50 protein-coding genes and 1 pseudogene are annotated in these 57,671 nt (G+C 42.4%); 25 read left to right on the top strand and 26 right to left on the bottom strand.

Annotated elements, in window-relative coordinates; translation table 11 throughout:
* Positions 1 to 224: 224 nt before the first annotated feature.
* From cobQ to HWQ43_RS30755, 3 genes are all read left to right on the top strand, one after another.
* Positions 225 to 1,709 carry a cobyric acid synthase CobQ gene (cobQ, locus tag HWQ43_RS30765; RefSeq protein WP_292740695.1) on the top strand — a complete coding sequence of 495 codons (1,485 nt, stop codon included), beginning with the start codon at positions 225 to 227 and terminating at the stop codon, positions 1,707 to 1,709.
* 100 nt (positions 1,710 to 1,809) lie between these two features.
* Positions 1,810 to 2,046 (top strand): 2Fe-2S iron-sulfur cluster-binding protein, encoded by a 237-nt coding sequence (locus HWQ43_RS30760; RefSeq protein WP_099101972.1) that lies wholly within the window; start codon positions 1,810 to 1,812, stop codon positions 2,044 to 2,046.
* A 125-nt stretch (positions 2,047 to 2,171) separates the two neighbouring features.
* Positions 2,172 to 2,564, top strand: a complete 393-nt coding sequence (locus HWQ43_RS30755; RefSeq protein ID WP_292740693.1) for a hypothetical protein — start codon at positions 2,172 to 2,174, stop codon at positions 2,562 to 2,564.
* 106 nt (positions 2,565 to 2,670) lie between these two features.
* On the opposite strand, the gene HWQ43_RS30750 is transcribed toward HWQ43_RS30755, so the two are convergent.
* From HWQ43_RS30750 to HWQ43_RS30735, 4 genes are all read right to left on the bottom strand, one after another.
* Entirely contained in the window at positions 2,671 to 3,114 is a 444-nt protein-coding gene (locus HWQ43_RS30750) for an SRPBCC family protein (protein ID WP_292740691.1), read from the bottom strand.
* A gap of 62 nt (positions 3,115 to 3,176) precedes the next feature.
* On the bottom strand, positions 3,177 to 4,616 hold the full coding sequence (gene zds, locus HWQ43_RS30745) for a 9,9'-di-cis-zeta-carotene desaturase (protein ID WP_292740689.1): 1,440 nt from the start codon (positions 4,614 to 4,616) through the stop codon (positions 3,177 to 3,179).
* A 277-nt stretch (positions 4,617 to 4,893) separates the two neighbouring features.
* Positions 4,894 to 5,070, bottom strand: a complete 177-nt coding sequence (locus tag HWQ43_RS30740) for a CopG family transcriptional regulator (protein WP_292740687.1) — start codon at positions 5,068 to 5,070, stop codon at positions 4,894 to 4,896.
* Between the two features lie 2,343 nt (positions 5,071 to 7,413).
* Complete coding sequence (locus HWQ43_RS30735) at positions 7,414 to 9,045, bottom strand: hypothetical protein (protein WP_292740685.1); 1,632 nt, start codon at positions 9,043 to 9,045, stop codon at positions 7,414 to 7,416.
* A gap of 326 nt (positions 9,046 to 9,371) precedes the next feature.
* Here HWQ43_RS30735 and HWQ43_RS30730 point away from each other — a divergent pair, with 326 nt between their 5' ends.
* From HWQ43_RS30730 to HWQ43_RS30720, 3 genes are all read left to right on the top strand, one after another.
* Entirely contained in the window at positions 9,372 to 9,728 is a 357-nt protein-coding gene (locus HWQ43_RS30730) for an iron-sulfur cluster assembly accessory protein (protein ID WP_094352468.1), read from the top strand.
* A gap of 86 nt (positions 9,729 to 9,814) precedes the next feature.
* Positions 9,815 to 10,237, top strand: coding sequence for a hypothetical protein (locus tag HWQ43_RS30725; protein WP_292740683.1), 423 nt, complete (start codon positions 9,815 to 9,817; stop codon positions 10,235 to 10,237).
* 194 nt (positions 10,238 to 10,431) lie between these two features.
* On the top strand, positions 10,432 to 10,677 hold the full coding sequence (locus tag HWQ43_RS30720) for a hypothetical protein (RefSeq protein WP_094352470.1): 246 nt from the start codon (positions 10,432 to 10,434) through the stop codon (positions 10,675 to 10,677).
* Between the two features lie 102 nt (positions 10,678 to 10,779).
* Here HWQ43_RS30720 and HWQ43_RS30715 read toward each other — a convergent pair whose 3' ends face one another.
* Positions 10,780 to 11,700: a TIGR01777 family oxidoreductase gene (locus HWQ43_RS30715; RefSeq protein WP_292740681.1), complete on the bottom strand. Its 921-nt coding sequence runs from the start codon at positions 11,698 to 11,700 to the stop codon at positions 10,780 to 10,782.
* A 197-nt stretch (positions 11,701 to 11,897) separates the two neighbouring features.
* Here HWQ43_RS30715 and HWQ43_RS30710 point away from each other — a divergent pair, with 197 nt between their 5' ends.
* Positions 11,898 to 12,245, top strand: coding sequence for a hypothetical protein (locus HWQ43_RS30710; RefSeq protein WP_292740914.1), 348 nt, complete (start codon positions 11,898 to 11,900; stop codon positions 12,243 to 12,245).
* Positions 12,246 to 12,325: 80 nt separating this feature from the next.
* On the opposite strand, the gene HWQ43_RS30705 is transcribed toward HWQ43_RS30710, so the two are convergent.
* From HWQ43_RS30705 to HWQ43_RS30670, 8 genes and pseudogenes are all read right to left on the bottom strand, one after another.
* Positions 12,326 to 12,814: an FHA domain-containing protein gene (locus HWQ43_RS30705; RefSeq protein ID WP_094352473.1), complete on the bottom strand. Its 489-nt coding sequence runs from the start codon at positions 12,812 to 12,814 to the stop codon at positions 12,326 to 12,328.
* A gap of 197 nt (positions 12,815 to 13,011) precedes the next feature.
* Positions 13,012 to 15,543: a cation-translocating P-type ATPase gene (locus tag HWQ43_RS30700; RefSeq protein WP_292740678.1), complete on the bottom strand. Its 2,532-nt coding sequence runs from the start codon at positions 15,541 to 15,543 to the stop codon at positions 13,012 to 13,014.
* A gap of 204 nt (positions 15,544 to 15,747) precedes the next feature.
* Entirely contained in the window at positions 15,748 to 15,957 is a 210-nt protein-coding gene (locus HWQ43_RS30695) for a hypothetical protein (protein WP_292740676.1), read from the bottom strand.
* Positions 15,958 to 16,139: 182 nt separating this feature from the next.
* Positions 16,140 to 16,415 (bottom strand): NINE protein, encoded by a 276-nt coding sequence (locus tag HWQ43_RS30690; protein ID WP_292740674.1) that lies wholly within the window; start codon positions 16,413 to 16,415, stop codon positions 16,140 to 16,142.
* 802 nt (positions 16,416 to 17,217) lie between these two features.
* Positions 17,218 to 18,792 (bottom strand): type II CAAX endopeptidase family protein, encoded by a 1,575-nt coding sequence (locus HWQ43_RS30685; RefSeq protein ID WP_292740672.1) that lies wholly within the window; start codon positions 18,790 to 18,792, stop codon positions 17,218 to 17,220.
* 643 nt (positions 18,793 to 19,435) lie between these two features.
* Positions 19,436 to 19,872 (bottom strand): annotated as a pseudogene (locus tag HWQ43_RS30680) (DUF29 domain-containing protein).
* Positions 19,873 to 19,953: 81 nt separating this feature from the next.
* Positions 19,954 to 20,628, bottom strand: a complete 675-nt coding sequence (locus tag HWQ43_RS30675; protein ID WP_292740670.1) for a hypothetical protein — start codon at positions 20,626 to 20,628, stop codon at positions 19,954 to 19,956.
* Positions 20,629 to 20,782: 154 nt separating this feature from the next.
* A complete protein-coding gene (locus HWQ43_RS30670) occupies positions 20,783 to 22,711 on the bottom strand; it encodes an alpha-amylase family glycosyl hydrolase (RefSeq protein WP_292740668.1) in 1,929 nt (642 codons plus the stop codon).
* A 479-nt stretch (positions 22,712 to 23,190) separates the two neighbouring features.
* Between HWQ43_RS30670 and HWQ43_RS30665 the strand changes: the two genes are divergently transcribed.
* The 3 genes from HWQ43_RS30665 to HWQ43_RS30655 all read left to right on the top strand — a co-directional run bounded on the left by HWQ43_RS30665 (position 23,191) and on the right by HWQ43_RS30655 (position 26,922).
* Positions 23,191 to 24,240 carry a hypothetical protein gene (locus HWQ43_RS30665; RefSeq protein WP_292740666.1) on the top strand — a complete coding sequence of 350 codons (1,050 nt, stop codon included), beginning with the start codon at positions 23,191 to 23,193 and terminating at the stop codon, positions 24,238 to 24,240.
* A gap of 280 nt (positions 24,241 to 24,520) precedes the next feature.
* Positions 24,521 to 26,335, top strand: a complete 1,815-nt coding sequence (locus HWQ43_RS30660) for a serine/threonine protein kinase (protein ID WP_292740665.1) — start codon at positions 24,521 to 24,523, stop codon at positions 26,333 to 26,335.
* A gap of 368 nt (positions 26,336 to 26,703) precedes the next feature.
* The gene (locus HWQ43_RS30655) at positions 26,704 to 26,922 is read left to right on the top strand and encodes a hypothetical protein (protein WP_292740664.1); all 219 of its coding nucleotides are present in this window, start codon (positions 26,704 to 26,706) and stop codon (positions 26,920 to 26,922) included.
* A gap of 39 nt (positions 26,923 to 26,961) precedes the next feature.
* Here the strand turns inward: HWQ43_RS30655 and ribD are convergent, their stop codons facing one another.
* The 4 genes from ribD to HWQ43_RS30635 form a co-directional block, all read right to left on the bottom strand.
* On the bottom strand, positions 26,962 to 28,179 hold the full coding sequence (ribD, locus tag HWQ43_RS30650) for a bifunctional diaminohydroxyphosphoribosylaminopyrimidine deaminase/5-amino-6-(5-phosphoribosylamino)uracil reductase RibD (protein WP_292740663.1): 1,218 nt from the start codon (positions 28,177 to 28,179) through the stop codon (positions 26,962 to 26,964).
* 306 nt (positions 28,180 to 28,485) lie between these two features.
* Positions 28,486 to 29,103 carry a rod shape-determining protein MreD gene (gene mreD, locus HWQ43_RS30645; RefSeq protein WP_292740661.1) on the bottom strand — a complete coding sequence of 206 codons (618 nt, stop codon included), beginning with the start codon at positions 29,101 to 29,103 and terminating at the stop codon, positions 28,486 to 28,488.
* Positions 29,104 to 29,128: 25 nt separating this feature from the next.
* Entirely contained in the window at positions 29,129 to 29,923 is a 795-nt protein-coding gene (gene mreC / locus HWQ43_RS30640; protein WP_292740660.1) for a rod shape-determining protein MreC, read from the bottom strand.
* 101 nt (positions 29,924 to 30,024) lie between these two features.
* Complete coding sequence (locus tag HWQ43_RS30635) at positions 30,025 to 31,032, bottom strand: rod shape-determining protein (RefSeq protein WP_292740912.1); 1,008 nt, start codon at positions 31,030 to 31,032, stop codon at positions 30,025 to 30,027.
* A 373-nt stretch (positions 31,033 to 31,405) separates the two neighbouring features.
* Here HWQ43_RS30635 and HWQ43_RS30630 point away from each other — a divergent pair, with 373 nt between their 5' ends.
* Complete coding sequence (locus tag HWQ43_RS30630; RefSeq protein WP_292740658.1) at positions 31,406 to 31,768, top strand: single-stranded DNA-binding protein; 363 nt, start codon at positions 31,406 to 31,408, stop codon at positions 31,766 to 31,768.
* Between the two features lie 73 nt (positions 31,769 to 31,841).
* Here HWQ43_RS30630 and HWQ43_RS30625 read toward each other — a convergent pair whose 3' ends face one another.
* On the bottom strand, positions 31,842 to 32,585 hold the full coding sequence (locus HWQ43_RS30625) for an SIMPL domain-containing protein (protein ID WP_292740910.1): 744 nt from the start codon (positions 32,583 to 32,585) through the stop codon (positions 31,842 to 31,844).
* Positions 32,586 to 32,647: 62 nt separating this feature from the next.
* On the opposite strand from HWQ43_RS30625, the gene HWQ43_RS30620 reads away from it, so the two are divergent.
* From HWQ43_RS30620 to murI, 5 genes are all read left to right on the top strand, one after another.
* Complete coding sequence (locus HWQ43_RS30620; RefSeq protein ID WP_292740656.1) at positions 32,648 to 32,824, top strand: hypothetical protein; 177 nt, start codon at positions 32,648 to 32,650, stop codon at positions 32,822 to 32,824.
* 147 nt (positions 32,825 to 32,971) lie between these two features.
* Positions 32,972 to 34,450, top strand: coding sequence for a cation:proton antiporter (locus tag HWQ43_RS30615; RefSeq protein ID WP_292740654.1), 1,479 nt, complete (start codon positions 32,972 to 32,974; stop codon positions 34,448 to 34,450).
* A 653-nt stretch (positions 34,451 to 35,103) separates the two neighbouring features.
* A complete protein-coding gene (locus HWQ43_RS30610; RefSeq protein WP_292740652.1) occupies positions 35,104 to 36,987 on the top strand; it encodes an N-acetylmuramoyl-L-alanine amidase in 1,884 nt (627 codons plus the stop codon).
* A gap of 436 nt (positions 36,988 to 37,423) precedes the next feature.
* Entirely contained in the window at positions 37,424 to 39,340 is a 1,917-nt protein-coding gene (locus HWQ43_RS30605; RefSeq protein WP_292740650.1) for an N-acetylmuramoyl-L-alanine amidase, read from the top strand.
* Between the two features lie 129 nt (positions 39,341 to 39,469).
* Positions 39,470 to 40,336: a glutamate racemase gene (murI, locus tag HWQ43_RS30600; RefSeq protein ID WP_292740648.1), complete on the top strand. Its 867-nt coding sequence runs from the start codon at positions 39,470 to 39,472 to the stop codon at positions 40,334 to 40,336.
* Positions 40,337 to 40,409: 73 nt separating this feature from the next.
* Here murI and HWQ43_RS30595 read toward each other — a convergent pair whose 3' ends face one another.
* Positions 40,410 to 40,562 carry a hypothetical protein gene (locus HWQ43_RS30595; protein ID WP_257236030.1) on the bottom strand — a complete coding sequence of 51 codons (153 nt, stop codon included), beginning with the start codon at positions 40,560 to 40,562 and terminating at the stop codon, positions 40,410 to 40,412.
* Positions 40,563 to 41,531: 969 nt separating this feature from the next.
* Here HWQ43_RS30595 and sds point away from each other — a divergent pair.
* The gene (gene sds, locus HWQ43_RS30590) at positions 41,532 to 42,503 is read left to right on the top strand and encodes a solanesyl diphosphate synthase (protein WP_292740644.1); all 972 of its coding nucleotides are present in this window, start codon (positions 41,532 to 41,534) and stop codon (positions 42,501 to 42,503) included.
* 554 nt (positions 42,504 to 43,057) lie between these two features.
* Here sds and HWQ43_RS30585 read toward each other — a convergent pair.
* Complete coding sequence (locus tag HWQ43_RS30585) at positions 43,058 to 43,531, bottom strand: hypothetical protein (protein ID WP_292740642.1); 474 nt, start codon at positions 43,529 to 43,531, stop codon at positions 43,058 to 43,060.
* Between the two features lie 204 nt (positions 43,532 to 43,735).
* Here HWQ43_RS30585 and hetZ point away from each other — a divergent pair, with 204 nt between their 5' ends.
* From hetZ to HWQ43_RS30570, 3 genes are all read left to right on the top strand, one after another.
* Complete coding sequence (gene hetZ, locus HWQ43_RS30580) at positions 43,736 to 44,941, top strand: heterocyst differentiation protein HetZ (RefSeq protein WP_292740640.1); 1,206 nt, start codon at positions 43,736 to 43,738, stop codon at positions 44,939 to 44,941.
* Positions 44,934 to 45,911: a PatU gene (locus HWQ43_RS30575; RefSeq protein ID WP_292740638.1), complete on the top strand. Its 978-nt coding sequence runs from the start codon at positions 44,934 to 44,936 to the stop codon at positions 45,909 to 45,911. Before hetZ ends, HWQ43_RS30575 begins: the two co-directional genes overlap by 8 nt.
* A gap of 352 nt (positions 45,912 to 46,263) precedes the next feature.
* Positions 46,264 to 48,567, top strand: a complete 2,304-nt coding sequence (locus HWQ43_RS30570; RefSeq protein ID WP_292740636.1) for a DUF3488 and DUF4129 domain-containing transglutaminase family protein — start codon at positions 46,264 to 46,266, stop codon at positions 48,565 to 48,567.
* Between the two features lie 63 nt (positions 48,568 to 48,630).
* Here HWQ43_RS30570 and HWQ43_RS30565 read toward each other — a convergent pair whose 3' ends face one another.
* Positions 48,631 to 49,335, bottom strand: coding sequence for a hypothetical protein (locus HWQ43_RS30565; RefSeq protein ID WP_292740634.1), 705 nt, complete (start codon positions 49,333 to 49,335; stop codon positions 48,631 to 48,633).
* A 52-nt stretch (positions 49,336 to 49,387) separates the two neighbouring features.
* Positions 49,388 to 49,585: a hypothetical protein gene (locus tag HWQ43_RS30560; protein WP_292740632.1), complete on the bottom strand. Its 198-nt coding sequence runs from the start codon at positions 49,583 to 49,585 to the stop codon at positions 49,388 to 49,390.
* Positions 49,586 to 49,880: 295 nt separating this feature from the next.
* Between HWQ43_RS30560 and HWQ43_RS30555 the strand changes: the two genes are divergently transcribed.
* The gene (locus HWQ43_RS30555) at positions 49,881 to 51,215 is read left to right on the top strand and encodes a hypothetical protein (protein WP_292740630.1); all 1,335 of its coding nucleotides are present in this window, start codon (positions 49,881 to 49,883) and stop codon (positions 51,213 to 51,215) included.
* A 151-nt stretch (positions 51,216 to 51,366) separates the two neighbouring features.
* On the opposite strand, the gene HWQ43_RS30550 is transcribed toward HWQ43_RS30555, so the two are convergent.
* The 3 genes from HWQ43_RS30550 to HWQ43_RS30540 all read right to left on the bottom strand — a co-directional run bounded on the left by HWQ43_RS30550 (position 51,367) and on the right by HWQ43_RS30540 (position 53,896).
* Positions 51,367 to 51,804, bottom strand: coding sequence for a response regulator (locus HWQ43_RS30550; protein ID WP_292740628.1), 438 nt, complete (start codon positions 51,802 to 51,804; stop codon positions 51,367 to 51,369).
* A 171-nt stretch (positions 51,805 to 51,975) separates the two neighbouring features.
* Positions 51,976 to 53,343: a DUF3370 domain-containing protein gene (locus HWQ43_RS30545; RefSeq protein ID WP_292740909.1), complete on the bottom strand. Its 1,368-nt coding sequence runs from the start codon at positions 53,341 to 53,343 to the stop codon at positions 51,976 to 51,978.
* A 31-nt stretch (positions 53,344 to 53,374) separates the two neighbouring features.
* Positions 53,375 to 53,896, bottom strand: a complete 522-nt coding sequence (locus HWQ43_RS30540; protein WP_292740626.1) for a peptidase C15 — start codon at positions 53,894 to 53,896, stop codon at positions 53,375 to 53,377.
* 58 nt (positions 53,897 to 53,954) lie between these two features.
* Here HWQ43_RS30540 and hisH point away from each other — a divergent pair, with 58 nt between their 5' ends.
* Together hisH and rsmD are read left to right on the top strand one after the other, a co-directional pair.
* Positions 53,955 to 54,590 (top strand): imidazole glycerol phosphate synthase subunit HisH, encoded by a 636-nt coding sequence (gene hisH / locus HWQ43_RS30535; RefSeq protein WP_094352505.1) that lies wholly within the window; start codon positions 53,955 to 53,957, stop codon positions 54,588 to 54,590.
* A gap of 84 nt (positions 54,591 to 54,674) precedes the next feature.
* Positions 54,675 to 55,220, top strand: coding sequence for a 16S rRNA (guanine(966)-N(2))-methyltransferase RsmD (rsmD, locus tag HWQ43_RS30530; RefSeq protein WP_292740624.1), 546 nt, complete (start codon positions 54,675 to 54,677; stop codon positions 55,218 to 55,220).
* 211 nt (positions 55,221 to 55,431) lie between these two features.
* Here rsmD and petG read toward each other — a convergent pair whose 3' ends face one another.
* The gene (petG, locus tag HWQ43_RS30525) at positions 55,432 to 55,545 is read right to left on the bottom strand and encodes a cytochrome b6-f complex subunit V (RefSeq protein ID WP_063721252.1); all 114 of its coding nucleotides are present in this window, start codon (positions 55,543 to 55,545) and stop codon (positions 55,432 to 55,434) included.
* A 209-nt stretch (positions 55,546 to 55,754) separates the two neighbouring features.
* On the opposite strand from petG, the gene HWQ43_RS30520 reads away from it, so the two are divergent.
* Together HWQ43_RS30520 and HWQ43_RS30515 are read left to right on the top strand one after the other, a co-directional pair.
* Positions 55,755 to 56,129, top strand: a complete 375-nt coding sequence (locus HWQ43_RS30520) for a cytochrome c (RefSeq protein WP_099100046.1) — start codon at positions 55,755 to 55,757, stop codon at positions 56,127 to 56,129.
* Positions 56,130 to 56,776: 647 nt separating this feature from the next.
* Positions 56,777 to 57,541 (top strand): peptidylprolyl isomerase, encoded by a 765-nt coding sequence (locus HWQ43_RS30515; protein ID WP_292740621.1) that lies wholly within the window; start codon positions 56,777 to 56,779, stop codon positions 57,539 to 57,541.
* Positions 57,542 to 57,671: the final 130 nt, after the last annotated feature.

Below are 57,671 nucleotides of genomic sequence, written 5' to 3'. Positions count from 1 at the left end.
CATCACATCTATTCATGAAGTCTTTACCATAACCATCCAACTATAATTTGTGATGGTTATAGTAGGCATTGGGTATAGGGCGTTGGGCATTGGGCACAAAAGCCAGAGGTGCAAAGGGGCAGAGAGGCAGAGGGGAAAAACTTACTGCAACTTTCTCCCCTGCTCTCCTGTTGTTCATTCCTAAAAATTAACCTGTATTTTGAAAAACTAAGTGATAAGCAACTATGAAATCAATTATGGTAGTGGGGACAACATCCCATGCAGGGAAATCACTTTTAACTACAGCTATTTGTCGCATTCTGTCGCGGCGTGGTTGGCGAGTGGCTCCCTTTAAAGGTCAAAATATGGCTTTAAATGCTTATGTCACTGCCAGTGGTGGAGAAATTGGCTATGCCCAAGCAGTGCAAGCTTGGGCTGCGGGAGTCGTGCCTTGGGTAGAAATGAACCCAATTTTACTCAAACCCCAAGGAGATATGACTTCCCAAGTAATTATTAAAGGTAGGTCTGTTGGTAAAGTGAGTGCCTCAGATTACTACGAGCAATATTTTGAATTGGGGTGGCGGACAATTGAAGAATCGCTACAGCATTTAGGAACAGAATTTGACATGGTGGTTTGTGAAGGTGCCGGTAGTCCAGCAGAAATTAATCTCAAACACCGCGACTTAACTAATATGCGGGTGGCAAAATATTTAAATGCGCCAACGATGTTAGTAGTTGACATTGATCGAGGTGGTGCTTTTGCTCATGTTGTTGGAACCTTAGAGTTATTGGAACCAGATGAACGCGCCTTAATTAAAGGTATAGTAATTAATAAGTTTCGAGGGCAGCGATCGCTGTTAGATCCGGGGATAAAATGGTTAGAAGAACGCACAGGTATCCCCGTTATCGGTGTTATACCCTACTTGCAAGAAATGTTTCCAGCAGAGGATTCTCTTGACCTGCTAGAACGTCAATCGTCCACGAATAAAGCCCAAACTGACCTCACCATTGCCGTCATCCGCTTACCAAGAATTGCCAATTTCACCGACTTTGACCCACTGGAATCAGAAAGTACAGTTTCAATCAAGTACTTAAGCCCTAAGCAAGATTTGGGACATCCTGATGCCGTGATTATCCCAGGTACAAAAACCACAATTGCTGACTTGCTACTGCTGCAAAAAAGCGGTATGGCAGAAGCGATCCAAAACTACGCTGCTTCTGGGGGAACGGTTTTAGGTATCTGCGGTGGCTATCAAATGCTCGGTCAAATCATCGCCGACCCAGAAGGGATAGAGGGGCAAGCTGGCAGATTTCAAGGGTTAAATCTTTTACCAATCAGAACTGTGATTACAGGGCAAAAAATCGCCCGCCAGCGCCAAGTTAGCTCAAATTATCCCCAACAGGGCTTGCCAGTCAATGGCTTTGAAATCCACCAAGGGCGATCGCGCATCGAACAGCAAGGCATAGATCCTCAATCCTACCATGCCCTATTTGACGATATTAATTTAGGGTTAGTAGATAGTTGTCAATCAGTTTGGGGTAGTTACCTCCACGGGCTTTTTGACAATGGGCCTTGGCGACGCGCTTGGTTAAATCGCCTCCGTCAACAGCGGGGTTTAAAATCTTTGCCTACCGGTGTTGCTAATTATCGAGAACAGCGAGAGCAGATTTTAGACTCTCTAGCCATTGAAGTTGAAAGCCATTTAGACTTAAGTCTGTTTTTGTCTTAAGCTAAAATGCGTTGAAATGTCATTAGTCATTGGTCATTGGTCATTTGCAAAGGACAAAGGACAACTGACAAATGACAACTCTCTTAAATGCGTACCATTGATGATTGTTCGTGTCCGCTTTTTACCAGATGATGTCACAGTAGATGCCGAAGTGGGAGAAGCCCTCTTAGATGTAGCAGACCGGGCTGGGGTATTTATTCCCACCGGTTGTCTCATGGGATCTTGTCACGCTTGCACCGTCGAATTAGAGGATGGAGAGATTATCCGCGCTTGTATCACCGGAGTACCGCCACGCGAGGAATTGACGATTAATTTATTTAGCGATCCAACTTGGTAGTTTTTTAACCCTCTAAGTTCAAAATATCAGATGAGGAAGTAGAGGCTATGAAGATATTAAGATAGAACAATTAGAAGGTTATATCGGTTTTGAAAAAGTAACCGATTAAGTAAGTAATAATATGTATGGAGTTTTTAGAGAGTGTTATGTTTATTTGTCTAATTGAGGTGACTTCACTGCTTACTGTCAATCAAGAGCCTATATTTTGGACTATGGCAACATATAACTTTAACCCTGGACTAGAAAAAGACGAATTCTTTTGGCTTAATTGGAATATAAATAATAAAAAAAGAAAGTTACGTATAAAAGTCCTGGAGATAGAAAAGAATGTTTTCCCAAAAGGAAGCTGTCCTTCTGATGTTTTCCCAACAGGAATTTATCCACCAGATTATAAAAATGAAGCTGTTTTTTTGTTAAGGATTTTTGGAGAAGCAGAAGACAGAGATGAATTCGTTGAAGTTGTAGATTTCATAAAAAAGATGAATCCAGGAAAATTCGATCCTGCTTCTAGTAATTGAAAAAAATCAATTTTTAAGCTTTAACAAACAAAAAATCCATATTTTACCATCAGGCAGTAAGAAACTTTTACAGTTTGTTTCCTACTGCCTATCTTCGCTATCTATATCAATTAGCTTTAACATTCAGCGCGTATTCTTTAAACCTTTCCAAATCAGCTTGAATCGTTGATTCAACTATCCGTCCCAAAAATAAGTTATCCATAATTTTGCCAAGAATGCCGGGGATAGCATAGGAAATGGTCATTTTGACAATGCTACTATCGTGGCGATCGTAAAAGCGAATCGCTCCCTGATTCGGCAAACCATCAACCGATTCCCATTGGATAATTTGGTTAGGAATAACTTTGAGAATTCGGGATTGCCAATTAAATTCTAGACTGCCCGTTTTTAATTTCCAAAGAGATATATCTGGATTATCTGGCGGAATTTTCACTGAATCAATCCACTTCATCCACCGGGGCATTTGCTCTAAATCAGACCAGAGGCTCCATACTAAATCTATGGGAGCCTCTACTTCTACCTGCACAGTATGCTCTAACCAGTCTGGCATTTCTCTTCTTCCTTCTCTACGAGATGCTTTGCGATCGCGTTCTTTGCACTCTTTGGAGTTTGTTATTTCTTTAAACTCTCCAAAATCACTTTTGCCGCACGTCGTCCAGAAATAGTAGCACCTTCCATGCTGTCGATGTAGTCTTGCTGAGTATAACTGCCGGCAAGGAAGAAATTATCTACTGGTGTTTTTTGGTTGGGACGGTACGCATCCATCCCTGGCGCTTCTCGGTAGAGAGACTGAGCAAGCTTTACAACACTGTACCAAGTCATATTTAGCTCCCGCGACGAGGGAAAAAGTTCATGGACTTGCTTGAGAACATGCTGTGCGATCGCTTCATTACTTTGGGCAATAAACGGATCTCCCGGTGTCAGCACTAGCTGTAACAAAGACCCTTGTCCTGGGCGATAATAATCAGCAGGGCTAGTCAACGCTAAATCGGCAAAACAAGAAAAGTCAGCATCGGCTGTGTAAAGTAAATTATCGATTCCAGCCGCATGATTTAGCTGTTTACGTTGCTCTCCATCGTTCAGTTCTGTTACCCAACCATCAAAGCGTAACTGCACTGTAGCCACTGGCACTGCATCCAGTTTGTAAATATTGTCAAATTCTGACCACTTACGCCACTCCTGGGGTAGGATACGTTGAATTCCTGGAACATCACAGGCAAAAACGTAAGCATCAGCAGCGATCGTTTCTACTGCATCACCTTGGGCAACTACTATACCAGTAACACGGGTTTGTTCAGCTGACTCAGCAAACTGAATTTCCCGAACTTGTCGGCGCGTGTAAATTTTGGTGCCTCTAGCTTCCAGATATTCCAGAATGGGCTTGTGTAAATATTCAGATGGAGAACCTTCCAGCATTCGCAAAACTGAAGCCTCAGTTCTAACTGCAAATAGCTGAAATATGGTTAACATACAACGGGCAGACATATTTTCGCAATCAATAAATCCCAATGCGTAAGCAATGGGGTTCCACATTCGCTTGATGCTGCCATTACTCCCACCATGACTGCGGAACCAATCGGCAAAGCTAACTTTATCTAAATTGCGGATAGTTTTCATCGCCCCATTAAAGTCTACCAACCCGCGAACTATCGGACTAGTACCCAAAGCGATCGCATTTTGCAATTTATCCTGCAACGATAGTTGAGAAGTAGTGAAAAATGCCTTTAACCCATTGAAAGGCGCACCTGTAATAAAACGAAAATCTAAAGCACCAGTGCGCCCACCTTTATTAATAAAAGTGTGGGTATGTTCCTTGAGGCGTAAGTTTTCTAACACCCCCACTTTTTTCATTAAGTCAAATAGTTGGTAGTAGCACCCGAAAAATACATGCAACCCCATTTCTAGATGGTTGCCATCTCCATCAACCCAACTGCCAACTTTACCGCCGACAAACGGACGAGATTCAAAAATCTCTATTTCACAACCAGCATCAGCTAGATCTACTGCGGTTGCTAGCCCAGCCAGTCCCGCACCTACGATTGCAACACGCATTCCGTCGTTCCTTTTCAGTTTCTTTACAGATTGTAACTGTGTTGGTGTCGGAATTTGCTACTTAATATCAACTCCAGCAGCATATTAAGGCTTGCCAATATCGATACTAAAACTTCTTTGATTACTTTTTTTAGTCCCGGTAAATGACCAGACGCGATAAAAACGCGTCTGTATCATCTAGACAAACTTTTGTCCATAGTGACGGACTCTCAAAAGTATCAGAGATATTTTTTTAGTGGCAAAGCAGTTTTCTGGATAATGTTGTGAAAGTAACTTTTTAGTTGTTTGTATCTTTGCTGTCGTCAGAGACAGGCAAACTTCTAATCAGTTCACGAATCACATCAGTTGCAGGTCTACCTGTTTGTTGGCAATATTTTTCTAGTTTTTCCGCTTCCTGCGTTGCGAGATTAACTGTTATGCGTTTAACTGCCCATTTTTTATTTGTCATTATCATGCTATCTGCTGTATATTTAGCTGGTCGAAAGAGTCTAAATTAAAGAGGGAACCGATAAGGTTATCAGAGTTTGTCTCAGGAAACAAGTAATACCATTAATATTAAAAATGTTTGTTTGGTCAAAGGATTGATCATTTTCTAAAAAAATCAAAATACTACACTTTATTTGTTACTATTGTGACAGCATAAATAGCACATAGTTGCTTTTGAAGATAATAACCCTACTAACAGCATGAGTAAAGCCTGACCATGAAATTTTATAAAGGAATTCGAGACACCTAATGTTGACTCAATGAAGATTTCCAAAGTTATTCTCCATTGAAAGCATTTGACCTTCTCTCTTAACTAAGTTCGCCAAACTCACTTGGAGAGAATATCCGCTAGAACACCAAAAAATAAAGCTTCAGAATCATTATCATACCGAAATGCTGGTTTACAGGCGGGTTATAGTGGTGTGTATAGAGCCTGAATAGTGACTTAGAAAGTAGGCAAATAAGCGATCGCTTTAAAACAAACACCCATCTGTAACCAAGAACTTAAGAGCTGCTTGAACTGTTAGGAATTTTGGCTTACCTTGATCAAGCTGATTGCTTTTCACTGCCAATATAGTAGCCAGAAAAAAAAGGTGTAAAACTCAGTCTACTGAGTGTAAATTGCCAAGAATGTTGGTAAATTTTGACAGAAACATCTGTAATTTCACACAGATGGATTTATCCAGAATATATGTGATGCTACTAGACTGTTGCAGATAATAATATTTTAGTTTTGTTTCATACTTTTACAATAAATTATCGTCAGAATGCAATGAAGTATTGCATATTTTTTATCTTCTTTCTAGCGATATAGCTTGCTTTAAAATCAGCTATTTTTTACGATTTTTCATCTTCACCGATCTGGAGGTTATATAAATCGTTTTTAGCCAATTAGGGCGTTAGAAATTTGACATAAATTTCTTTCCTCATATTTAAACCAAGATATAAATTACTACCAATAAAATTTTGATCGCAACTATTTTTATCTGGTAAGTATACCCATAAAAAGAGTAGTATATTTTTATTTTTTCGGTAGTGTGTTTATTATAGCTATTATTTACGCACTTTAAATAATCTTCATTTAGACATTAACAAAGCTATTTTTTATCCTTTATCAAAAAATTACAAAGAAAAACATATGTATCTGAACTTTTGCTTAATCATATTGATTGATATATAACAGGATGCTAAACTCAAAAACATGTTAAAAATAGGATTTCAATATTTAAGTGCATCAGTTAGGTTTGATTCAAGCAATCTTTATAGAGCGCTTTTTAAGTGGTCGTAGTTATTTATACTGAAAGAACTTACATAAAATAACTAGAAAACTATAAAAATACAGGTACTTCATGAAATTTAAGTAAAGTTAGCTTCTCAAGATTGGTCGTATATTAGTATTGACATATACATGAATATTCATTACAAAGTGCTGCGTCCTGATAGGTACACGATGATGAAGACTGAGTGGAACTGGAACGCTCTGCCTCTACTTAAAAGAGTGCCTAACGCTCTTCCATCACTCTTAGAGTAAGCAATCGCTGCAAGGCATACGAGACTTCATTTTCCAGATTTTGGCTACATTTTTGAATTTATATTAGAAAATAAAGCCTCAAACCTTGATTTAGTCATAGTTTCAGTTTTGCTTCGATTATTCTTTTCTGAGAGTGATGGAAGAGCGCTAAGTTAAGTCGGCACAATAAAACCAAACTATATAAAGAAAAGTAAACAAGGCTCAAACCCTTTTTCCCCCTGCCCCCTGCCTTCTGCCTTATCCCAACGATAATAATTTACGCCGACCTACTTACAAGGGATGGGGTATATACCAATACGGTTTAGTTAAGGGTTATTGGTGTAGATAAATGATCTTTCAAGACGCGATAAATTGCGTCTCTACATCTGGTTTTTGTTGCTCATTCTGAACTGTATTAGGGTATATACAAAAGTGAAAATCCTGAGTACTTTTTACTTCCCTGAAACAGTTACTCCTTAATTCAGAATTCTGAATTAAGGAGTAAAACACGCTTGATGTCTGGGTAAAAGACTTAGCTTGTGTAACTCACCAACTTGAAATCTGCTGTAAATGATGCACTCTTACTTCAATCTCCACGTTTTGCTATGGGGCAAGACAGTACTCAGCACTGGTAAATCAACACTCCGTGGGTAAAAAGAAGAAGGATGAACGTTAAAAGGCAAAGCCCTGCCCTTTTCCCGTCTTAAATGCAAATTTAAGTCAATATGCCAATCAAATACACATCAACTTAATTTCTCATACCGATAATTTGAGATTTAGAATTGCGGCAATTCAATGCAATTACTCAAATTTAAGTTGAGGCATAAGTTGGAGAGTGCCAATACCTAAATTTTGTGGTGAAAGCGATCGCCCTTCAAACAAAGCCATCATATCTCGTAACTGAGGATTGCCACGGGAGGCTCCCGTTAGTCCTTTGGCAATGATTAAGCCACAGTAGCCCTGAGTATTTTTACACCGCTGATTCCATTTTTTTCGGGCTTCGACATGAATCGGATCTTCATCTAAAAATTCACCGAATAAGAACAATTCGCCATTTTGAGTTTGCAATAAACCCAGGTCGTAGCGATCGCCATCAAAGGGATCGGCACCTGGATTAAAGCAAATTGCTCTCAGTCCGCCTGCTGCTTCAATTCTTTCAATTACAGTCTTTGCCTTGGGCCGAGAGGTTTGAATTAGAATCACAGGCAAACCGTCACCCACTTGTTTGATTTCACTAGCCTGGTGGTAGCTGACCCCCTTTCGCAGAGAATCCAACATTTCCCAAGACACTACACCTAAGCTGAGGAAGGAATCTTCTGGTATCAAGTCATCTCGCAATGATTGAAAATCAAGGTTGTCAATCTCCTCACCATCAATATCAAAGCCTGCCATTTCCTCTAATTCTGTTGCTAACTGCGGCATGGTAGAGACTGTTACAGGCACTGATTTAGTTGATTCTTCCGACTGCGGTAGAGAAATGCGATAGCGACGGCCCAGAGTAGGGAAGATATCCTCATGAAGTTGGCGACGGTGATCGCGAATAAAGCGGCTGAGGCTTTCTATAGCAACCAAGATTACCAATGCTTCTTCGTCATACAAAACAGACCGTAGTCCTTCTAAAGGATGGATATTACCAAAAGTAGGGTCAATTTCTGATAATGGCAGATCTGCCAAATCATCTTCTTCATCCTCATCTTCATCGGTTTCGTCAACGCTCTCAAAAGTGAGAAATAAGCAATCTTGCTTGAGGAACGCTTCTTCTAGATGCTCTGTTGATTCTTCATCCGTTAAAACTGCGGCGCGAAACTGTTTTAAAGACTCTTCTGAGCGATAAAACAAAATCCCATACTCCATTCCCAGCATTCCCATAACAGAGGCGTAGAGTGTGCCAACATCCCACTTATTAATCTCGATTGACAAAATTTGCTGTTCTTCCAAAAATTCCCAAGGTGCTGCTTGCCAAATTGCAAATGCTTTCTCTCGCAAGATTTGTGCATACTGTGGAGGTAAGTCGGGGGTTTGACTATCGAGGATGTCGGCGAATCCACGAAATAGTTCGTCAATTAAAGGCAGTTCTGGTGCGTAATCAATGGCGATATCCAAATCTTGCAGCACTCCCCGCAGGTAAAATTGGATCTCGCGGTCTTTGACTACAATTCTTTGAGGTCTAGCAGGTCTTGCCGGACTTTGAGGATGCTCCATTGCTTGCATTAAGGTGCGAACTATTGCTTCTGGGCCAATATCTGAAGCTACCACGTCCATTCCTCGGACAACACCTTGGGAGAAATCTACCCAAAGAATGCATTCTCCCTTTGCCTCTGAGTCTGAGTGCTGGTTTGGTGATGACAACGGACGGCGATCGCCCTCCCATACAGAAGGAATTTGAGTTAATTTCTTCAACCGACGACTGGTAGAGCGATTAAAACTTGTCATAGAGATCAAAAGAAGCAATTTGGAAGTAAACTTTGGGGGCTAGGGCTAGCTAGCCTCGGATTAATTTTTATGGCTGCACCTGAAGGGTGGTTGCTTCTGTTGCTGCCGTAGGGCTTGAATTTTAAGAATACCGAATGTATAAACACATTAAGTCTCTCAATTCTAGAATAAAAATCTTTGGCTACTTTTGACCGAGTGTTTACAATTTGGCATCTAGCAACATCTAAGCCGCTAGAATGAATACAAAAACACTTAACGAGCAACCCAGAAGCATTAACAAGCCGATATAGGGTAACGCTTATACTAATTAAGGAGTTGAAAAGCAGATGACACAAGCAATTCAGGCTCAACAACGCGGAATTCTGTTGAGCGAAGCCGCATTGCACCAGGTAAAATCCCTCCGGGACAAGCAAGGCACAGACTTTTGCTTACGGGTAGGAGTACGTCAGGGTGGCTGTTCTGGGATGTCTTACATGATGGATTTTGAAGATACCAGCAAGATTACCCCTGATGATGAAGTTTTTGACTATGATGGCTTCAAAATTGTCAGCGATCGCAAGAGTCTCTTATATCTCTACGGTTTGATGCTCGATTACAGCGATGCCATGATTGGCGGTGGTTTCCAGTTTACTAACCCCAATGCTAATCAAACTTGTGGTTGCGGCAAGTCATTTGGGGTGTAATATTGTCAGTTGTCATTTGTCCCTGGTTATTGGACGAAAGACAAATGACAAATGACCAATGACTTATGACTCATGATTAATTTACTATGACTCAAACAGTTGAATCCCTGTTTGATACAGGCTTAGAACGCTATAAAGCAGGAGAATCAGTAGAATCTTTAATCCCTGTGTTTAAAGAAGTGTGCGATCGCGCTCCTAAAACTAGTGCAGCTTGGGTTTGTTTAGCGTGGTTGTATCTACTCGATAACAAACCCAATTTGGCTTACAAAGCTGGACAGAAAGCAGTCAAGTTAAATCCACAAGATCCCCAGGCTAGAATCAATCTCGCCTTAGCAATGCTGGAAACAAAGCAAAAAGGTTTGCGCGAACATATTGACATAGCACAGCAGTTAATTTTTGTCAATGAAGAATGGAGTGATGAAATAAAAAATAGTATTGAAGACGGTTTAAGTAGAAAACCAGATTGGCAGAGTTTGACAAAAGTCAAAAATTGGCTGTTTGAAAAGTAAAAAATGGGGAGTGGGGAGAAATCAATTAAAAATTAAAAATTAAAAATTGAAGAACTCCTCCTTCCTGTTTCCCAATGGCCAATACAACTCTTGGAGAGGCTGCGCCAACTACTCCTTTCGACTTAGCTCAAGGCAAGTCGCTCAGTACAAGTGCCCAATGCCCAATGTCCAATGCTCCATTTCCCACTCCAATCATGAAAGATAAATTGTTAAATTGGCTAAACATGGTTTTAGTCGCTGATGTTTTTTTGGTTTTGTTTGGCTTTGGCTGGTTAGCGATCGCTGCGATCGGTGATGCCGCCGGAGTAAACCTGGGTTTGGATTTGTGGCATCAACTGTGGCAACCCTTGTTTAACCCAGCAATTGGCATTCTCATGGGCGGTGCCATTCTCAGCGGTATTATCAGTTGGGTTTCCAAAAAATTTCTTTCTAGTCAATAGTCAAAGAATAAGGCATATTTTGGATTTGAGATTTTGGATTAAATTTCAATCTAAAATCCAAAATCTCAAATCTAAAATTCTTACTACCCACTCCCTTTGAATCTATGTAAGAATTTGTGTTAATGCCGATTGCAAATTAGGATATTTGTACTCAAAACCTGTTTGCACAGTGCGTTTTGGGATAACTTGCTGACCTTCTAAAACTACTATCGCCCCGTCTCCTAAAAGAGCTTCGATCGCAAAAGCAGGAACAGGCAACCAAGAAGGGCGATTCATCACTTGTCCCATAGTTTGGCTTAAATCTGCCATTCGGACTGGGTTAGGGGCAGTGGCATTATATACACCTTCTATTTCCGGTTTAGTTAAAGCTTGCAGAATCAGGTTAACTAAATCGTCTACGTGAATCCATGAGAACCACTGCCGACCACTGCCAATAGGCCCACCAGCGAAGAGTTTGAAAGGTGGAATCATTTTACCTAAAGCGCCACCATTGCCCAGGACAATCCCAAAACGCAAAATTACTAGTCGCACACCAGCATCTTTTACTTTTCTCGCTTCAGCTTCCCACGCTTGGCAGACTTGGGCAAGAAAATCGTTACCAGATAGACTGGTTTCATCAAAGGTAGCCGTTTCACTGGTGCCGTAGTAGCCAATAGCTGAAGCGTTAATTAACACAGATGGTTTAGGATTAGCGTTGGCTATTGCTTCAACTATTTTTTGTGTACCTAACTTTCGGCTATTGAGGATTTCTTGTTTCCGTTCTGGTGTCCAGCGCCCTTCACCAATAGGTTCTCCTGCCAAATTAACTACGCCATCACAACTAGCGATGACACTTTGCCAAGAACCAGATGCATTTGGTGTATAGGCAACAATTTCTACACTAGGGAAAGCCTCAGAGGGAAAAACCTTTTGAGCAAAGGTTGTGTTCCGAGTTAATACAACTATTGTATGACCTTCCCCCTGTAATCGTTGTACCAAACGACTACCGACAAATCCTGTTGCCCCAGTAATTGCGACTTTCATTTTCTACCTCAGCCAAACCTTTATTGTAAAGTTTTTGATCAAACTTTCAGCTTACGGCAATTTCCTTGTTGATAGAAGAGGTTTGACTGTATATCTGGTAATACCTGCTCTCAAAAACTTTGATTTTTTAATGACTTTATATTTTAGATACTTCGGTATTATAGGATGGACGGAGTGTTGCAATGCTTGGGGCTATTATGGCTCGCTATACCTGTTCATTTATTGTTTCTGTTCCTAGTGACCATCTGTTGCCGTTACTTGTAGAACTTCTACAGGACTGTCAGTTGGATATTCAATATCACACAGCCGAATATATTATTGGTCGTGAGGTTCCTGGAAATGTTCCTTTTCCTAAATTAATAACAGTAGAAGTACTGATTGACAAATCAAAATCTACTGAAACAGAAACCCGGATGAGTATTGTGATTAAAAATGAAGAACTACCACTTTACCTAGATAATTACTGTCGACAAATGTTTGAGTTAATCAAGCAATCTATTGAGAGTAGCCGCCATTGGCATTTGATTGAAAGTATTGCAGGATAGCTTTGGCGATTGAATTCATACTCCCACGGCTTAAAGCCGTGGAAGTGTCAGACTGTGATTGGTAGTTATAATTCAATATCCTACTCCTCTAAATCCTCGGCCATACCGGGGTTTATTAGTGTAATGTCGTACTCACTTGAATCCGTTTGTCCTAAACGCTGAGTATTTCTTAAAAGGTAATAAATGGCACGTACTTGAGGCCCAAAAACGATCTCGTCTTCATTTCTGAGATCGTGGGCTGGTATCTTGCGTCCATTAATCATCAAACCGTTGGAACTAGGCTTACCTTTGGCATCGCCATCTACAATCCGGTAATAGTAGCTATGACTATTATGCTCTCGTGGCAATCTCACTAATGTGGCATGGCGGCGGGAGACAAACTGCGACATTAAACGGATATTACATTCGCGGTCTCTACCAATAGAGTAGACGGGGTGCTCCAGAGAAAATTCTTTGCGACCTTGATCGTCTTCAATAATCAGTAGATGGTTTTCATTGGTTTCTGCTGCCATTGACAAATCGGTGGAACTGTAATTGATTAAGATTTGTTTAGTATCGTATCTTGCCATTTTCGCGCACCATAAGTCTGTGGTGCTAATCTAAATAAGCTTTAAAATTGCATAATACCTTGAAAGAGTAGAACATGGCCGTTCTACTCCAGTAGCTATGATAGCTTTGGTAAGTGTCTTAATTTGACGACTGACTCCTGAATTCTGTTTTGATAACCAAGATTTGTGGTGGCAAATTAGACATGTAAAGGAGTATTCTAGGGGCGATGAGCGAATCGCCGCAATAATATTGAGTTGGTGACAACACTAACAGAGCTAAAAGCCATTAATGCAGCAGCACCAGATGGGTTAAGCACAAAACCCAGACTAGGGAATAAAACACCTGCTGCTAAAGGAATGCCAAGTGTATTATATGCAAAAGCCCAGAATAAATTTTGGCGGATTTTGTTGAAGGTGGCGCGACTAAGCTGAATAGATTCGACGACATCGTTTAAGCGATCGCGCATTAAGATAATTTCAGCAGTTTCCATCGCCACATCTGTCCCGGAGTGTAAAGCAATTCCTACATCAGCTTGGGATAAAGCTGGAGCATCGTTGATTCCATCTCCTACCATTGCGACTACCGAGTGCTGAGTTAGTAGTGAGGAGTTAGGAGTTAAGACTGAGAAGTTAGGAGTTTTCTTTGCCCCCTTGTCTCCTTGTCCCCCTTGTCCCCTTGTCCCTTCTAACTGGAGAGACTGTATTGCCGCCGCTTTTTTAGCTGGGGGAACACCTGCTATTACATCAGCGCTATCTAATCCTAATTGTTTAGCTATGGCGCTAGCTGCTTCTTTGCGATCGCCACTGAGCAACATTACCCGTAAGCCCATCTGACGTAACTTGTCTACAGTGGATCGAGCATCCGATCTAAGGGTATCAGAAACACCAATTAGTCCGGCTAAAGTTCCGCCAATTGCTACATAAACGACTGTTTTACCATCTGTTGCCAAATCCTGTGCTACCTGTTGTGCGGTTTCGTTAATGGCAATGCCGTGCCAACTCAACCATTCCCAGTTACCCAACAATACAACTGTGCCTTCTACCACAGCAGATACCCCTAGTCCTGGTTCCGTGTGAAAGTCTACAGCCTCTGGAATCGATAACTCTTGCCGCTGTGCTTCTTGCTGAATCGCTTTTGCTAGGGGATGGTGAGTACCGCTTTCTACGGCTGCTGCTAGTTGAATGAGGGATTGGGCATTGTTATTCTTCTCCTGCTCCTCTGCCTCTTCCTCAGTCCCCAATTCCTCAATTAACAGACAATCTGTGACGATGGGATTACCTGTAGTTAGAGTCCCAGTTTTATCAAATACTACGGTGTTTAACTGGTGTACTCTTTCTAAAACATCGCCACCTTTGATTAACAGACCTCTTTCTGCGCCCATAGCAGTTCCAACCAGAATGGCTGTTGGTGTGGCAAGTCCCAAAGCACAGGGACAGGCAACTACCATAACTGCGATCGCGAGTTTTAAACTAATTAATAAAGGGGAATGGGGAGTCGGGAGTGGGGAGTGATGGGCTTCATGTGTAGCGTGACTCATCATTTCTATACCACCAGACATGGTGATATCAGTCCAAATATGAGTGCCGAAAAAGTACCAAAATCCAAATGTTAAGACAGATGCTGTCAGCACTCCGTAGGTAAAGTAACCAGCTACTGTATCTGCTAATTTCTGTACTGGGGCTTTCCGAGTTTGGGCGGCTTCTACTAGGGCGACAATTTGAGCTAGAGTTGTATCACTTCCAATCCGGGTTGCTTGAATAGCGATCGCTCCTGACTGGTTTAGTGTCCCCCCTGTCACTATATCTCCTGGTTTCTTGATTACTGGAACTGCTTCCCCGGTTAGCATGGATTCATCAACCGTTGTTTGACCAACTACCACTTCACCATCAACGGGGATTTTATCGCCTGGCAGCACTTGTAAGCATTCACCAACACGCACCTGTTCAGCAGGAATCTCAACACTAGAAGAACCCATTCCGGCTTTCTCTGGGTTGGCAATTAATCGCGCTAAGAGTGGCTGGAGTGCTAGCAATTTCCTAAATGCCGCCGCCGCGCGACCTCTAGCTTGTTGCTCTAATGTCCTTCCTAAGAGAATAAAGCCCAGCATCATTACTGGCTCGTCAAAAAAGCACTCCCAACCCAATTGGGGAAAAAGCAGCGCTACTAAACTAGCAATGTAGGCTGTCAGCGTTCCCAACCCCACCAGGGTGTTCATGTTAGGCGCATTTCGCCGCCAGCCCAGCCAGCCATCTACTAAAATCGGGCGACCGGGAATTAACAGCGCTACTGTCGCCAGTCCACAGTGAAACCAGATGTTATTTAGGACTGGCAGCACTGAGCTACCAAGATTACCAAAATGTCCACTTCCCGACAATATCAGCAACACCGCTGCGATCGCCAACTGCCATAGAGAAGAACGCATTTCTCGGCGTTGTCGTTCTGCTGGATCTGGTAAGGTCGATATTTCGCCTCCTACTGTGCCATTAGCTTTTCGGGGTTGAGTCGGGAATCCAACGGCTGTTAATCGCTGTGCCAGTTCATCTGCATCTATTGCACCAACTTCTGACTCTACAACTGCTACCTCTGTGGCCAGGTTCACACAGGCACTCTTGACTCCTGGATGTTGGGTCAGCTGTCGCTCTACTGCGTTCACACACCCAGCACACTTCATACCCCCTACATCTAGAATAATCTTCTCTAGGATTGGGTCAGGTTCTAGGGCTGGCTTAGTTTTCGGGACAAGTTGCATGGCTTGTGTTTAGATTCGCTACAGAAATTCAACGCCTGACTAAAAGCGTCTCTAATTCGAGCGTAGGCTAAATATGGAACTATGACTCAATGTCAAACCATATTAAAATTATTAATTTATCGTACTTTGTTGAGCATGAACGACTATCGCTGTACTTAATTCAAGGTTCCAAGTTCCCAAATTTATCTGTAGAGTTTTTAATTTTTAATTTTTAATTTTTAATTCCCCTACAGGGGGTTGACATTTCCAACGTCGATAAGTGACATAAATAATAGCTGCCACCTGTATTGGCGCGATCGCAATCAGGTTTTTTAAGAAATAGTTGATTTCTAAATGAGATATAACACTGAAATATCCTAAGCCTAAGAAAAAGAACATTGCCCAGTTAAGCTGTTTAGGTTTGAAAATGAGCATATCAATAAAAATAAATATAGAAGGAAGAAGTGCTGTATAACTTCTGCTAAAGGTAAAGGGTGAAGCGGAAGGGAAAAAGGATGTTTCTTTGGTTGCTGCCCTTTATCCCTGAGCTTTTGCTGCAATTCTAAGCTTGGCAGCGGGTATCATTCTCTGCTTCCAGTAAGAAAGTTATTCTTGCACTAGAACCAGCCTTGCTTATTCACAAAATAGGTATTTACAAATCCTTCAGGGGATTTATTTAAGTAGATCATGCCTTCAATTAGACCTACGAGTTGCATAACTAACAAAGCAACGCCGTAGGTAAAAGAACCCCCAATTACAGAAATCACTAACATGATAAAGCCTTCCGAAGCGTATCCTAGAATAAACTTATGAACCCCAAACGCTCCCAAGATAATGCCACAGTAACCAGCTAGAAGTTGTTTGGTAGGGTGACTGGGGTTGAGATTTGCCATATAAGTGCTGCTCCTTGATAAGTTGAGTATAAAAATAAAATCTTTATTGTAATGGAAGCAAATACATTTACTTACTTAATAAATAGATTTTTAATTTTTCAGTATGAGTAAGTCCCAAGATGAATAATTAAAATCAGTGTGCTTCTATTCCAGAGGAGACGCCAAGATGTCTTGCAGTATAGGCCGATCTGGCGGTCTTTGATGACTTTTGGTGGATTTGACGATCGCAAACCCTGGTGCAGCAGTTTTGCAGATTTTTAGCTCAGGCGTTTATCTTGAGCAGAATAAATCTTAAATAATCAGCAAAAGCTGCTACATACACCACTTTTTACAAGCCCATCAGTATTATTTCCGGATGTTTTTGCGTAGGCGTAGCCCATTATAGACATCGGTTTCAGCAGACGTGAAACGCCATCGCACCAATGGCAACACAACTGCGTGGCTAGTGGGAATCTAGAAGCGCAAAAGGCATCTTCCATATCTTTCTAACCACTTTTTAGTTACCGATCCCTACTTCCATGAGCGCAAACCGGAATTGCATTCCAATTCATGACAGCTAAAAATGGTTCAAGAAGACAATTAACATCTCGAAAATGGCTAAAATCTACCCGAATGAGAATAAATGCTTAACTAGATAGTTTGCTGTCTATGTTAATAGCATTCTTTAATTTGCTTTTGCCATTATCTTAATTGGGTTTTCAGCTAGTATTTATGCTTATAACCAATTATCACTAGTAAATTGTCTCTACCTATGGAGATAGAATCAGATATTTTGGTTTTTGGCAACAGTAATATAATTGTATCAATTGCTACCTAATACGAACAAGCTTAACAGTGTACCACTATTCCAAAGGCTGTGGAGAAGCATAGGAGCGAGGAGATTGCGCGATCGCGTGTAGACTACTCCCAACACAATGCCCAATGCGGTCAGGGGGAGAATTTCCGATAAGCTGAGGTGAGCGATCGCAAACAACAAACTACTGATCAGAATCGATCCCCACACGGGTAAGTAACGAGTTAGAGAGGGTAACAAAAAACCGCGAAATAGGATTTCTTCAAAAAATGGAGCTGCGATCGCCGCTGTGGAGAAAAATATACCAAGTGCTACACCGTCTTGGCTTTCTAGGGCTAGTTGTAACAGAGGATTACTCCCACCCTGTCCTTGCCATAGCTGTTGATTAATCAAAGATACCACCACAACTACGGGTAAAGCCGTGCAATAGCCTCCCAGTCCCCACAAAAACCAGTTATCTTGAAAACGGAAGCGAAACCAGAATTCTGGTAGTGGAAAAAAGCGCTTGAGAGAGAAATACAGCACTAACAGCGCACCTAATGCTACCAAGAAGTAACTAACCAACACAGAAAATGCCTGAAGTCGCACATCCACAATAGGACGCGGGATGGGTAGCAGTGATATCACCAAAGGTACAAAAATTTGCCCCATGAAGAAAAAGCCGATGATAAAAACCTGCAAAACCGTTTCACCACCCCAAGGTGTTGACCAAGGGATATCAGCATTTTGAGCTAATAACGAGGCTTTTCCTTTCAACAAGCGTTGAGCAAATAATAAAATCAGCAGTATTAAACCAATTAAAGCTGCCAAAGTGGGAATAGTGCCAATAACTGCCAATTTCACTACTGCTTGGGTAGAAGATTCTTGTTGTGCAGCTTTTACTGCTGATAACGCGTCTTGTCGTTGCTGGAGTTGGTATAACTTAACCAAAGCTGTAGAGCGAAACCAACCTTCTAAATTCTTTTGAATTGGTTCTTGAGCATTTGGGAGGATACGGGGAGGATTGCTCCACAGTCCTGTCAATACAGCAGCGGTTTCCCCAAACCCTGGATTAATATCTGAACGTTGTTGTAATTCGCTCCAAGTCTTGAAGGCTGTATCAGTTTGTCCTTGCTGTGCTTGTAAGATTCCCAAGCGCAGGTCTAATTCAGCCAGTAATTTTTGTAATTGCTTAAAAGACTGCTGTAACTGTTGCTGTCCCTGTTTAGAGGTTTTAATAGTGGGAGGAGCATCCGGTAGAGGTTTCGGAGGTGTGGGAGTTATTTCAGCCTGAGAGCGTAATTGTGCAAGTTTACTATTAACTTTGTCTAAATTAGCTTGAACTGATTGACGCGCCTCCTGATACTGCTTTGTAGCGCTTTCTAGGGGTTGCTCACCAAGTATTGCTTCCCGAATCGCCTGGAGTTTGTCATCACCACTATCTTCTGATTGCCAAGCTTGAGCTTGTAAAGCAATATTTGTTTGGTATAGTTCCAAACGACTTTGAAATTGAGGTTCTTGCCAACTGCCGAATAAAGCCGAAACTGCTAACAGAACTGCTATCGGCGTCATCACAAAAAATAAAACCAACCGCTTGAGTGTCATCTATCCCCCTTTGACTGACCAGTGGAGAGCGCGTCTCCCTTGGGAATTATCGCAATAAAAAGTCAGAGGTGGATAGATATCATCAATATTATAAGTTTGCGATGCCTGTGGTTTTTGCTAGGCTATGCACGCACGATGTTAAATTACAGTAGTGTTCCCCCACCTTGAAGAAGCCGCTCATCTTTGTTTTGAGCGATAAATCATATCATGTCCGCTTGATTGCTTATTAAACCCGAAGAACCCCACCCCGCCAAAGCTACGCTTTGTCTCCCCTCCTCGCTTGCGGGGAGGGGTGTAATGACTGTGGTTAGCATAACTAATTATGCGGACATGATATCACTCACTACAAACTAGGATTTTATATTCAATTATGCCTACTATTCCTAGTTACTGAGTCTCACCAGTTTAACTTAATACAGCATTTCATTAATTTGTAGCGAATTAAATTTGACAATACCTTGCAATGCCAATGCATCCCGATACAATGTTAATGCGTGCCTCTGCAATGCCATTGCATCCCGATACAATGTTAATGCGTGCCCTTACAATGTCATTGCATCTTGATACAATGTTAATGCGTGCCCCTACAATGCCATTGCATCCCCCTGCATTAAAACCGCTACGCTTTTACGCAAAATTGTACTTAGATAAATTCAGGATCGAGAAGTTGTTCTATAGTGAAAGGACACTCAAAGGGAAAAGTTTCTCTTGGCTTTTGAGTCTCATTTGCGGCATCTCGACAAGCGCGGCGATAATATTTCTGTATCCACTCCCAGTCTTCTAGAAGGTGCTGCAAACTGGGGGTATCTTCTAAGCAATCTTGAATTTGGTTTCGGCAGTTTGAGATTGTGTTAACCCAACTTTTAGTCTTTCGCTCTGGTCGATATTGGCATTTGAGTAAGTGCATTAAAAGCAGCTGTAAATAACTTCTAAGTTCCCTTTGTTCACTCCGACCCAAAGCCGCTAGTTCCTCTACCAAATGTTCAACATCAACTCAGCCCAGCGTCCTTTCTTCAGGCACTCAGCTTGTTGCTGCGTCCACAGAAGAAAGTCCTGATTGTAGAGTGTCGTTTTACTCATCAACAGTTACCCCTTTGTTTTCAGCAACATTTTGCCTATTTTTGCTCAATGTTGACCCACGAATAATCTCACAAAAGTAATCTAGCAATTACTTCTCTCATCAGCATCGTCATCTTGCAGGTTGCGTTGGGCACAGCAACCGCTGATATCTGGGTTGCAGATAAATTCCTTTTTGAGTTGAGGTTCACCATGTACTTGATTAGGCGTGTACTCTAAATTATCGATCCAAGTTACAAATGGTTTTACGTATGGCTGATTTGCTGTCGATTTGTGTCCTTGGTTTTTATGAACAATTGGAGTGAGCCAAGCAGGTAAATGAACAGCCTTGTCACCGAAGTAGTAGAAGTGCCGTGACATCAAAACATTTATACCGCCTAAATCTGTTTCTTGATTACCGATGTCATGAACACTTGGCCGCAATACTGGTTGTTCTCCTTGGCTGCAATCGTAGATGCAATCGCCAACACGATACTCAAATATTTCGCTGTCCCACTTTGGAATTTTGTGAGGACTATGAACTCGGCAAAACTCGTCGTATTTTCGCAATGTCATTTTGTCCGTTACCTGCATTGCATATACAATGCAATCGGTAATATTCCCAATTGGTGACTGTGTAGAACCAAGTCCTACAACCCAATCCCCAATGTTTGCAGCTCGTCGGATAACAGGCTTGCAAATTGCGAGAGTACAAAGTTCCCAGAATGGATTAGGAGCCGCGCCATCATCATAACGTAGGCAGTAAGAGAAGAGTCTCATCAGTACAAAATTACTAAAGCATCTAACTACTACACTATGGCGCACACTGCGGTTCGATACGCTTATTTATGTATTTTTTGTTACTGAAAATTTATAAATAATGAAGAGTGAAGAATCAAAATTTGAATCCTTCACTCTACGTTATTCTATATTTCTAAGATTCTCTTCCAGATGCCCAGGTATCACGCCATTTGACAGTACCTTCTTTCGCAATCACCCAGCGGCGATTTACAAGATTTTCGCGTAGAGGCGATCGCCCTTCCCGCCACATGGCATATTTATAAGCAATCAGCTTACCAGCACTTTCATCAAAGGGAATCTCCGCAGACCAGGTATTCGAGTTAATGTACTCTAAAGGATACGCTTTGCTGATATCCCAGTTACCCAACTCTGGGCAATCTCCTGTCACCACAATGATTTCACCAGGTTGAGTATCAACGCCATTGAGTTGGATGCGGACAATTGTCTGTGCTTTAATCCGTTCGCCAACGTGGCTGAAAACAATCACTCCCCGTTCTTCTAATACCAGGTTATAAATCTTGCCATCTTTCACCTCATACTTGTTGCGAGTCACCACGCAGGTATGTTCGCCATCGGGTAATTCTGTTTCTACTTCTGGGAGAGTAACTTCTCCTCCCCGGTTTAAAGCTACAAAACACAGGGAGTCACGATAGCGGCGTACATAACAGTAAACATCTGGTGTTAAGTATTTTTGCCAGTGGCTACCCATTGACACGGCTGGATTCAGTCGCCGTAAGCCAGACAGCAGCCTGATGCAACGATAAATCTCACTCTCGGTATCCCAATTTTCCATCATTGGGCGATTATATGGGTCGTTACCGCCATCGGTGTCATCATGCAGATACTGTTCTGTGCCGTAATATATGCAAGGAATACCGCGAGATGTCATAATTAAGGCGATCGCAACCTTCAACATCGCTGGATCAGGGTTCAGCGATTGGAAGCGGGACATATCATGGTTATCGATAAAGGTAATTAGCTCTGTTGCCCCGTTATAGCGATAATCCTGATCAAAAATATACTGAATTGTTTGGAATCCCATTTCTGAACCTTGTCCCAGTGCGGCTCGAATTGCCACACACAAGCCAAAGTCTAGAAGCGTCATGCCTGAATGATTGGCAAATTCCACTGAGCGATCGTCACTCGGATTACTATAAATCCATTCACCAAAAATGAATACATCTGGCTTGTGATTGGTCATCTCGCCTGTGAATTCTTGCCAAAACCAGATCGGCATGTGCTTGACAGTATCTACTCGCAGTGCATCCACACCCCGGTCTAGCCATTGTTTGATTGCTGATTTGATATACTCACGATATTCACTATTGTTTTCATTGAAGGTTGCTAGACCGGATAGTTCACAGTTTTGTACTTGCCAATCGTCTTCCCAGTTTTGCACTTCGCCATAGTGGTGATACCAATTATTGACATCATTATTGAAATCAGCAATTTTGACGCCATCATCATACAATTCACCTTTACTACCACTAGTATCAGGGCTGCTATGGTTGCAGACAATATCTAGCACCAGCTTCATATTTCGCTTGTGCAGTTCTGTAATTAACCGATCGAAGGTCGTATTTTTTTCTTCTTGAGTAGCGTTTAAAGAAGGATTTTCTCCATCAGCAATATAGCGAGGATTAATCCGTTTAAAGTCTTTTGTCCAATAGCCATGCATCGCCGCATTGCTAATAAATAACTCTTCTACCTGCTCGAATAGTGGAGTTAGCCAAAGAGCTGTCACTCCCATATTTTTGAGATAGTCTAACTTATCGATGACACCTTGTAAGTCGCCACCCCAGTACTTACCCCACTCTTGTCTAGTTGGATCGTACAGTTCTGAGTTTGCACCTTGGCTGTTATCTGGATCGCCATCATAAAAGCGATCTACCACTAGAAAGTAAATAGTTTCTTGACGAAATTCAATATCTCTGGTGTAAAGAAACTCTAGGTCAATCTCACTTTCTGATGGTGGGGTTTCTATAATAGCGTCTACTTTTTCTTGTGCAGAATCAACCTTGTATTGATCTGGTGAAAACTGGGATGGAGGGGTTTTTACCATAAAAAAACTCAAAATTTTATGTAATTCACACTTGTAGAACCAACAGTACAACCTTTCGAGTATTGTGTGTCACTACAAACCTCGGTATTGTGACATCCTGCCTACGGTGTATGTATCTATCGTTAGCTAGTTTATAATTCTATCGATAGATATAATTCATCTGCTAGAGGATAAAAGTAAAAGAATGTAGCAGTTATTAACGATAATTGCTCGATCGCAAAAGTTTACAATATTTAATTAAGTTGACTTGCGGTAAATATTGAGCCTAGCTCGTGTTTAAGTGTATATTCGACAACAGATTTTAGAAAACCTCAATTCCTGGGAGATTAGTTGTCAACAAGGTTTTGTTACACCTGAGCAACACCGAGCAAACCATGTATAAGCCAACTTTTTCTCTAGAAGATTCGCTCCATTGGTAAACTGACCATTGTCACTTTCAATCTGTTATTACTATCAAGGAATTAATTTAGGTAGCAATTATGACCAAATATGACAAGGTTTTTAACTCACCAAAGACATCAGAGGAATCACTCAGTCCAGAGGAAGCGGTGGCGGCGATCGCAACTGTGACTGCGATCGCTGATTCATTTATTGAAGAGGTAGATGCAGAAAGTTTAGCGGGTATCCTCTGGGAATTCGAGGTTTTCGAGGAATACTCAGAAGATGAAATTACAGAAATAGTTGATAGACTCATCTCCATTGCCGAAGAAGAGGGAATTGGGCCCCTGTTTAATGCCGCCAAAGTATCTCTCTCAGATGAATTAGTACTAGATGGTTTTGCCGCTGGGGTAATAGTGCTTTTAGACGATGACCTCGCCATCCCCAAACCAAAACAAGCCTACCTGAAAAAGTTACAAGCAGCTTTAGAACTTGAGGATGAAGAAGCAGAGGAAATCATCAAGGAAGTAATTGCAGCCTTTAAAGAAGCAGAAGATGAAGAATATGCAGACGATGAAGATGAGACAGTAGTCATTGAAGATTTTAGCGAACAGACGTATCAATCTCCTTTAGGTAATTTTACCGTGCCAATTCCGGTTGATCCGCAGCAGGGCGGTAGAATTCAAAGCCAGGAAGGAGTAGTTGGCTTTTCTGATGACATCGGTACTTTACTGAGAATCGATTATTATCCTTTCCCCCTAGAACAGTTAGAGGAATTGGAGTCTGTTGGACAAGAAGAATATTTACAAACAATTTTAGTAGATAAGTATGTACCTCAAGCGATTTTCGCTAATGTACCAGATGCTTCAGTGGAGTATACCGAATATCTGGAAAATACTTTGCGAGGCGCTTACTACGTGTTAATTGATATGCCCAAAGGTTCCACAATTTCTAAACAAGAAAATAATGGAACTGCAATCAGATTAGATGCGTACCGGGGCTTGCTCACCTTTATCAGTGGGGAATTTTTGTATATAGTTAGTAGTCAGCACAGCTTTATTGACGGCGAAACTCCCGATTCTGTTGAGGAAGAGGCTGAAGATATCAAAGAAAGTATTTTAGAGTTTGTTGAGACTATAGAGTTCGCTTAGTACAGTATTTCATTCATTCGTAGCGAATTAAATTTGGCAGGATTCTGCAATGCTAATACGTTGGCTTGTATTAGATATATGCTTAAAAAGAATGGAGAGACGTAGCAGTGCTGCGTCTCTACAAGGGTTCTGGATAACGCATATTTAATTTCACCAGAGTATATTCGCCCTGGCTTCGCCCATGTGAGGTACATTTGGAAAGGGCGAAGTCTGACGACAAGTTCGGAGAAGACAAGAAGTCTCCGGCTCCGCACTGGGTGTCTACGCTTATAATTTTTTCATGACAATAACCCTGCTGAACAATCGCTATCAAATTATCCAGGTAATCGGCGCTGGTGGGTTTGGCGAAACCTTTCTAGCAGAAGATGTCCACATGCCTTCTCGCCGTCGCTGTGTAATCAAGCAACTAAAACCAATAACCAATAATGACCCACAAACCTACCAACTTATCCAACAACGGTTTGAACGGGAAGCCGCAACCTTGGAGTATTTGGGTGAAAGTAGTCACCAAATTCCCAAACTCTACGCCTACTTTTCTGAGAATGGACAATTTTACCTCGTTCAAGAATGGATTCACGGTCAAACTCTGACAAAAATTGTCGAAGCTAAAGGATTTGAGAGTGAAACTGCTGTTCGGCAAATTCTCTTGAGTCTGCTTTCAGTTTTAGATTATGTTCATAGCAAAGGCATTATTCACCGGGATATCAAGCCAGATAACATTATTCTGCGTTCTGTTGATAACGAGCCAGTTTTGATTGATTTTGGTGCAGTCAAAGAAACAATCCGTTCAGTGGTGAATTCTCCAGGATACCCCACGCGATCGCTTGTCATTGGTACGCCTGGATATATGCCTAGCGAACAAGCCGTTGGCCGCCCAGTTTACGCCACTGATATCTACAGTTTAGGTTTAACGGCAATTTATCTGCTGACTGGCAAACACCCGCAAGAACTAGTAACCGATCTAAAAACTGGGGAAATACTTTGGCAGCAGCACGCCCCTAACGTCTCTTCCCAATTGACGGCAGTACTTAATCAGGCAATTAAGCCTCATGCTGGCGATCGCTACAGCACTGCTAGTAAAATGCTATATGCCCTGCAATCTGCTAGTAATATACCTACTGAGTTAGCTGCAAATACTTCCACAGTCAGGTTTTCTCCCAATGCATCGGCTCGACAAACCCAGCCACTATATTCTCCGCAAAACAATTCTGCGATTCCAGGATCTTCGAATCCTAGAAACTGGCAAAAACCTGCTGTGATTGTTGGTAGTTTACTCATAGGCGGCTTGATTGGTGCAGTAGCAATTCCTAGCATCATTCGTCAGCAACAACCAGAAACAACCATTGGCACAACTTCCACACCATCGCCAGAATCTTTTCCGACTCCTGAATTAACTGAACCGCCCGTTTCCTCCCAAACTTCTCCAGTTCCAGTTATCCCTAGCTCACCACCACAACGGCGACCAACCTCTAATTCCCCAGTTGTACCCATACCACAGCCAGAAAAAGAGCCTATAACTTCAGAGACTCCAGCGCCTGTAGTAATATCCACACCACAGCCAGAACCAGAGAATGAGGCAAGTGCTGTTCCCACACCAGAAGCGCGTTCCACACCACAAAACAAGCCGCGCAGTAAATTAGCTGCCACTGCCAGCAGACAAAGCGTTCCTGCATTCCCTACAGGTACAACAAGAAACATCGTAGAAGCTACCCTCGGCAAACCAAATCAAGATTTAAGAGGCGCATGGGGCAAAACTCGTGCTGTCGTTTACAAACTTGTGCCAAACAAAATTGACCTTGGCTACTTATTCGATCGTAATTCTAAAACGCTGCGCCAAACTGAGGTATCTTTTGCCCAATCGGTCGACCCAGAAGTAATGGAGACTACCTTGAATGGAATGTTAGCAGGGCAAGCCACTGAAGAAATTAAGCAGGGACTCAAACAGGTACAACAGCGCCAATCGGATAATTTTAGTTTTAAGAGTGGCTCTGTCAAAGGCCAAATTATCCGCCAACAATGTGATTTTATTTACATTAGCATTTGGGATGCAGATTTACATGATTTTGTAAATCCATCTACAGCCAAACAGTGTTAATTTTCTGGCAAAGACCATTTTAAAAAGTTAGATTTTTGTATCCTACAAGACAGACTCAGTATTGAACATAGTGATTAAAAAACTGACTTTATTCGGCTACAATCAAGATAATTTCAGTCTTCCCAAACACAAAAACTCAATTTTTAGAATTAGTGCATTTGTTTTCTAGATTTTGCAACTAAATCCATAAAAATCTGTTTTTCCCATTCCCCATTCTTTATTTTAAATTCTTAATCTTCATAAAGTTATAAATACCATTATTAAGTTTTTAATAATACTTGTCTCAGCTTCTACATTCATGTCGTAAAGTTCGATTGGAATTGTGTAATCTGAAGACTAGCAAAGCTAAATTATTCAATTGAGGTCTGATGACTCCTACAATCATGCGTCAGCTTTGGTCAGTGGTTGAAACCGCTCAAGCCAAGCTCCTTTTACAACTGGATGATGCTAGCTTGGTGCAGTGGTTAGTGAAACAAACCGAAACGCAAGTGTTGTTAGATTCTAACGAAACTGATTTTCTTAGCCACTACATTCAATCTCGACTAGCCCTTATACGCGATCTTGCCCATGAACGCCAGTGTTCATGATTGCAAAATCAAGATAAATAGATTGATCGTCAAGCGTTATTACTGTTGACTATTAGCTTTTTGGGAAAAATAACCTTCCACTAAGCAGTCAGAGCCTACTACACGCCAACGAACACGTTCTAAAGACAACGCCTCAGTCATGGTAGTAAAACCTAAATCGCCCACTGGTGTGGGAGCAATACTACCACCAATGATTTTTGGGGCAATAAATGCTAAAACTTTTTGCACTGCTCCTTGAGCGATCGCACTAGCAGCTAAAGTACCACCACACTCCCACAGCACGCTACAAAAACCTCGTTCATATAAGTACGCCATTGCCTTCTCCGGCGTCAGTGATGCTAATTCCAGCACCTCCACACCCTGTTTGAGCAACAGTTCTTGAAAATCGGGGTTAGCACCCTTCTGTGTCAACACCAAAGTTGGAGCATCCGCAGTTTGCCACAGATGGGCACTTGCCGGTAAGTTGAGATGGCGACTCATCACCACCCGCAGGGGATTATGTGCCCCCACCTGATGGCTGGTTAAGTAAGGATTATCTTGTCGGACTGTATTACCGCCGACAATTATGGCATCACAAGCCGCCCGCACTAGATGTACTTCACTGCGGGCTTCTTGACTTGTCACCCAAGCGCTATGACCAGAGGTAGTAGCAATTTTCCCATCTAAAGTCATGGCATATTTTAAAATTCCCAAAGGTCGCTTATAGAGAATGCGATGCACAAAAGCTTCATTTAGCTGACGGCAAGCTGACTCTTCTACTCCTACCAACACTTCGATCCCCGCCGCCCGTAAACGGGCAATGCCACCTCCAGCTACCAATGGATTGGGATCAACCATACCCACCACTACTTTTGCCACCCCTGCTTCGATCAATCCTTCCGAACAAGGGGGAGTACGTCCGTAGTGATTGCAAGGTTCGAGGCTGACATAGATTGTTGCACCACGAGAGCGATCGCCTGCTTCCCTCAAAGCAAACACTTCTGCATGAGGCTCACCTGCGCGAGGATGAAATCCTTCGCCGATAATCTCACCATCCTTGACAATCACCGCTCCCACTAACGGATTTGGCGAAGTCCGCCCTAAAGCGCGGCGAGCCAGTTCCAAACACCGCAGCATCATGTGAGAGTCAAAGTCAGTTCCTACCTTTTGCTTAGGTGGTGAATTTGAGCCAGCTGCTGACTCCACTATTGGTGTATTTTCCTGAGTGTGATTTGGTAAGGATGCATCTGCTTGAGCGACCACTGGGAAATTATCCATAATTTTAGGCAACACTGTAAATATTCTGCACGCGATCGCGCAGCCTCTCCACAAGAGAATCGCGCTTTGCTCCTGATAATTAAACAGTAATATCTAGACGCTATTATTAGCTGTCTTAACTAACATGAGCCTGTAATATTCACACTTACAGTTAACTGTAGCTTGAATCAATATTGTCAGAGGTTGCCCAAATTCCATAAAGATTTAGGTTACAGGGTACAAAAGATAATTTTCTTTACTGTCACCTGTAACCCTTCTTAACTCCTAATTCTTGTATAGACGCGATTCATCGCATCTCTAACTTTACTATTGCTCCAACAATTTCATCCGCTGCCACCAAAGATTCAGGGGATAATAGACCACAGGTGCCCACAGACTACTCAAAATGGCAGAGGCAAGAGCGACGCGCTGATAATATGTCCAAATATCTGTCACCTTGCGCTCATTGCCGAGCAAAGTTAATTGCAACCCAAAGATAGTTTCTGCCAAAACTGCCAAAACAAAGACAATTACAGCAATCGAAATAAAATCTTCTTCGATAAAACGCTGTTTTTGGAGCAGACCAGTTAAAGCCCCCACTATACCTAAACTGATGGCATGAGTCGGGCTAGGTGATGTCATTGAATCTTGAAGTAGCCCCAGAACTATACCTGCCAATGCTCCGGCAAACACCGTGCGCTTCACACTCCAAGCTACCACCCAAATTAATAACCAGTTAGGGCCAATTCCCAATAATTCCATACCTGGGAATCGGGTTGGTAATAATAGTAAACATAATAGTACAGAACTAGCCGTCACGATCCAACCCAACAACTGACGTATACTGGGATGCCAACGAGCAAGCGGCTGGATTCGGAATTTCGATTTTCGCTCTGACGATTTTGGCTTTTTCTGCCTGCTAGCACCAAATGCAGGAATCTTCATTTTTCTATGGATTTTTTCAAAGAATTTACTTAGACTTTTGCGGCACTTGATTTGCCGACTCTTGATTTTCTGCCTTGGGATAAACAGCTACCCAATCGAGAGAGCGGATTGGCGGAAAAAGCTCAATTTTTGCCACTGATGCCGGGAGTTTCTTTAAATCCAGCGACTTAATTCGTCCTACTGCCAAACCGGAGGGAAATTTCTGACTATAAGTAGATGTGGAAACTAAATCTCCTACTTTTACATTTGGAACTTTTTCATAAAATTCCAATACAGCTTCAGCAGAAGAATCTCCTCGCAAAACGCCTTTAGCTGCTGTGCGACTAACCGATACACCCACTTGACTTTTGAGATCGCTGATTAACAACACGCGGCTAGTATTAGGAGTTACACTCTCCACCAAACCCACCAATCCGCCTTCTGCCTTGACTATGAAACCCTCCTGAATCCCTGCACTCGCACCGCGATTCAGCGTCACTTGCTGCCACCACTGGTCAGCACTACGTCCTACCACCCGTGCTGGAATTGGACGTGATGCCAGCGGCTCTTTTTCCACATAGCCTAATAAATCTTGTAACTTTGTCTTTTGACTTTCCAAATCTACTATACGGGTTTGCAATTCCATTATCCGGGCATCTCTAAGACGTTCTTCTGGAGTTGGCCCTGACTGCAACATCTCTAATGGACGGGTAATTGCCTGATATGTCTCAAGCACTAATTCACCTTGAGTCTGTCGCAATATCCAAGCACTACCAAGTACTAAAGCTAACAACCCAATTTGCAACCCTTTACGATCCCACCAACGCCGTATTGTCACCATATATACCTGTATGTACTTATATAAATTAAGTTCTACTTGGATTCTATTTATATAGAACCCAAATAGAACTCAAATAGAACTCAATTCTGATATTTTTTTTGCTACATATTGCGAGAGCTTTCGGTAACAACTCGTTCCAACTGTTTAAAGTTTTCTAACACACGACCTGTTCCCAGTACAACACAGCTCAAAGGATCGGCAGCAATATGGGTAATAATCCCTGTTTCATGGCTAATGAGGGTATCTATGCCTTTGAGCAAAGCACCGCCACCAGCTAACATAATACCTCTGTCAATAATATCTGCTGCCAGTTCTGGCGGTGTGCGTTCCAATGTCCGCTTCACAGCTTCTATGATTACTGATAGCGGTTCCAACATGCTTTCACGGATTTCTGGGGCTTTGATGGTTACAGTTCGCGGTAAACCCGAAAGCAGGTGTAAGCCTCGGACTTCCATCATCGCGTCATTATCATCATTAGTCGGATAGGCAGAACCAAGCCGAATCTTGATTTCCTCGGCAGTACGTTCACCAATGACTAAGTTATGAACTTTCTTAATATACTGAACAATCGCATCAGTCAGTTCATCTCCAGCAATGCGTACTGATTCGCTAATCACCGTACCTTGAAGACTCAGCACTGCAACTTCTGTTGTACCACCACCAATATCGATGATCATGTTGCCTGTAGCTTCGGCAACTGGTAGTCCTGCACCAATGGCCGCAGCTACAGGTTCATCGATTAAATAGACTTTTCTTGCTCCTGCTTGGTGAGCTGCATCCATCACCGCTCGTCTTTCTACTCCTGTGACACCACTGGGAATACCAATGACAATCCGAGGTAAAATCAAAGACCTGCCTTCATTTACACGCTGAATAAAGCTTTTCAGCATCAGCTCGGCTATCTCAAAGTCAGCGATTACACCATCCCGCAAAGGGCGGAGGGCAATCACATTTCCCGGTGTGCGACCGAGCATTTTTTTGGCTTCTTCACCTACTGCTAGTGCTACCTTTTCGTTGACATCGATAGCAACTACAGAAGGTTCTTGTAGTACAATACCTTTACCAGATACATAAACCAGGGTGTTCGCGGTACCGAGGTCGATACCCATATCCCATGAAGTGCGAAAGTTCCTAAAAATACCCACGCGTCTGCAAGCCCCTTATGTGCGATACTTCTTTACTAGAACGGTAAGAGTTAATCGTGCTTGATTCGATTATGTTTGTATCCTGAGTTGAGTTAACTAGACTATATTTTTATATGATTCCCAGGAATATTTAGTATGTCTCAAGCTCCGTACTTTTTGATATTCTCTGGTTAACTTAGTATATCCGTATATTTTTCTGTGTTTCTCCAAATAGTGTGTATAAATTTTCAAGTCAATTATATTGTTAACTGTTTAACACATTATTTTCAAGTCTTTCACAATTCGCTATGATGAAAGTCGGAATTGCTAAGTACGTTTGTACTGAAAGGTAACACACATGAGTATAAATGTTGTCACCCTCGTCGGTCGTGTAGGCGGCGACCCAGACATAAAATATTTTGAGTCTGGTAGTGTGAAGTGTAGATTAACACTAGCGGTAAAAAGGCGATCGCGTAACAGCGATCAACCTGACTGGTTCGAGTTGGAATTATGGGGAAAGACAGCAGAGTTTGCCAAGAATTATGTACAAAAAGGTAAACAAATTGCCGTTAAAGGTTCGTTGAAATTTGACGCTTGGAGCGATCGCCAAACAGGAATTAGCCGCTCTAAACCAGTTATTCTAGTAGATCAGGTGGACTTATTGGGTTCTAGGCAAGATGGAGACGGAGGAACGGGAGATACGTCTCCAGAACATTTTTAATTGGGCATTGGGCATTGATTATTAGTCCTTTGTCATTTGTAAAGGCAAAGGACTAATGACAAATGACCAATGACTAATAACTAATTTGCAGCGTCACCGATGCTTCTAGTTGCTGTTCACCACCAACAATAGGGGTGGAAGCATCAGCCGACTTGGCAGCCTCAGCCCGTAAAAACATTGGTGGTGGTGGAGGCGCACTGGCATTATTAACTTGAATGCTCACTATTTCTTTGGATTTAAAACCCAAGGCACTGAAAACTGCATCAGCTTGCTGCCGCGCGTCTTGAGTAGCTTCTTTTAATGCTTGCTTTTGAGCCGCTGCGATCGCTTCATCTTTCGCAACAAAACTAATGCCATTAATTTGTGTTGCACCGGCTTTGACTGCATCATCTAATAATGTCCCAGCTTGCTCAACAGGAATACTAAAACTCACAGTGTTATTGGCAGAATAGCCTGTAATCCGCTGTACATTATTGGTATAGCTGTAAACTGGGTTAAGCCGGATACCAGTAGTTTGTAATTTTTCAACATTTTTGCTCTTGAGAAACGCAACCACCGCCGATGACCTCTGAGCGGCTTCTTGCTGTACCTCCTGGGCTGTTTTCCCCTGAATCTCCACTCCTAAACTTACTTGTGCCAGAGTTGTCGGAATTGTTTCCACTCCGCGGCCACTTACACTAAGGGTTCGCCATAATTTATCTTTTTCTTGTGCGAATGCAGGTAGTACAAAAGTTGCACATACAAGCACTGCTAAAGGCAGTATTTTCCACAAGTTTCCCGATGGAAACTGAGAACCGGGTAAAGCGGCTCTAGTCATCATATTTGCACTCCTCAAAGTATCCACAGATGTTTTGAATAAAGGTATGTAGCAATCTTCTGGTGGTTATTGAGAGCCAACAGCCACCATCAGTTTTTCACAACTTAAGTGCGATCGCTAGATACGATTTGTATGTTCTTACTTTGACACTGCGATCGTCAAAAGCTGAAATGGTTACATTTTTGGAAACTAAAAAAATTACACTAGTACTTTCTCAAGCTAGTTTTAATGGTTTGTAGTAAGCACTTTAGTGCTTATAAATCAAAGACTGAAATCCTTACTGCAGACTTGGCACAAATTAATTTAAAGAAGTTGCCAATAGCATTTCCATAGGATGTTTTTCAGAAACGCGTCAGAATCAAAGAGAAGGATTTTCAGAGAACCTAATGCATTTGTTAGATCCAATCAACTTCTCTTTTCCTCTGCTGGCTAGCGCAACAGAAGCCGCAGACAGTTCAATGGTAGTCGAAGCAGTACTACTAAGCTTAGTAGTCGTTTATCTCGCCAGCAAAGTTGGTGGAGAATTATCAAACCAAGTGGGTTTGCCGCCTGTTTTAGGTGAACTCGTTGGCGGTGTAGTAGTTGGCATATCTGTTTTCCACCTTTTGGTGTTTCCAGAGGGCGCCACAGACAGTTCTAACTCTTTGATTATGTCCTTCCTTCAAACCACCGCTGGTTTAACGCCTGAAGCCGCTCCAGCGGTGTTTGCAGCCCAGTCCGAGGTCATTTCCGTTCTGGCAGAATTGGGTGTGATCATTCTGCTGTTTGAAATCGGCTTGGAGTCGAATTTAAAAGATTTAATGGCAGTTGGTATCCAAGCCACTGTTGTCGCAATAGTTGGGGTAGTAGTACCCTTTGCGGCTGGTACTGTGGGCCTAATGACTTTGTTTGGGATTGGAGCGGTACCCGCAATTTTTGCAGGGGCGGCTTTGACTGCTACTAGTATTGGTATTACTTCCAAAGTGCTGTCAGAACTGGGGCGACTCAATTCTAAAGAAGGGCAGATTATTTTGGGTGCTGCTGTAATTGATGACGTACTAGGCATCATCGTTTTAGCGGTAGTTGCCAGTTTAGCTAAAGACGGCGTGGTAGATGTCAGCAAAGTCATTTATTTGATTATCAGCGCCACTGGTTTTATTTTGGGAGCAATCCTACTAGGCAATGTTTTCAATAAGTCCTTTGTAGCGATCGCCGATCAACTCAAAACACGCGGTGGACTAGTAATCCCAGCATTCATTTTCGCCTTTGCGATGGCATACCTTGCCGCCGTCATCCACTTAGAAGCAATTCTGGGAGCTTTTGCAGCTGGTTTAGTCTTAGAAGAGACAGATAAGCGTAAAGAACTGCAAAGGCAAGTCTGCCCCATTGCCGATATGTTAGTGCCAATTTTCTTTGTTACTGTTGGCGCAAAAACCGATTTGGGAGTATTAAACCCAGCAATTCCCGACAATCGAGAAGGTCTAATTATGGCAACTTTCCTGATCATAGTAGCCATTCTCGGTAAAGTTATCACAGGCTTAAGCGTGTTTGGTCAACCGGAAATCAACCGTTTAGCGATCGGTGTGGGGATGATTCCGAGAGGCGAGGTTGGGTTAGTGTTTGCTGGTGTCGGCGCTGCCAGTGGCGCTCTCTCAAAACCATTAGGAGCAGCAATTATCATGATGGTTATCTTGACAACCTTTTTAGCTCCTCCATTGTTACGATTTGTGTTTCCAGATCCCAAAACCGTGGACGGAAACTCAGAGCAACTAATTTTAGACGGTTCCTCTGGGACTTCGTTGGTAATTGAAACACCTCAGTCGAGGCTGCCAACATCAAATGACAGCAGCAATTTGGGAGTAACGCCAGATTCTGGCGATCGTTAATTATTGGGAATGGGGAATGGGGAATGGGGCATTGGGCATTGAGCATTGAGCATTGAGCATTGGGCATTGGGCATTGGGAAGAGAGGAAGAAACTTGTTCAATATAATCTCCCCTGCTCCCCTGCTCCCCTGCTCCCCTGCTCCCCTGCTCCAATCATGCAGTGGAAACTTCTATCCTCAAATCTCCGTCCCGTGTGATTGTAGAATAATCATTTGTTTATAATTTCTACCAACATTCAGAATGTTACTTAATTTCTAGTTTCCCTTGGCTTGTGAGCCTTTATCTGAATATTTTCCAGATAATTGGGGAGTAACACCCATAAATCTTGCTAGATCGTTTGACAGTAATGGGAATTATTTACTCAGTGCATCGATGGCAACAAAGAACAAACACTTATCAGTAAACAGCTATCAATTATCAGTTTTCTAGCTTTATTGGGAGTCAGATTTCTCCACCTGTAAAGGTGGAAGGTTTCGCATGGGGATTTAAACTTAATTTGAAACCCGATAAATGATTTAAGTGTGTCTAAATATCGGCTTAAAAATCAAACAAGGGATTCAGAGGTCAAGTTTAGGTGGTGATGGTGTGATGATGATTTACCAATGAGTTGAGATATTGACGGCTCCCATGAATGTGAATTAGGAGAAAGGACTGTGAAATTACACTGGTTACTACCCAGCACTATTGGAACTATCTTCATGCTATCGTCGCCAGCAATGGCCGCGAGACTTGAATCTTGGCGCTTTGATGCCAATCAAAACAGGCTGGAAATTAATACTGTAGGAGCAGTTCAACCCCAAGCACAACTAATTTTCAACCCAACTCGGCTGGTAATTGATTTGCCGGGAACTACATTTGGTCGTCCACAGTTAACCCAACAGGTGGGTGGTGGAATTCGCTCAATCCGTGTTGGACAGTTTGATGTAGATACAACACGCATAGTTGTCGAACTGGCTCCTGGTTACAGTTTAGACCCCAAACGAGTGCAATTTGTTGGTACAACTGGCGATCGCTGGACAGTGCAATTACCGAAGCCAGAAGTTGAAAAAGTCGCTGTTTCTCCTAGAAATGCTTACAGTGTAGTTACCACACACTCCGAACGTCAATCTAATATTTCCAGGGTTGCTACTACTACACGAGGGGCAACTCAAATTGAGAGCTTACAGGTAACAGGTGATGGGTTGTTCATTCGTACCAGTGGTGGTAATCCGCCGATTCAGGTAATTCGCAGCCGCGATCGCGCTACCATCTTCGTAGATATCTCTGGTGCATCTTTATCATCACGTCTGACGCAGCAGAGTAATATACCCGTTAACAAACATGGTATTAGCCGCGTCGAATTCACCTCATTGCAAACCCAACCTCCTGGTGTCCGCCTAACTTTGCGGGTAGATAAAAATAGCCCAGATTGGCGAGCAACTAATAGTAACGATGGTGGTTTGATAGTTCTACCTAGTCGGGTTGTCAGATTGCCTGGAAGTAATAATTCGGACAATCAGTCAGAAGCCGTTTCCTTCCCCAATAGACCATCTGCCAATAACTCGCCAGCAACAATTGAGTCTGTGCAACTTGCCGATAATGGCAAACAACTGTTAATTAGAGGCAGCCAACCTTTATCTGCTACGGGAATCTGGGATAGATCCTTAGGTATTTTCCGCGTCACAATTACCAATGCTAAGTTAGCTCCGAGAGTTATAGGGCCTACTTTTGCTCCCAATAGCCCCATTCTTCGGGTACGTCTGCAACCTCAAGCATCCACCAATACAGTGGTTGTTTTAGTTCAACCCGCAGGAGGAGTGCAACTTGGGCAACCCCGGCAAATCGGCGGCCAGCTTTTGGCTTTACCAATACAAGGTTCTCGGCGAGTTGTCACCCTCCCCGGAAGACCACCATTTGCTTTACCTGGGCTACCACCGCCAAACCGTGGGCCATTTCCAGACCCAAACAATCCAAATCCTCAACCCTTAAGACAACCACAGCGCCGAGTTACCAATGGGCGAGTGGTAGTTATTATTGACCCTGGACATGGTGGTAAAGACTCAGGAGCGCTTGGCATTGGGGGGGCACGCGAAAAAGATGTTATTTTGCCTATTGGTAAGAGACTTGCTGAGATTTTGCAGCAAAATGGCGTACAGGTTATTATGACGCGGGATTCTGACTATTTTGTTACCCTTCCAGGACGCGTGCAATTAGCAGAGCGAGCGAATGCTGATGTGTTTGTTAGCATTCACGCTAATTCAGCAGGTGCGAGTCGTCCCGATGTTAATGGCTTGGAAGTCTACTATTACGACAGTGGGCTGAATCTAGCTCGTATTGTCCGTAGTAGCATTCTTCAAAGTATTGGTACTCTCAAAGACAGGGGAGTGCGGCGAGCCAGATTTTATGTCCTCAGAAAAAGTTCTATGCCCTCCATTCTAGTGGAAACGGGTTATATGACTGGTCGGCAGGATATGGCTAGGCTCAGAACTTCAGCTTACCAAAATCAAATGGCAGAAGCGATCGCTCGTGGCGTTCTTCAGTATCTAAAGAGAAGATAAGTAATTTAGTCTAAATTTCTAAATTGTTGAGTAAATACATCTAATCTTTACCATTTTTATCCAATTTAGTAGTAAAACAATTTAAGTATTCTTGCGGCGGGATAAGAGTAGCTTCTTTGTTATTGTCATTTGATACTTTGCAAGTCAACAAATTTTGGATTTTAGATTTTGGATTTGTATCACCTACAACAGGTGTTAGTGTAGCAAGGCGCTAGTCTGGCAAAAAACTAAAATCGGGAATCTAAAATTTAAAATTGGCAGTCAAACTTATATAGGCTAATGGCATGGCAAAATCAGAGGAGCGTGCTATATTTTACGCCATTAGCTGTGTCTTAATAACAGCGCCAAACTCAAGTGTGCGCGATGACGGTGTGAGGATTTGCCAATATGTTGAGATGTTGACGGCTCCCATAAATGTGAATCAGGAGAAAAGACTGTGAAATTACGCTGGTTACTATCCAGTACTATTGGAACCATCTTCATGCTATCGTCGCCGGCAATGGCCGCGAGACTTGAATCTTGGCGTTTTGATGCCAATCAAAACAAGCTGGAAATTAATACTCAAGGGGATGTTCAACCCCAAGCACAATTAATATTTAACCCGACTCGTCTGGTAATTGATTTACCAGGAACCATATTTGGCCGCCCGCAGCTAACCCAACAAGTGGGCGGTGCTATTCGTTCTATTCGTGTTGGGCAGTTTGATGAACAAACAACGCGTATAGTTGTTGAACTGACTCCTGGTTATAATTTAGACCCCAAACGAGTGAAATTTGTGGGTACAACTGGCGATCGCTGGACAGTGCAATTACCTACGCCAGAAGCCGACAATGTACCTGCAATAAACACTGAAGGGCAACCAGAACAAGCTATAGCCACAGATACTTCACCCAGAACATCTACACAAACATTCCCTCCCAGGAATATTTACAATGTGGTGACAGCAGGTTCTGTAAATCCACTGAACAACAAACCATTGAACAACAGAATGGTTGTCGCCAAAGTGACTCAAATTGAGAACTTACAAGTCACTGGTGATGGTTTTTTTGTCCGTACCAATGGTGGTAATCCTCAGATTCAGGTAAATCGTAGCAACGATCAAAAGGCCATTAATATCGACATTTCTGGCGCAACTCTATCACCAAGTTTAGAGCAGCGAGATTTGTCGATTAATCGCTATGGTGTTAGCCGTATCCAGTTCAGCCAGCTGCAAACTAGTCCATCTGTTGTTCGCCTGACTTTACAAGTAGATGAAAATAGTCCAAATTGGCGAGCAACGAGTAGCAGTGTTGGTGGTTTTGTGGTTCTACCCAGTCGTGGAGTTGCCCAGCTGCCTGGAAGTAACAGTCCACGTCCCATAGCACCAAGTAACACACCTGCTAACATTCAGTCTGTGCAACTGGCTAATAATGGTACACAATTGCTGATTCGAGCCGACCAAACTTTATCTGCTACAGGAGGCTGGGATAGAACCTCTGGTCTGTTCCGCATCACTATCAACAATGCTAAGTTAGCTCCCAAAGTCACAGGCCCGACTTTTAATCCTAATAGCCCGATTTTGCGAGTACGCCTGCAACCACAAGAATCCAATACTGTCACCGTCTTGGTTCAACCAGCAGCTGGAGTACAAATTGGGGAACTCAACCAGGTTGGCGACCAGCTTTTAGCTTTAGAATTACGACGCTCTAGTAGCAGTATCACACCGCCCATTGCTTTACCTCCTCTGCCATCGCCAGACCAAGGTCAATTACCAAATCCCATAGATAATCCCCGTCCAATCTCCCAGTCACAGCCACGCCCCTCAACTCCCAGAGGGAAATTGCTAGTAGTTATTGACCCAGGACATGGTGGAAAAGACTCAGGTGCCCCTGGTCTAGGGGGACTTTTAGAAAAGGATGTAATTCTGCCTATTGGGAAAAGGGTAGGAGCAATTTTAGAGCAAAACGGTGTACAAGCGGTATTAACGCGGGATGCCGACTTTTTCGTAGAACTTCAGGGACGGGTAGATATTGCCAAGCGGGTTAATGCGACTTTGTTTGTCAGCATTCACGCTAATTCCGTTGATAATCGCCCTGATGTCAATGGCTTAGAAGTTTATTATTACGAGAGCGGTTATGGTCTGGCTGAAGTAGTTCGTAAAACCATTCTCCAGGACATCGGTACTATCAAAGACCGAGGAACGCGCAAAGCCAGATTCTATGTTCTGAGAAAAAGCTCCATGCCTTCGATTTTGGTAGAAACAGGCTATATGACTGGTTACGAGGATAATCCCAGATTGGGAACACGAGAATATCAAAATCGGATGGCAGAAGCGATCGCTCGTGGCATCCTAAAATACTTACAGCAGAGGTAATATAGTACAAATTACTAATTAAAGAGGTGGTATTTAAACTTCTTTGACGCGCAGAATTTAGTGGTCAATTTGGAGATTGTCTGCTAAATTCTGTATTTTAAATCCCAAAACCTAAATATATATCTGCCTGTGTATTCATCTTCCATTTTTGAAGGGAATCTTGACGATTTTTCCGAGCGAGAACCCCAACGTGCCCCAATTGGCATCTTTGATAGTGGTGTGGGTGGGCTAACAGTACTGCGACAACTATATCGACAACTCCCCAATGAATCAATTGTTTACTTTGGGGATACAGCTAGACTTCCTTACGGAATTCGTTCACAAGCAGAAATTTTACGATTTACACGTGAAATTATTACCTGGCTACAACAGCAGCAGGTAAAAATGGTAATTATGGCTTGCAACACCAGTTCTGCCTTAGCCCTAGAAACTGTGCGTCAAGAATTCAGCATACCCATTTTGGGAGTAATCCTACCGGGTGCAAAAGCTGCGGTGCAGCAAGGAAAGCGGATTGGTGTAATTGCCACTCCAGCTACAGCTAAAAGTAATGCTTATAAGCACGCTATTCTTGAAATTGCTCCCGATGTCCAAGTCTGGCAAGTTGGATGTCCAGAGTTTGTGCCACTGATTGAGCAAAACCGCATTCACGATCCTTACACTGCGGAAGTCGCACGAGGCTACCTAGAGCCTTTATTAGAGCAGGAAATTGACACCCTAGTTCACGGCTGTACCCATTATCCCCACCTTACACCAGTACTGCGATCGCTCCTCCCCTCTCAAGTCCAGTTGGTCGATCCAGCTGTTCATGTTGTGGCAGCTTGCGCCCAAGAACTAGACTTACTAGGCTTAAAAAATACTCACCTACCATTGCCAACTCGCTTCGCCGTCAGCGGTTGTCCGCAACAGTTTTCCCAGTCAGGAGTGCAGTGGCTAGGCTATACCCCAATGGTTGAAGAGGTTTCCTTCACTGATATAGCTATTTCCCAACTCCAATAAAACTTAATTAGTCCCTAGTCCTTAGTCATTTATCAAAACAAATGACGAAGGACTAAGAACAAATGACAAATGACTATTGACTATTAACTGATATCTCCTGCTTGCGTTTTCCTTCAGTAGATGAAGGGAAACTTGTAGGAACAGTCTTTGTACCCGTTCGCTTCGCCAGTGCTAATAACAGGTAGACTGTGAACAAATATCCAGAGGCTAAAATAAAAATCATCATAGGTATACTTCCGTAAATTATTGTTCTACTAGCACCCTTCTAAATGAATATAAAATTCCATAAAATTTAGTAGAACCTCAGCCAAGCAAGTGCATTCTTGATGACTGTAGTTTCCTATGGTAAAATTACCTATAGAGACAAAATCCTCTACGGACAAAGAATTTATGAGCTAATGCGACTTCTTGCAGACCATAGATCCCACAGCAGTTAGCTTGCCATTTAGCAATCTAAAACTACGATTCTCAGCGGTCTACCCGATCTGCTTTATTTTTGCTCAAACTGCTGTGAAAAGAGCAATGCTTGCGCTCTACGTGCGCGGAGTACGTGTAGCGGCTTCCCATAGGGATATCACACAGCTCCAAACCAGGAGTTTTACCTATCGTAGGAAAAATTAAAGAATTTCTTCCCTTAATCTAACCGACGAATATTTATTTTAGAGTCACAACACCAACTCAGTAAAATCAACTAGTCGCTGACTTAACTTTTGGGGTGCGAATATCTTACAAAATTTAAAATTCCTATATTTTAGCGTAACACAACCACCCTGAATTTTGAGCTTATTCGGCTGCTAAATTTCAAATTTTTTGAAGAGCTACACCTCACTCTGGAGAAATTTAGTCTTACCTCTTGGCGACAATTTTAGAACGATGCATTTTTGTCAATAAGTAATATTGCTTAAATTATCTTTGGAACTGTGGCAAGAAAGGTGAGATGAGAAACTACTTGACACAATTTCATTTGGAATTTATCCCGTGTACTGAGAATTCATCTTTTAAGTTAGTTTAAAGTTTGAGTAGCCACAAATTAAGCATAATTACTTATTGACAAAAACCTCGACAACCTTAACTATCACCCATAGACTCATAAAAATGGGATTACCTTATGAAAACTTTGCGCTGGCACAGGGTTATCTTAAAATGAGTATAGGATATGTAAACTTTCGTAACCTAAGTCAGAGTCCGCCCATCCATGACCCCAGCCACCTCCCTGTTTACCCCTGTGGAAGCAGACCTGCGACTACTAGCAGATAACCTAAAACAGCTAGTTGGAAACCGCCACCCCATTCTGTTTGCAGCAGCCGAACATTTATTCGGAGCTGGGGGAAAGCGTATCAGACCAGCAATTGTCCTGCTAATATCGCGGGCAACAATGTTAGAACAAGACATTACACCGCGTCATCGCCGTCTTGCTGAGATTACAGAAATGATTCACACAGCAAGCTTAGTACATGACGATGTGGTAGATGAATCAGATGTGCGGCGAGGCGTTCCTACCGTTCATAGTTTGTTCGGGAACCGCATTGCCATCTTAGCAGGAGATTTTCTCTTTGCCCAATCGTCCTGGTATTTAGCAAACTTGGACAATTTGGAGGTAGTGAAACTGCTCTCAGAAGTCATTATGGATCTGGCTACTGGGGAGATTCAGCAGGGACTAAATCGTTTTGATGCTGGTATCTCTATTGAAGCTTACATTGAGAAGAGTTACTACAAAACAGCTTCATTAATTGCCAATAGTTCTAAAGCTGCTGGATTACTTAGTGAAGTCTCACGAGAAACTGTTGAGCATCTGTATAGCTACGGTCGTCATTTTGGTATAGCATTTCAAATTGTTGATGACATTTTAGATTTCACCAGTACAACAGATACCTTGGGTAAACCAGCGGGGTCGGATCTCAAAAGTGGTAATCTAACTGCACCCGTTTTATTTGCTTTGGCAGAAAAACCATCTTTAGAAGTGCTGATTGAACGAGAGTTTGCTCAAGAAGGAGATTTAGAGCAAGCACTAGCACTGATTCAAGATAGTCAAGGTATACAGCAGGCGCGAGAATTAGCTGCTCACCATGCTAAGTTGGCAATTGAACATCTTGCAGTTCTCCCATTCTCAGAATCCCACCAGGCACTGATTAACATAGCTGAGTACACACTGAGTCGCCTCTATTAAATCAGTTATCAGAGTTTTCAAGTAGAAAGTGGGGATTTAAATGTAGGTGTGTTGTGGCTTACGTAACGCACCGAAAACCTGAAATGTTGTGTTGTATTAACGCTTTAATGCACTAAAGCAGCTTTATGTTTAATTAAATCCACTTATTTAACAGGTAGAAAGTGGGGTTTTTTAGAGTTTCTTAGGGATTTCCAAAAAATAAATTACTACTACTTGTGGAGTGAATAGTGTTTGACTGAGCGCTCACTCTAAAGACTTGCCCGCTTTTGATTACTGGGCACCTCACAATCAAGAATGGGATATTTTTTATGTGAAAGTTTTTAAGTATAAAACTCTGCTTCACTAGGAAACTAAAATTTGAAAACGGAAAAATGTTCACTGATAACTATTTTTTAATCAATTTTAGGTTTCAGCGAAAGTTGAGTCAGTCGTATGGTGTAACGAAAAGAAAAAATTTCTTTTTTTACTGATTTAGAAAACTTTTTTAAAGAAATTTGAGATTTAAAATTTTGGATGTGGGATTGTATCTAAAAAATCCCACATCCAAATTTTTTCTATGCAATATCAGGGGGTATCTGTTTTGGCGATCGCTGTTGTAGTAACTGTTTCTGCATGAGTTTTTCTAGTTCAGTTCGCCGAACTTCGACGGTATGAGTGGTCTTACCCGGCGTCTCCAAAAAAACGATACTATCTACGGGTTCTAATGCCACCATTTGGAACAAAATATGGGTGACAGGAGTAATTTTAGCTAGCATTTGAGGGTCAAGCCCAGCAGGGGAAATTAGAGAGACATCCTGTATGGTAGGGAAAGCGTAAATCACACGCTTTTCCAATCCTGGATTAGCACGATTGCTCAATGTAGTTAAAACCCAGTTTGACTCCGAATTTTGGAGAATATAGTACTGGGAGTAGCGTAATTTTTGAGCGATCGCTCTAAGGGCAGGAGCAATTGCTGCAACAAGATATGGTGTCATACCATCGCGGGGTGCATTGTCAATCAGCAATTGAATTTGTGCTTCTAAATCCATAATGACTTGTATACGACTCTTGGGTAATGGCAATAACATCTATCAAGTGTGAACAATCCCATCAGAATTGGGAATAATAAAATCAGCCATATCCTCAATATAGGATTGGCCTGCGTTTAGCTTATACGTAAAACCAAACCAGCCAATACCCACAGTCGTACAGGTTGTATTTAAGTAAGTTAGGGTCTTTTGAAAACCGAGACTATGAATTCAGCCGCAACCGCAACTATTCCATCTGCAACTATTCTGGGAGAAAATTCTACAGGCGTGGAGGCGATCTTTCAACTCCTGTCCAAGGAGTTTCAGCAGTCAACCAAAGCTTCGGAACAGAATTGCCACGATGTAGCAAGACGTATTACCACCGAAGTCTACCGGATTTGTCATGAGAGTAAACGTATTCAAGCTTCTGGATCTGTAGAAAGCTCGGCGATGACCCTGGCTCGGCATCGGCTGCAACAGTGTCTCAGGTACTATCAGTTGGGTTCAAATCGGGGCAGGGTCGAATTACACAGTACTCTGAGTGCAATTATTTATCGATACATTAATCCTCCTCAGAAGCAATTGAGCTATCAAGGGCGGCTGACGATAATTGAAGATTTCCTCCAGAGTTTCTATCTAGAAGCATTGAATGCTTTCCGGCGAGAAAATCAACTCGGTGCCACTTATCGCCCTCAGACGCTCTTGGAATTGTCCGAGTATATGGGATTTACCGAGCGCTACGGCAAGCGACGCATTCCCTTACCAGGCCGTCAGCAACAGCTAATTATTCTGCGGGCACAAACTTTTTCCCAACAGCAGCCTCCAGAAACCAGCGTAGATATAGAACAAGCCGCAGAAGGTAGCAATAATGAAGGTGACGGTTCTTGGGAAGAACCAGCAATTCACCAATTGCGCTCCACAATGGCAACGCAAGCCGAACCCGAACCCGAAGAAGACACCTTGCGTTCCGTTGTGGTTACGGAATTAATGAATTATCTTGAACAACGACAACAATCTGACTGCGCTGATTATTTTTCTCTCCGCCTCCAAGATTTATCAGCACAGGAAATTGAATCGGTTTTAGGTTTAACCCCTCGTCAGAGAGATTATTTGCAGCAGCGCTTTAAGTATCATTTGATTCGGTTTGCCCTGTTGCACCGTTGGGAATTAGTTCATGAGTGGCTGGAAGCTTCTCTGCACACAAATTTGGGCTTAACTCCTCAGCAATGGCAAGTATACACAGCACAGCTGGACAATAAGCAACGGTCTTTATTAGAGTTGAAGCAACAAGGACAAGCTGATGAAAAAATAGCAAAAACTTTAGGGCTGTCAATGGCACAACTGCAAAAACGATGGTTTAAGATTCTTGAGCAAGCTTGGGAAATTCGTAACTCATTAGTTTCCGGATCAGGTGCATCTACTCATGAATAGTGATTCAGAATCCTTACAACACCGGTGTCTCGATTGGTTATTGACAGATGATGTCAAAAATAACGAGCAATCGGTAGAATGTGAGGAAAATGACGGGGTAAAAAAACTCCTCAATGAAGCCACTGCTTCAAAAAGCAGCGAGCCAAAATTGGGAGGAACGCCCCAGACCTTTCAATTGGGAGAAATTCCTACTGTGCAAGATCGTTTTCAAGCTGTCCTTAAGAATCGGTTACAAATCCAAGCCCAAGACCACCCACCGTTGTTTCCCTGGGAAACACAATTAATCGAATATCCTGATTTTGTTGATGAGCCGTCAATGACACTCGTTCCTAGCTGGGGATGGATGGTACAACAGTCAAAGTTGACCTTGCCAACTCGCTTACCGGAAAGAGTTTTCCAGCAATTGCTAGAACAGTGTCAGGCTTTAGTGACATCTTCAGTGCCGTTGGGGGCAAAATTAGTTCAAGTGGTGGAGAACTTTTTTCCCAATGAGTCTCAAGCACTAAATGATATAGCTGGATTGGTGCTAAGAAGCACCTATCGGTCTGCAAGTACTCTGGAGACAATGCCCGCTATTCAAAGCGATTACTCAGATTTACAACCGCGTCAACAGATGGCTTTGTCGTTGCTAGCAGCTAAACAACTGCTGGAAAATCTGACTCTACCAGTTTCAGCAACCAGTCCAGTGGTAGAAAGACAGTGGCTAACCAGTGTTGGTGCTTTGAACATCAGAGTAGAATACCAGTCTCTAGGTAAAATTACGAAGTTACTTGTGCAAGCTGAGTTACCTGTTAAAGGAACTTTGACGCTGCGGGGAAGTGGCACTTTAGCAATGACAACATCTTCGACTTCGGGATACTTAAATGTAGAGTTAGGCTGCGAGCAACTTAACCCAACTTATACCCTGGAAGTTGAATTTCCAGAAATAGACGAACAGTCGTTGTTGTTTGTGATTAATCCCACAATTTAGGTTAAATTGCCACCGCTAGCACACTATCTCAATCAACGCCGATATATATTAAGAGGATTTTCCTGGTTTTGAAGCTTATCCTATTTTTCAATAAACGGTCATTAGGGTGTCTACGAGAAGCAGTTATTACAAAGACACAGGGACACGGGGATATGGGAACATGGCGATATTGAGAAAGTATTTGATTATTTCTCGATTCACTGCGTTACCCATTTCTCGTGTATTTCCATCTCTACTCCTTAGATATCATTTTTTTAACACAGTGCTAGGGTAGCAAATTACCTCCCTTGCATTGTGTTTGTTGCATCTACATCATTGCTTCTACTAGACTCAAATGTTTAACTTATCCAGGATGAATCGGTTTTGGCGTATCCCTGTAGGTAATTTCTGGCGGCAAAATCCGCAGGGGTCGCCTTTGATTGAAGTGGAAGATTCAATTTTATTGCGGGTGCTGGTGCTAGCGTTGGTTATTTTGGGAATTGTGGCGACGGATATTGCCGCTGAGACTTCATTCAGTTTTTGGGCGTTACCCCTGAGTGTTGTGGGTGCGATTTGGAGTTATTATCGTCGCCGCGATCGCAATATTGCAATTCAATTCTGTATCGCCATCGGCATGTTAGTCGCACTGGGTGCTTTCTTTGGGCGATTAGCGGGGGAGTTGAATGATACGCGGTTGGGTTTGGCAGAGTTATTAATTCAACTCCAGGTGTTACATAGCTTTGATACACCCCGCCGTAAAAATTTGGGCTATTCGATTGTTATCGGACTGATTTTATTAGGTGTGGCAGCAACCCTAAGTCAGACTTTAGCATTTGCACCTGTGTTGCTGTTATTTTTAGCGATCGCTCTGCCAACTTTAGTACTAGACTACCGCTCGCGCTTGGGTTTGCAGCCATTAAAAACTCAAAAGGAAAAATTCAATCAGAAGAATTCCTCAAGTCTTAATTTTAAATTTTTAATTCTAACTTTTTTACTAATTGTCGGTCTGGGGCTGGCAATTTTTGCTGTTTTACCGAGATTTCCGGGCTATCAATTACGGAATTTTCCTGTAAGTTCTGCTATTCAAGTAAAAAATAATTTCACAGGTCGTAGTATCATTAATCCCGGTTATGTCCGCCAAGGGAAAGGTGAGAATCAAGGGAGTGGTAGCGGTGGTACGGGACAAAATAAAACTGGTCAACCAGGTAAAGTAGATAATAATTTTTATTACGGTTTTAATAGCCAAATGAATCAAAACCTGCGGGGCGAGATGAAACCCAAGGTTGTCATGCGGGTGCGATCGCAAGCTGAGGGTTTTTGGCGAGTATTAGCATTCGATCGCTATACAGGTAAGGGATGGGAAGTTTCCCGTAATGAAGATGTTACGACTGTTAGGCGATCGCCTTGGTCTTACCAAATTTTTCTTTCTCCGTCTGTACTCACGGGTAAAACCCAAGAGGTAGTACAAACTTATACAGTGGTGTCGGATTTGCCTAACCTGATTCCGGCGATGACTTATCCCAAGGAAGTTTACTTTCCAGCACCAGTGATCGCTGTTGATAAAGAAGACGGATTGCGATCGCCTGTAGAATTATCAGAAGGTTTTACCTACACAGTGATTTCCGAAGTACCATACCGCGATCGCACTAAATTAGGTGAAGCTTCTACTAAATATCCCCAACAAATTACAAAGCATTATCTGCAAATCCCTCCCGAAATTGCCGAAAAAGTCCGGCAACGTACCGAAGAAATCCTCGCTAACTACAATCAAGAAAAAGTCGCAAAATCTGCTAAAAGCCTGGATTCACCCTACGAAAAAGCTCTCTACTTAGCTCAATATTTAAAGCAACGCTACTCTATTCCCCAAAATCCCTTAGACCTACCTTATTTGAGTGAAAAAGAAGACTTGGTAGAAACTTTTTTGTTTAAGCAAAAGGGAGGCTATCCAGACCATTTCTCTACAGTTCTCACGGTGATGCTACGTTCCATTGGCATTCCAGCGCGGTTGGTAGCAGGGTTTAGTTCAGGAGAATTTAATCCATTTACAGGGCTGTACGTTGTCCGTAATACTGACGCTTATGCGATGACAGAAGTGTATTTTCCTAAATATGGTTGGTTTGCTTTTGACCCTATTCCCAATCATCCTCTGATACCACCTTCAATAGAAGACACTCAGACTTTTAGTGTGTTGCGCCAATTGTGGCATTGGGTTGCTGGCTGGCTACCTTCTCCGGTGACAGGTTTGTTAAATAATGTATTTGAGACAATATTTAAGTGGGTGATAAGAGCGATCGCTTGGTTTTTAGCTTTATTTTCCCAAGGTTGGTTCGGCGTGTTGACTGGCTTAATCTTGTCAACTACAGCAGCTTTCTTCGCTTGGCTGGGTTGGGGTCAGTGGCGACAGTGGTGCAACCGTAGATGGTTAAAGAAATTGCCAGCAATGGAGAGCCTTTATCAACAAATGCTGCAATGGACAACCCAAAAAGGTTTAGGCAAACATCCAGCACAAACACCTTTAGAGTATGCCAGAGTCTCATACCAGCATCATGCTCTAGCAACTGCTGAGGTTATAGATGAAATTTGTCAAGCCTATGTTAGCTGGCGTTATGGCGGTCATACACTTAACTTGAAGCGACTGCGAGAGAGATGGCAAGATTTGAAAAAAGCTGCTAAGTGATTCAAAATTTTGTTCGCTTATTTCAAGGCGTACTCTCATCATTTTGAATATGTCCATCTAGAGTCATCGGTAGAAATCATCAATTGGCGACTGTTGGATATGTAGCCCTCCAGTGTGCGGTTCCTGCACATAGGTTTTTGGTGGTCGAGGAAGTCTGTCGATACAGATTTGTGAACAAGCATTAACAAGAAGGGGCAAAACATCCGTAGCCACCTGAAGAGAGATCCATGCTTGATGTAAATTTGGAGCAATGACAGGAGCATTACAAACACTACATTTTGTAGGGGAACCTGCCTCCACAGTTTTTCCCACCGGAAGCTTGGGAAATGGTAAGCGAAACTTGTAATTTCCGTAAAGAGTACGAGTACTGACAGTACTATGCTTTAGTTTTTTGCAACGAGTAATTTCATAGGGAAACCAATGTAATCGATAGGATGTGTAGGGAGTAAACGTTTCTAAATTCGTCATCTCACCGATTTCTGGAGGTATGCGAACAAGATTGCTCCCGTACAGCATCAAGTGCTTAACAAATTTTAGTTTCGATATTGTCGGAGGAAGTGTGATAATCTGGCTCCAGTCATCCAAGCCTATTTCACGTCCGGGGGCAAATTCTTCTCGCTCATCTGCGGATGCAACCTCCACAAGCTCTAATAATCGCTTCCATGCATCGCACTCAATATCTTGATGCTCTTGATGCAGCTTTATCTCAGACCATTTCTTGCCCAAGTAGTAAGCTTGGAAACATTTGCATGAAGGTCGGTTACTCATGTGTTCCTTGAGAAGGCAGAAAGCCTAAGTATTAATATAACCAACATTGAACTCAACCTCGCATCTGCATCAAATTTCCTGAGAAGTAGCGACGCAAACCGTGGTAAAACACACCTGTACCAACCAACAGCACGGTAGTTGACCCAGCCACTGCTAAAACGGTATCAATCAAAGATAGCGATCGCAATGCCTCAATCGGCAAATAAGTCACAAATCCAGCTGGAATCAACCTGTACAACAGTAGCTTCATCGTTCCCTCAAACAAAGTTGCTCAATAAGTACTGAAGGTAAGAATGGCATTTCGCCACTGTTGTGTCAGTCCTTTGGAATTGCCTAGATAAAAGCTGAGGCTACCCTTCAAAATATTAAAGCTGACAAACTCGCCACTGAAACTGTCAATCCAGTAAACAACGCTAAATGCACCGCATCCGGCTTGGCAAAAAGCAATTCTGGTAAGTGTGCATCTCCATAAATCTAGCTATTGCTAGATGCTGAAATTCTTTCAAAAGCTATAATCTACATCTGTTGCACCGAGAGATTAACTTGTGGATGTCATATTAGAACGATCGCACGAATTAAAACAAGCCTTAGTTGATTTTGTTCTTGATGCTGAAGGCGAACTGGCACAAGCACTAGAAGTTTACGCAGCAGCACAGTTGCGCCGTGGAAGTGGGGATAGTACGCAGCAGGACTTAACCATCGATAGCTTTTTGACAGATGGAAAAGTCGGTGATAAGTCTCCATTAGAGTTGTTTATCGAAAGCCACCCAGATTTAGCAGAAAGCGATCGCAGCCTGATAAATAGTTGGCATCATACTTTTATTGGCTTATTTGCCATCACTAATCTTTTACCTGATGGCTTTGAATTGACGAACTGGTTGACAGATAAACGCTACATCGTCAAGCCAAACAATACTCAAACATTACAGGCAATATCTCGGTTAAAAGTCGGAGAAATCTTGCTAACTCGCATTTCTCCCGTTACCGATAGCTACTGGATGTTTTCTGGCCCCTACACAATAATGGGTAAATTAGGTAAACCAAAACTTGCCGTAGCAATTGGTAATTTCAAAGAAAACTATAAAAGTAATCTTTACAGCGATGCTCCAGACTTGCTAGAAGAAGCTTGGCAGTCAGTAGAAAAATATCATCAGCAGTTTGTGGACTTTTTTGGTACTGATGAAATCACACTATCAGGATACCAACTTAATAAAAAAATAGCGGAATTTCAAGCATTAATTACTGAGAAAACCTTTGCAGCCGCAGGAATTGATACTTCTAAATCTCTGGCTGAAGTGGCAGAAGCAGCTGGCATTGGCGACGAGGAAATAAAAGCCGCAGCACAAGAGTTCGGCGCTGATTCCAACGTCGTCTCTGAAATGTTTAACAGCAAAAGCAGCAAGAGCAAAATGGTGATGCCAAAGGTTGATTTGCCTGCTGAACTCAAGAAAGCAGAACAGGTAACGGCTTTTTCTCATCCCCGTTGGGGACAAATGTTTTTACCAACATATACTAAGGTACAAGCAATCTTATCGGCAGAGGACTGGCAAAGTGTTCAAGGGGCGGAAAAACTAATTCGCTACTACCTCGAAGATAAAAGTATTAATGCTTTTATTTGGCATCGATTAGCGCAACAGTATCCAACTCAATTAGAAAATGTGTTGCAAACATTTTTGCAACGTCCAGAGTTTAGGCTTGAAAGTGACTTAAATAAACTTTTGCAAGAATTCCACAAACCTATTGAGCCAGAGTTACCAGATATTGCCAGTGTACCCATACATTTGCACAACTTATTTCAGGAAGCTTTAGGAGAAGTTAACAAATCTAAGCCCAAAGGTAAGGGACAACAAAAGCCAGCAAAGGGTTTTCAACGAGGTTAACAAATATATCCAATATATAATCCTACTCATTTAGGGTTATATGGTTTCATTTTTTAAAGTAGTTTTTAGGAGTGTATAGCTAGCTGTGCGCTCTCACAGAGTATTGTGTGAAATCACGATCAAAAACGAGATCGAGGCTAGCTAGTTATATTTAAAGATCGGTAGATAACAGGTGAACAATCTCATCTACAATTTCTTCTGGACTCTCAAGCTTGACTATAAATCGATCAAAACCAGCATTTAAAGCCTTATAGCCTGAGACTTCCCGTGTATAAGAAGTGATAGCGATCGCAGGCAACTGTCTTAAAAATTGGCGAGAATGCACTCGAATTTGCTCAATTAACCAATTTCCATCATGTTCGGGCAACTTCATGTTGCACACCAGAATATCGGGATGAAGCGATTCAACTGAGGCAAGAGCTTCTTCTGCATCGGTTAAAGCCATCACCTCTGCACCAGCTGCTTCCAAAATGAAGATGAGCAAATCTGCAATATCTGGCTCATCCTCTACCAGTAAAATCAAGATTCCAACAAGCGGCTGGAGCGAATTTAATTCAGTTTCTTGATTGATTTTTTGATCCGTTGCCATACCGTCCCTTTATTGCCTGCTATAGTCTGCTATTTCTATTGCAATGTATGGAGCGGAATAAGTATTCACCCTAAATATAGAAACTTGGGGTGAAAAGCTCTAGAACAGGCTTTAATTATTTTTTGGTAACAGGTAATTAGAAAAAAGCCCTTACCCATTACCCATGAATCATTACCGAGGTTCAGCTTGAGTTGAAACTGTTAATACTTGCGGTGGTGTAGCATCTGGCGGATAGAGAAAGTCTACTTCTACCAAAGAGCGATCGCCTGGTTTTATCTTTAACAAAACTAACGGTTCTCCTGGTTGACCTCTTTTTTGTACTAAATGCACAAACTGAGTTTGTGGCTGATTTTGGTCATTTTTGTAACGTACTCGCACTGTCCCTCGGAAGAATACTTGAGGAGCGGGTGTACTCAGAAAGCGTAACCCTGGTTTGACTAACTGATCCTCCTTGAGTGGTGTTTGTATCGACACGCTAACGGTTTTAGAACTTTGAGTATTGTTGTATAACGGCAACTTCAGATTATATTGAATTCCATAGTTGCCATGAGCGCGATATGCGGTGTCAGGATAGCGCACTAGCATAGGCGCACTTTGAATTTGACCAGTTCCTAATGTACCGCCATCAAGGGTACTCAGAGCGTAGGAAAACACTTGACCAGGCTGGGGAATAGTTAGATACCTAGCTTTAGGCTTATCTACTAATAAGGCTCTCCATCGTGAACCATCAACCACTCCCGCAACACGCCCATAAATTCTTGGCTTGCCAGTTTCCTCTAAGGGAGTGGGAGTTTTATCTCGTGGCCCAGCTAAATCACCATTATCTAGTAAATTCTGCCACTCTTCTAAGGTAGGCGATCGCTCACTGCCATCAGGATTCACCCGTGCAAACATCGCTAGGCTAGCTGCATAGACAGTGCCATCACTTTGCAGTCGCATGAATGTAGATCGACCATTCAAGGGTGGTGTCAATCCTTGCACAGGAATTGGCAAATTGAGTAACATCCGACTTTGCTTTGGTGGAATCTCAATTTGGGCAGGAAAAATCTCTTGTCGCACTCCCCGAAGCACATCAGACATGACGCGATCGCCTGGCCCAGCAAAAATTTTACCTAAAAGGTTTTGGCTAAAGGATGGTAACTGAATAAATGGTGCATCCGGTTGACTCAAATAACTCGCCGCCTGCCAAATATTTACCTTCACTGGTTCCGAACTAGGGTTATGCAAAATTATCCCCAAATAAAGAGAACGTAAATTCTCGGCTGGTTCAGCCCTCGCAACGTGATGGGCAAAAATATCAAATCGTCCCCGAAAAGGAAAATTCAAATGCGCTGTTGGCACTTTTTTCCCATCTGGTGGAAAGGTAGAAAGTAAGATTCCTTCCTTCAAAACCAATTCTGGACTATTGCTATTAAAAGTTGGCACTGTATCCAACTGACCTGGTAAAGGACGTACTTCTTGTGGTTGCACGACTTCTTCAGGTGGAAGTGTAGTAGGAGTTAATTGGGCAATTGGGAAAATTAGTAACAATGGCAACATATACTTAGATATTTCTTTCACCATACAGACATTAACAGCTTGATGAAAGTGCCAGTTTGTTAATAATTAATACGAAATCGGCAATAATCTCCATCAAATTTTCTTGATTGAGAAGCGGAACGTGGACAAAAATACAACGTGCTGTGAGTTGATTTTGGCTTAAGTAGTCCAACACTGAATAGTAAAGACCCTCGCAAACAAATTTCCCACAGTCGTGGCTAATCTGAATTTTTGCTGCTCCCACCACTAATTTTTCTAAATCAACTTCTGTCTGTAAAATACTTTCTCCACAGCTAGCAACTGCTTCCACACTTAATTGTGTACGGCTTGCAGCCATGCCACAACAGATGATGTAATCAGGTTGGATTGCCTTGATTTTTTCCATTACCTGAGTACTGGCAAGTTGCACATCTACGGGTAATTGGCGTAAAAAAGTTAAGTCATGTGGTATCAACTCAAGTTTGGTAACTTCAAGTAATAAATCATCAGAAGAATTTGACTGTTGATCTTTTAGCCAAGTGTCAAAAGAAGTTAATAGAATTCTTTTCTTCATAACAAATATTATTTAGAATAGAAAAACCCTCCATAATAAATTTACAAGGAGCAGGTAAATGCCAGTAATTGCGGTCGTAGATTATGAGATGGGAAATTTGCACTCAGTTTGTAAAGGCTTGGAAAAAGCTGGGGCAACTCCTAATGTTACTTATTCTCCAAAGGAATTAGAACAGGCAGATGCTATAGTCCTACCGGGAGTGGGAGCATTTGATCCAGCAGTGCAACACCTGCGATCGCGTGGTTTAGAACAACCTATTAAAGAAGCGATCGCATCTGGTAAACCTTTTTTGGGAATTTGTTTAGGATTGCAAATTCTCTTTGAATCAAGTGCAGAAGGTACCCAACCAGGACTAGGAATTATCAAAGGAAAAGTGCGGCGGTTTCGTCCCGAACCTGACATCACTATTCCTCACATGGGTTGGAATCAACTGGAAGTTACTCAACCAAAAAGTATTTTGTGGGAGCATTTACCGTCAGATCCTTGGGTGTATTTTGTCCATTCCTACTATGTTGACCCAATAGACCCGCTAATCCGTGCAGCAACTATCACTCACGGTACTCAAACCGTCACAGCTGCGATCGCCCATGAAAACCTGATGGCAGTACAATTTCACCCCGAAAAATCCTCTAATATTGGATTGCAAATCCTGTCTAATTTCGTTGCTCAAGTCCGCGAAAAAATTCCTGCCTAATATTCTTTTTGTCATTTGTTCTTTGTCTTTTGTCTAAAACTAATGACCAATGACTAATGACTAATGACCAATGACTAATAACCAATGAGCCTGAGAATTTACGGTAATCGCCAGCTAAAAACTTTACCAGGGAAAGAAACTAGACCCACTAGTGCGCGAGTAAGAGAGGCAGTCTTTAATATTTGGCAAGGAGAAATTGCAGGTTGTTGCTGGCTAGATTTGTGCGCCGGTACTGGTTCAATGGGCGCAGAGGCTTTGTGTAGAGGAGCCAGCCTAGTAGTGGGAATTGAACAATCGAGCCGAGCCTGTGCCACCATCCAACAAAATTGGCAGCAGTTAACTAATGCCGACCAAGAATTTCGGGTATTGCGAGGAGATATTACCCAGCAGTTAAAGACTTTATCAGGTAAACAGTTTGATAGAATCTACTTCGATCCACCTTATGCCAGTGGATTGTACCAGCCAGTATTAGAAGCGATCGCTCACCATCAACTTTTAGATCCTAGCGGCGAAATCGCAGTTGAACACGCCTCACAAGGTTGGATACCGCCAGACATTCCCGCTTGGGAAATTTGCCGCCAGAAAGTTTACGGCAACACATCACTTACTTTCTACAGAATTGTGGAATGACAAGAATGGGGAATGGGGGAGAAAACTTGCTTCCTTGTCCTCCTTATCCCCCTTCCCTCATCCTACTCAGCAACGCCAGTTGTTCTCCTCTAGGAGACGCTACGCGTAGCTTGCTTAAGAGCAGGGGTACAAGTCGGCAGAACTGCCCAATGCACTGGCTCCTCAGCACGGGCTAAACGCCCCGCTACCGCTAACAGCACTGGGCACTCCCTCACCCCCCCAGCTGATTGGGGCGCTTGTATTGCTTATATGCAGCGTAAAAAAGTCCGGCGAGAGTGACGAAAACTAGACCAAGGACAATACCTGATAGCAGGGGTTCAACCACTGTAAATCTCCTTTTTGTAATTATTAAATATTCGTTGCCTGTTTTTGATTTTACCAAATTTCGTATGAATCCTGCGCCCTACAACCTTTTGGAGGACGACTGTCCACAAAAAAATAGTCTTCTGTGCTTGCAGACACAATCAAGAACTTTTAAGCTATGTGTAGGAAATGAAAACTTTTTAGCACACCTAGACTTTCACAGCAAACCTTTTGGATAACCAAATTACCAAACCTGAAATTTTGATTCAGCGGATCGTTTTATTGACGCTGGCTATACTGCTAGCAGTCCCTTTGGGCTTTTTTGGTGTTCAGTTGGTTCAAGCCTCCGATCCATACGTCAAGAGCGTTCTATCCCTCACAGGAAACCCAGTTCAAGGACACGCGATCTTCCAAATTAACTGTGCTGGTTGTCATGGCTTGGAAGCAGACGGGCGAGTGGGGCCCAGTTTGCAAGCTGTTTCAAAGCACAAGTCTCGGTATGGGCTGATTCACCAAGTGATCAGTGGCGAAACACCGCCAATGCCCAAATTTCAACCTAGTGCTCAAGAAATGGCGGATCTTTTGAACTATTTAGAATCATTGTAAACCTAAGAACTTTTGGCTGTAGGATACGTAAATACCCTTGTGTAAAAAGGTAGTATATATGTATTTTTTTACACTCTTGGCAACTGTAAATGACCCCTAGATAACTCGATAGCGTTCACGTAATGTCTCCTAGAGACGCTTTAGCAACGTAGGAGCGTTGCCCTTGGCACATCATGCCTGCTCTACTTGAGAAAATTCCAAACGCTTAGGTGCGAGACGCTGCACGTAGTTTGCTACCCCTTAAGGCTACGCGGACTCATTAACGTCCTTGGCGTCTCCCCCTATCCACCAAACAAACGCTCTTTCGAGGTTGGGGAATCACGACACTAATACCACTGTGCGTCTACGCATAATAATAGAAACCTCAAAACAGTCTAGCTCCGTCTGATAAATTTCGTCTTTTAAAGTTCGAGTGGTGAGAACTATCTTTTGTCTTTATCTTCACATCTGCTAGTATTTGCGTAGAATCTTTGATAAAAACTCATATAAACTGTATATTTTTAAGTATGTTAGCAAATAACTATTTAATTATTGTGAAAGTGAGGTTAGCATACCTAACTCGGCAGGTTAAGGCAAAAGCTCTTAGTAAATGGGCTACGGTATAGCTTCTTTAACAGACTAAATATTCTTGAGATGCCCGAAAGCTAATGACTGAAACGATCCAAATCGGTAATCGTACAATCACAGCTAGTGAACTGATTTCCTTACTGGCAAGTTACCAAATGCTGCCACAGTTGCAGCGAGAATTGATCATTGATGAGGCAATAGAACAAAACTCGCGCTCTGCCAAGATAGTAATAGAGTGTACACCAGAGGAAGTAGCCCAAGCTAAACAGCAGTTTTACGCCGAAAAACAGTTCAAAAATGAAGAAGATATCCAGGCTTGGATGGCACATCAAGGGCTGAATCCAGATCAACTAGAAGTTATCACCACTCGTAAGCTGAAAATTGAAAAATTCAAACAAGCCACTTGGGGTAATAAACTGGAATCTTACTTTTTTCAGTCCAAGGCAAAACTGGATAAAGTAATTTATTCCCTACTACGAACCCAAGATGTGGGAATTGCCCAAGAACTATACTTCAGAATTCAGGCAAAAGAAAACTCTTTTGCTGATTTGGCGCGGGAATACTCACTCGGACCGGAAGCCCAAACTGGTGGCTTGGTAGGCCCGATTGAACTGAATGCACTACATCCGATAATGGTGCAAATGCTCTCTAGCAGTCAACCAGGTCAGATATTGCCCCCTACCCGTATCGCTGAATGGTTTGTGATTTTGCGTTTAGAAAAATTTATTCCAGCACAACTGGATGAATTTATGAAAATGCGCCTGTTGAATGAACTCTTTGAAAACTGGCTACAAGAACAGCAAAAGCAAATCATGTCTGCACCAAAAGCGGAGGGGGATACATGATAGGCGATAAACCTTTAACCAATCGAATACCGTCTAAAAGTGTTGTGTGGCATTAGTAGCGCAATTCCTGATAAGCAAAAAGCCCCAGGCTGTGGAGCGTGGGGCTTTTTGTTTGTATAAATGAGACCTG

The organism is Nostoc sp. JL31 (assembly GCF_017114965.1).
GTDB classification, from domain to species: domain Bacteria; phylum Cyanobacteriota; class Cyanobacteriia; order Cyanobacteriales; family Nostocaceae; genus Nostoc; species Nostoc punctiforme_A.
The sequence above is the reverse complement of the archived record's forward strand: the minus strand, read 5'-3'. Positions and strand labels throughout refer to the sequence as shown.

Excerpts from the sequence above, each read along its gene's own strand:
- cobQ (WP_292740695.1), top strand. The coding sequence starts at position 225 with ATGAAATCAATTATGGTAGTGGGGACAACATCCCATGCAGGGAAATCA.
- HWQ43_RS30760 (WP_099101972.1), top strand. The coding sequence starts at position 1,810 with ATGATTGTTCGTGTCCGCTTTTTACCAGATGATGTCACAGTAGATGCC.
- HWQ43_RS30755 (WP_292740693.1), top strand. The coding sequence starts at position 2,172 with ATGGAGTTTTTAGAGAGTGTTATGTTTATTTGTCTAATTGAGGTGACT.
- HWQ43_RS30750 (WP_292740691.1), bottom strand. The coding sequence starts at position 3,114 with ATGCCAGACTGGTTAGAGCATACTGTGCAGGTAGAAGTAGAGGCTCCC.
- zds (WP_292740689.1), bottom strand. The coding sequence starts at position 4,616 with ATGCGTGTTGCAATCGTAGGTGCGGGACTGGCTGGGCTAGCAACCGCA.
- HWQ43_RS30740 (WP_292740687.1), bottom strand. The coding sequence starts at position 5,070 with ATGATAATGACAAATAAAAAATGGGCAGTTAAACGCATAACAGTTAAT.
- HWQ43_RS30735 (WP_292740685.1), bottom strand. The coding sequence starts at position 9,045 with ATGACAAGTTTTAATCGCTCTACCAGTCGTCGGTTGAAGAAATTAACT.
- HWQ43_RS30730 (WP_094352468.1), top strand. The coding sequence starts at position 9,372 with ATGACACAAGCAATTCAGGCTCAACAACGCGGAATTCTGTTGAGCGAA.
- HWQ43_RS30725 (WP_292740683.1), top strand. The coding sequence starts at position 9,815 with ATGACTCAAACAGTTGAATCCCTGTTTGATACAGGCTTAGAACGCTAT.
- HWQ43_RS30720 (WP_094352470.1), top strand. The coding sequence starts at position 10,432 with ATGAAAGATAAATTGTTAAATTGGCTAAACATGGTTTTAGTCGCTGAT.
- HWQ43_RS30715 (WP_292740681.1), bottom strand. The coding sequence starts at position 11,700 with ATGAAAGTCGCAATTACTGGGGCAACAGGATTTGTCGGTAGTCGTTTG.
- HWQ43_RS30710 (WP_292740914.1), top strand. The coding sequence starts at position 11,898 with ATGGCTCGCTATACCTGTTCATTTATTGTTTCTGTTCCTAGTGACCAT.
- HWQ43_RS30705 (WP_094352473.1), bottom strand. The coding sequence starts at position 12,814 with ATGGCAAGATACGATACTAAACAAATCTTAATCAATTACAGTTCCACC.
- HWQ43_RS30700 (WP_292740678.1), bottom strand. The coding sequence starts at position 15,543 with ATGCAACTTGTCCCGAAAACTAAGCCAGCCCTAGAACCTGACCCAATC.
- HWQ43_RS30695 (WP_292740676.1), bottom strand. The coding sequence starts at position 15,957 with ATGCTCATTTTCAAACCTAAACAGCTTAACTGGGCAATGTTCTTTTTC.
- HWQ43_RS30690 (WP_292740674.1), bottom strand. The coding sequence starts at position 16,415 with ATGGCAAATCTCAACCCCAGTCACCCTACCAAACAACTTCTAGCTGGT.
- HWQ43_RS30685 (WP_292740672.1), bottom strand. The coding sequence starts at position 18,792 with ATGACACTCAAGCGGTTGGTTTTATTTTTTGTGATGACGCCGATAGCA.
- HWQ43_RS30675 (WP_292740670.1), bottom strand. The coding sequence starts at position 20,628 with ATGAGACTCTTCTCTTACTGCCTACGTTATGATGATGGCGCGGCTCCT.
- HWQ43_RS30670 (WP_292740668.1), bottom strand. The coding sequence starts at position 22,711 with ATGGTAAAAACCCCTCCATCCCAGTTTTCACCAGATCAATACAAGGTT.
- HWQ43_RS30665 (WP_292740666.1), top strand. The coding sequence starts at position 23,191 with ATGACCAAATATGACAAGGTTTTTAACTCACCAAAGACATCAGAGGAA.
- HWQ43_RS30660 (WP_292740665.1), top strand. The coding sequence starts at position 24,521 with ATGACAATAACCCTGCTGAACAATCGCTATCAAATTATCCAGGTAATC.
- HWQ43_RS30655 (WP_292740664.1), top strand. The coding sequence starts at position 26,704 with ATGACTCCTACAATCATGCGTCAGCTTTGGTCAGTGGTTGAAACCGCT.
- ribD (WP_292740663.1), bottom strand. The coding sequence starts at position 28,179 with ATGGATAATTTCCCAGTGGTCGCTCAAGCAGATGCATCCTTACCAAAT.
- mreD (WP_292740661.1), bottom strand. The coding sequence starts at position 29,103 with ATGAAGATTCCTGCATTTGGTGCTAGCAGGCAGAAAAAGCCAAAATCG.
- mreC (WP_292740660.1), bottom strand. The coding sequence starts at position 29,923 with ATGGTGACAATACGGCGTTGGTGGGATCGTAAAGGGTTGCAAATTGGG.
- HWQ43_RS30635 (WP_292740912.1), bottom strand. The coding sequence starts at position 31,032 with ATGGGTATCGACCTCGGTACCGCGAACACCCTGGTTTATGTATCTGGT.
- HWQ43_RS30630 (WP_292740658.1), top strand. The coding sequence starts at position 31,406 with ATGAGTATAAATGTTGTCACCCTCGTCGGTCGTGTAGGCGGCGACCCA.
- HWQ43_RS30625 (WP_292740910.1), bottom strand. The coding sequence starts at position 32,585 with ATGACTAGAGCCGCTTTACCCGGTTCTCAGTTTCCATCGGGAAACTTG.
- HWQ43_RS30615 (WP_292740654.1), top strand. The coding sequence starts at position 32,972 with ATGCATTTGTTAGATCCAATCAACTTCTCTTTTCCTCTGCTGGCTAGC.
- HWQ43_RS30595 (WP_257236030.1), bottom strand. The coding sequence starts at position 40,562 with ATGATGATTTTTATTTTAGCCTCTGGATATTTGTTCACAGTCTACCTG.
- sds (WP_292740644.1), top strand. The coding sequence starts at position 41,532 with ATGACCCCAGCCACCTCCCTGTTTACCCCTGTGGAAGCAGACCTGCGA.
- HWQ43_RS30585 (WP_292740642.1), bottom strand. The coding sequence starts at position 43,531 with ATGGATTTAGAAGCACAAATTCAATTGCTGATTGACAATGCACCCCGC.
- hetZ (WP_292740640.1), top strand. The coding sequence starts at position 43,736 with ATGAATTCAGCCGCAACCGCAACTATTCCATCTGCAACTATTCTGGGA.
- HWQ43_RS30575 (WP_292740638.1), top strand. The coding sequence starts at position 44,934 with ATGAATAGTGATTCAGAATCCTTACAACACCGGTGTCTCGATTGGTTA.
- HWQ43_RS30570 (WP_292740636.1), top strand. The coding sequence starts at position 46,264 with ATGAATCGGTTTTGGCGTATCCCTGTAGGTAATTTCTGGCGGCAAAAT.
- HWQ43_RS30565 (WP_292740634.1), bottom strand. The coding sequence starts at position 49,335 with ATGAGTAACCGACCTTCATGCAAATGTTTCCAAGCTTACTACTTGGGC.
- HWQ43_RS30560 (WP_292740632.1), bottom strand. The coding sequence starts at position 49,585 with ATGAAGCTACTGTTGTACAGGTTGATTCCAGCTGGATTTGTGACTTAT.
- HWQ43_RS30550 (WP_292740628.1), bottom strand. The coding sequence starts at position 51,804 with ATGGCAACGGATCAAAAAATCAATCAAGAAACTGAATTAAATTCGCTC.
- HWQ43_RS30545 (WP_292740909.1), bottom strand. The coding sequence starts at position 53,343 with ATGTTGCCATTGTTACTAATTTTCCCAATTGCCCAATTAACTCCTACT.
- HWQ43_RS30540 (WP_292740626.1), bottom strand. The coding sequence starts at position 53,896 with ATGAAGAAAAGAATTCTATTAACTTCTTTTGACACTTGGCTAAAAGAT.
- hisH (WP_094352505.1), top strand. The coding sequence starts at position 53,955 with ATGCCAGTAATTGCGGTCGTAGATTATGAGATGGGAAATTTGCACTCA.
- rsmD (WP_292740624.1), top strand. The coding sequence starts at position 54,675 with ATGAGCCTGAGAATTTACGGTAATCGCCAGCTAAAAACTTTACCAGGG.
- HWQ43_RS30515 (WP_292740621.1), top strand. The coding sequence starts at position 56,777 with ATGACTGAAACGATCCAAATCGGTAATCGTACAATCACAGCTAGTGAA.